The organism is Pseudomonas spirodelae (assembly GCF_034653255.1).
Lineage (GTDB): Bacteria > Pseudomonadota > Gammaproteobacteria > Pseudomonadales > Pseudomonadaceae > Aquipseudomonas > Aquipseudomonas spirodelae.
Window position 1 is genome coordinate 1 of the sequence record NZ_JAYEET010000008.1, and the last position, 57,671, is coordinate 57,671.

General features: G+C 61.1%; 46 protein-coding genes and 2 pseudogenes (1 of these 48 running past the window's edge). 25 read left to right on the forward strand and 23 right to left on the reverse strand.

What is annotated here, in order from left to right; all coding sequences use genetic code 11:
- The coding region (locus tag SOP97_RS02805; protein WP_322948163.1) for an IS5 family transposase at positions 1 to 799 on the reverse strand (799 nt) is incomplete at its 3' end.
- A 31-nt stretch (positions 800 to 830) separates the two neighbouring features.
- Here SOP97_RS02805 and SOP97_RS02810 point away from each other — a divergent pair.
- On the forward strand, positions 831 to 1,142 hold the full coding sequence (locus tag SOP97_RS02810; protein ID WP_322948164.1) for a YegP family protein: 312 nt from the start codon (positions 831 to 833) through the stop codon (positions 1,140 to 1,142).
- A gap of 217 nt (positions 1,143 to 1,359) precedes the next feature.
- Positions 1,360 to 1,608 carry a TIGR03643 family protein gene (locus tag SOP97_RS02815; RefSeq protein ID WP_322948165.1) on the forward strand — a complete coding sequence of 83 codons (249 nt, stop codon included), beginning with the start codon at positions 1,360 to 1,362 and terminating at the stop codon, positions 1,606 to 1,608.
- Between the two features lie 112 nt (positions 1,609 to 1,720).
- On the opposite strand, the gene SOP97_RS02820 is transcribed toward SOP97_RS02815, so the two are convergent.
- The 8 genes from SOP97_RS02820 to SOP97_RS02855 form a co-directional block, all read right to left on the reverse strand.
- Positions 1,721 to 2,614, reverse strand: coding sequence for an ABC transporter permease subunit (locus SOP97_RS02820; RefSeq protein WP_274087325.1), 894 nt, complete (start codon positions 2,612 to 2,614; stop codon positions 1,721 to 1,723).
- Positions 2,611 to 3,492, reverse strand: coding sequence for an ABC transporter permease subunit (locus SOP97_RS02825; RefSeq protein WP_274087437.1), 882 nt, complete (start codon positions 3,490 to 3,492; stop codon positions 2,611 to 2,613). Before SOP97_RS02825 ends, SOP97_RS02820 begins: the two co-directional genes overlap by 4 nt.
- A gap of 26 nt (positions 3,493 to 3,518) precedes the next feature.
- Positions 3,519 to 4,661, reverse strand: coding sequence for a polyamine ABC transporter ATP-binding protein (gene potA, locus SOP97_RS02830; protein WP_274087326.1), 1,143 nt, complete (start codon positions 4,659 to 4,661; stop codon positions 3,519 to 3,521).
- Between the two features lie 53 nt (positions 4,662 to 4,714).
- A complete protein-coding gene (locus tag SOP97_RS02835; RefSeq protein WP_322948166.1) occupies positions 4,715 to 5,806 on the reverse strand; it encodes a polyamine ABC transporter substrate-binding protein in 1,092 nt (363 codons plus the stop codon).
- A 68-nt stretch (positions 5,807 to 5,874) separates the two neighbouring features.
- Complete coding sequence (locus tag SOP97_RS02840; protein ID WP_274087328.1) at positions 5,875 to 6,972, reverse strand: extracellular solute-binding protein; 1,098 nt, start codon at positions 6,970 to 6,972, stop codon at positions 5,875 to 5,877.
- Between the two features lie 158 nt (positions 6,973 to 7,130).
- Positions 7,131 to 8,504: an aspartate aminotransferase family protein gene (locus tag SOP97_RS02845; RefSeq protein WP_274087329.1), complete on the reverse strand. Its 1,374-nt coding sequence runs from the start codon at positions 8,502 to 8,504 to the stop codon at positions 7,131 to 7,133.
- A gap of 94 nt (positions 8,505 to 8,598) precedes the next feature.
- Positions 8,599 to 9,957 carry a glutamine synthetase family protein gene (locus SOP97_RS02850; RefSeq protein ID WP_274087330.1) on the reverse strand — a complete coding sequence of 453 codons (1,359 nt, stop codon included), beginning with the start codon at positions 9,955 to 9,957 and terminating at the stop codon, positions 8,599 to 8,601.
- A 43-nt stretch (positions 9,958 to 10,000) separates the two neighbouring features.
- A complete protein-coding gene (locus tag SOP97_RS02855) occupies positions 10,001 to 10,753 on the reverse strand; it encodes a gamma-glutamyl-gamma-aminobutyrate hydrolase family protein (RefSeq protein ID WP_274087331.1) in 753 nt (250 codons plus the stop codon).
- A 276-nt stretch (positions 10,754 to 11,029) separates the two neighbouring features.
- Between SOP97_RS02855 and SOP97_RS02860 the strand changes: the two genes are divergently transcribed.
- Together SOP97_RS02860 and SOP97_RS02865 are read left to right on the forward strand one after the other, a co-directional pair.
- Complete coding sequence (locus tag SOP97_RS02860) at positions 11,030 to 12,406, forward strand: glutamine synthetase family protein (protein WP_274087332.1); 1,377 nt, start codon at positions 11,030 to 11,032, stop codon at positions 12,404 to 12,406.
- 147 nt (positions 12,407 to 12,553) lie between these two features.
- Entirely contained in the window at positions 12,554 to 13,612 is a 1,059-nt protein-coding gene (locus tag SOP97_RS02865; RefSeq protein ID WP_322948167.1) for a polyamine ABC transporter substrate-binding protein, read from the forward strand.
- 132 nt (positions 13,613 to 13,744) lie between these two features.
- Here the strand turns inward: SOP97_RS02865 and SOP97_RS02870 are convergent, their stop codons facing one another.
- Positions 13,745 to 15,109: a CYTH domain-containing protein gene (locus SOP97_RS02870; RefSeq protein WP_274087334.1), complete on the reverse strand. Its 1,365-nt coding sequence runs from the start codon at positions 15,107 to 15,109 to the stop codon at positions 13,745 to 13,747.
- Between the two features lie 112 nt (positions 15,110 to 15,221).
- Here SOP97_RS02870 and SOP97_RS02875 point away from each other — a divergent pair, with 112 nt between their 5' ends.
- The 4 genes from SOP97_RS02875 (at position 15,222) to argA (ending at position 19,849) form a co-directional block, all read left to right on the forward strand.
- Positions 15,222 to 15,899, forward strand: coding sequence for a TIGR00153 family protein (locus tag SOP97_RS02875; RefSeq protein WP_274087335.1), 678 nt, complete (start codon positions 15,222 to 15,224; stop codon positions 15,897 to 15,899).
- 39 nt (positions 15,900 to 15,938) lie between these two features.
- Positions 15,939 to 17,204, forward strand: coding sequence for an inorganic phosphate transporter (locus tag SOP97_RS02880; RefSeq protein ID WP_274087336.1), 1,266 nt, complete (start codon positions 15,939 to 15,941; stop codon positions 17,202 to 17,204).
- Between the two features lie 65 nt (positions 17,205 to 17,269).
- Positions 17,270 to 18,451 carry an acetylornithine deacetylase gene (argE, locus tag SOP97_RS02885; protein ID WP_322948168.1) on the forward strand — a complete coding sequence of 394 codons (1,182 nt, stop codon included), beginning with the start codon at positions 17,270 to 17,272 and terminating at the stop codon, positions 18,449 to 18,451.
- Positions 18,452 to 18,550: 99 nt separating this feature from the next.
- Positions 18,551 to 19,849, forward strand: coding sequence for an amino-acid N-acetyltransferase (gene argA / locus SOP97_RS02890; RefSeq protein WP_274087338.1), 1,299 nt, complete (start codon positions 18,551 to 18,553; stop codon positions 19,847 to 19,849).
- A gap of 194 nt (positions 19,850 to 20,043) precedes the next feature.
- On the opposite strand, the gene SOP97_RS02895 is transcribed toward argA, so the two are convergent.
- The 3 genes from SOP97_RS02895 to trpB all read right to left on the reverse strand — a co-directional run bounded on the left by SOP97_RS02895 (position 20,044) and on the right by trpB (position 22,963).
- Positions 20,044 to 20,688, reverse strand: a complete 645-nt coding sequence (locus SOP97_RS02895) for a TetR/AcrR family transcriptional regulator (protein ID WP_322948169.1) — start codon at positions 20,686 to 20,688, stop codon at positions 20,044 to 20,046.
- 257 nt (positions 20,689 to 20,945) lie between these two features.
- A complete protein-coding gene (trpA, locus tag SOP97_RS02900; RefSeq protein ID WP_322948170.1) occupies positions 20,946 to 21,755 on the reverse strand; it encodes a tryptophan synthase subunit alpha in 810 nt (269 codons plus the stop codon).
- Positions 21,752 to 22,963 (reverse strand): tryptophan synthase subunit beta, encoded by a 1,212-nt coding sequence (gene trpB, locus SOP97_RS02905; RefSeq protein WP_322948171.1) that lies wholly within the window; start codon positions 22,961 to 22,963, stop codon positions 21,752 to 21,754. The genes trpA and trpB overlap by 4 nt, the downstream gene beginning before the upstream one ends.
- A gap of 135 nt (positions 22,964 to 23,098) precedes the next feature.
- Between trpB and SOP97_RS02910 the strand changes: the two genes are divergently transcribed.
- The 4 genes from SOP97_RS02910 to SOP97_RS02925 all read left to right on the forward strand — a co-directional run bounded on the left by SOP97_RS02910 (position 23,099) and on the right by SOP97_RS02925 (position 25,959).
- Complete coding sequence (locus tag SOP97_RS02910; RefSeq protein ID WP_322948172.1) at positions 23,099 to 23,986, forward strand: LysR family transcriptional regulator; 888 nt, start codon at positions 23,099 to 23,101, stop codon at positions 23,984 to 23,986.
- 71 nt (positions 23,987 to 24,057) lie between these two features.
- Complete coding sequence (locus SOP97_RS02915) at positions 24,058 to 24,273, forward strand: dodecin (RefSeq protein ID WP_274087343.1); 216 nt, start codon at positions 24,058 to 24,060, stop codon at positions 24,271 to 24,273.
- Positions 24,274 to 24,449: 176 nt separating this feature from the next.
- Positions 24,450 to 25,445 carry an LLM class flavin-dependent oxidoreductase gene (locus tag SOP97_RS02920; protein ID WP_322948173.1) on the forward strand — a complete coding sequence of 332 codons (996 nt, stop codon included), beginning with the start codon at positions 24,450 to 24,452 and terminating at the stop codon, positions 25,443 to 25,445.
- A gap of 82 nt (positions 25,446 to 25,527) precedes the next feature.
- Positions 25,528 to 25,959 carry an OsmC family protein gene (locus tag SOP97_RS02925; RefSeq protein ID WP_322948174.1) on the forward strand — a complete coding sequence of 144 codons (432 nt, stop codon included), beginning with the start codon at positions 25,528 to 25,530 and terminating at the stop codon, positions 25,957 to 25,959.
- 187 nt (positions 25,960 to 26,146) lie between these two features.
- Here the strand turns inward: SOP97_RS02925 and SOP97_RS02930 are convergent, their stop codons facing one another.
- On the reverse strand, positions 26,147 to 26,566 hold the full coding sequence (locus tag SOP97_RS02930; protein ID WP_322948175.1) for a PA0061/PA0062 family lipoprotein: 420 nt from the start codon (positions 26,564 to 26,566) through the stop codon (positions 26,147 to 26,149).
- An 88-nt stretch (positions 26,567 to 26,654) separates the two neighbouring features.
- Here SOP97_RS02930 and SOP97_RS02935 point away from each other — a divergent pair, with 88 nt between their 5' ends.
- Together SOP97_RS02935 and SOP97_RS02940 are read left to right on the forward strand one after the other, a co-directional pair.
- Positions 26,655 to 27,725, forward strand: coding sequence for an aminopeptidase (locus SOP97_RS02935; RefSeq protein WP_322948176.1), 1,071 nt, complete (start codon positions 26,655 to 26,657; stop codon positions 27,723 to 27,725).
- 46 nt (positions 27,726 to 27,771) lie between these two features.
- Positions 27,772 to 28,002 carry a DUF1161 domain-containing protein gene (locus tag SOP97_RS02940; protein ID WP_322948177.1) on the forward strand — a complete coding sequence of 77 codons (231 nt, stop codon included), beginning with the start codon at positions 27,772 to 27,774 and terminating at the stop codon, positions 28,000 to 28,002.
- A 119-nt stretch (positions 28,003 to 28,121) separates the two neighbouring features.
- Here SOP97_RS02940 and SOP97_RS02945 read toward each other — a convergent pair whose 3' ends face one another.
- Together SOP97_RS02945 and SOP97_RS02950 are read right to left on the reverse strand one after the other, a co-directional pair.
- The gene (locus tag SOP97_RS02945) at positions 28,122 to 28,769 is read right to left on the reverse strand and encodes an HAD family hydrolase (RefSeq protein WP_322948178.1); all 648 of its coding nucleotides are present in this window, start codon (positions 28,767 to 28,769) and stop codon (positions 28,122 to 28,124) included.
- A 2-nt stretch (positions 28,770 to 28,771) separates the two neighbouring features.
- Positions 28,772 to 29,314, reverse strand: a complete 543-nt coding sequence (locus SOP97_RS02950; protein ID WP_274087349.1) for a gamma carbonic anhydrase family protein — start codon at positions 29,312 to 29,314, stop codon at positions 28,772 to 28,774.
- Between the two features lie 172 nt (positions 29,315 to 29,486).
- On the opposite strand from SOP97_RS02950, the gene prlC reads away from it, so the two are divergent.
- Positions 29,487 to 31,535 carry an oligopeptidase A gene (prlC, locus tag SOP97_RS02955; RefSeq protein ID WP_322948179.1) on the forward strand — a complete coding sequence of 683 codons (2,049 nt, stop codon included), beginning with the start codon at positions 29,487 to 29,489 and terminating at the stop codon, positions 31,533 to 31,535.
- Positions 31,532 to 31,810, forward strand: coding sequence for a YheV family putative zinc ribbon protein (locus SOP97_RS02960; RefSeq protein ID WP_274087351.1), 279 nt, complete (start codon positions 31,532 to 31,534; stop codon positions 31,808 to 31,810). The genes prlC and SOP97_RS02960 overlap by 4 nt, the downstream gene beginning before the upstream one ends.
- A gap of 78 nt (positions 31,811 to 31,888) precedes the next feature.
- Here the strand turns inward: SOP97_RS02960 and SOP97_RS02965 are convergent, their stop codons facing one another.
- From SOP97_RS02965 to recC, 4 genes are all read right to left on the reverse strand, one after another.
- Positions 31,889 to 32,701 (reverse strand): substrate-binding periplasmic protein, encoded by an 813-nt coding sequence (locus SOP97_RS02965; RefSeq protein WP_274087352.1) that lies wholly within the window; start codon positions 32,699 to 32,701, stop codon positions 31,889 to 31,891.
- 79 nt (positions 32,702 to 32,780) lie between these two features.
- Positions 32,781 to 34,610, reverse strand: a complete 1,830-nt coding sequence (gene recD / locus SOP97_RS02970; protein ID WP_322948180.1) for an exodeoxyribonuclease V subunit alpha — start codon at positions 34,608 to 34,610, stop codon at positions 32,781 to 32,783.
- A gap of 120 nt (positions 34,611 to 34,730) precedes the next feature.
- The gene (recB, locus tag SOP97_RS02975) at positions 34,731 to 38,276 is read right to left on the reverse strand and encodes an exodeoxyribonuclease V subunit beta (protein WP_274087354.1); all 3,546 of its coding nucleotides are present in this window, start codon (positions 38,274 to 38,276) and stop codon (positions 34,731 to 34,733) included.
- A complete protein-coding gene (recC, locus tag SOP97_RS02980) occupies positions 38,273 to 41,563 on the reverse strand; it encodes an exodeoxyribonuclease V subunit gamma (protein ID WP_322948181.1) in 3,291 nt (1,096 codons plus the stop codon). The genes recB and recC overlap by 4 nt, the downstream gene beginning before the upstream one ends.
- A gap of 134 nt (positions 41,564 to 41,697) precedes the next feature.
- On the opposite strand from recC, the gene SOP97_RS02985 reads away from it, so the two are divergent.
- From SOP97_RS02985 to SOP97_RS03010, 7 genes and pseudogenes are all read left to right on the forward strand, one after another.
- On the forward strand, positions 41,698 to 42,009 hold the full coding sequence (locus SOP97_RS02985; RefSeq protein ID WP_322948182.1) for a hypothetical protein: 312 nt from the start codon (positions 41,698 to 41,700) through the stop codon (positions 42,007 to 42,009).
- Positions 42,010 to 42,169: 160 nt separating this feature from the next.
- Complete coding sequence (locus SOP97_RS02990) at positions 42,170 to 44,419, forward strand: EAL domain-containing protein (RefSeq protein WP_322948183.1); 2,250 nt, start codon at positions 42,170 to 42,172, stop codon at positions 44,417 to 44,419.
- Positions 44,416 to 45,114: pseudogene (locus SOP97_RS20265) on the forward strand (PAS domain-containing protein); the annotation flags it as partial. The gene SOP97_RS02990 and the pseudogene SOP97_RS20265, both read left to right, overlap by 4 nt.
- 285 nt (positions 45,115 to 45,399) lie before the next feature.
- Positions 45,400 to 46,005 (forward strand): annotated as a pseudogene (locus tag SOP97_RS20270) (methyl-accepting chemotaxis protein); the annotation flags it as partial.
- 333 nt (positions 46,006 to 46,338) lie between these two features.
- Positions 46,339 to 47,469, forward strand: a complete 1,131-nt coding sequence (locus tag SOP97_RS03000; RefSeq protein ID WP_274087359.1) for a PilT/PilU family type 4a pilus ATPase — start codon at positions 46,339 to 46,341, stop codon at positions 47,467 to 47,469.
- Between the two features lie 95 nt (positions 47,470 to 47,564).
- Complete coding sequence (locus SOP97_RS03005) at positions 47,565 to 49,199, forward strand: Na/Pi cotransporter family protein (RefSeq protein ID WP_274087360.1); 1,635 nt, start codon at positions 47,565 to 47,567, stop codon at positions 49,197 to 49,199.
- A 114-nt stretch (positions 49,200 to 49,313) separates the two neighbouring features.
- Positions 49,314 to 51,170, forward strand: a complete 1,857-nt coding sequence (locus SOP97_RS03010) for a sensor domain-containing diguanylate cyclase (protein ID WP_274087361.1) — start codon at positions 49,314 to 49,316, stop codon at positions 51,168 to 51,170.
- A 60-nt stretch (positions 51,171 to 51,230) separates the two neighbouring features.
- Here the strand turns inward: SOP97_RS03010 and SOP97_RS03015 are convergent, their stop codons facing one another.
- Positions 51,231 to 53,786, reverse strand: a complete 2,556-nt coding sequence (locus SOP97_RS03015; protein WP_322948185.1) for a TRAP transporter permease — start codon at positions 53,784 to 53,786, stop codon at positions 51,231 to 51,233.
- A gap of 188 nt (positions 53,787 to 53,974) precedes the next feature.
- Positions 53,975 to 54,946, reverse strand: coding sequence for a TAXI family TRAP transporter solute-binding subunit (locus tag SOP97_RS03020; RefSeq protein WP_274087363.1), 972 nt, complete (start codon positions 54,944 to 54,946; stop codon positions 53,975 to 53,977).
- A gap of 194 nt (positions 54,947 to 55,140) precedes the next feature.
- Here SOP97_RS03020 and SOP97_RS03025 point away from each other — a divergent pair, with 194 nt between their 5' ends.
- Entirely contained in the window at positions 55,141 to 56,166 is a 1,026-nt protein-coding gene (locus SOP97_RS03025) for an AraC family transcriptional regulator (protein ID WP_274087364.1), read from the forward strand.
- 4 nt (positions 56,167 to 56,170) lie between these two features.
- Here the strand turns inward: SOP97_RS03025 and SOP97_RS03030 are convergent, their stop codons facing one another.
- Positions 56,171 to 57,121: an SDR family oxidoreductase gene (locus SOP97_RS03030; protein ID WP_322948186.1), complete on the reverse strand. Its 951-nt coding sequence runs from the start codon at positions 57,119 to 57,121 to the stop codon at positions 56,171 to 56,173.
- A gap of 207 nt (positions 57,122 to 57,328) precedes the next feature.
- On the opposite strand from SOP97_RS03030, the gene SOP97_RS03035 reads away from it, so the two are divergent.
- On the forward strand, positions 57,329 to 57,671 hold the 5' portion of the coding sequence (locus tag SOP97_RS03035) for a VOC family protein (RefSeq protein ID WP_322948187.1). It continues 5 nt past the right edge of the window; 343 of the gene's 348 nt are visible here — the first part of the coding sequence; it begins with the start codon at positions 57,329 to 57,331; its stop codon lies beyond the right edge, outside the window.

Genomic DNA, 57,671 nt, shown 5'->3' on the forward strand with positions numbered 1-57,671 from the left:
CCTTGGCCTTCTCGATTTTGCGCTTGGCTTTGTATAGAGCGCTGCGCTTGCCCAGTTTCTTGTAGGTGCTGCGGCGTGCCGCCACCTGCCAAATAACCTTCCGGCCATCATGCTCCGGACGCTTTTCGACACCGGTATAGCCCGCATCGGCTCCCACCATGTTTTCCTCACCGTGCAACAGCTTGTCGACTTGGGTGATATCCGCCACGTTGGCCGCCGTGCCCACCACGCTGTGCACCAGGCCGGACTCGACGTCCACGCCGATATGGGCCTTCATACCGAAGTAGTACTGCTGGCCTTTTTTGGTCTGATGCATCTCCGGGTCGCGCTTACCGTCCTTGTTCTTGGTCGAACTCGGCGCATTGATCAGCGTGGCATCGACAATCGTGCCTTGGCGCAGCGACAACCCTCGGTCGCCCAGGTAGCCATTAATCACGGCCAGGATGCCCGCGGCCAGCTCGTGTTTCTCCAGCAAGCGACGGAAGTTGAGGATAGTGGTTTCATCAGGGATGCGCTCCAGGCTCAGCCCAGCAAACTGGCGCAGGATGGTGGTTTCGTACAGCGCCTCTTCCATCGCCGGATCGCTGTAACCGAACCAGTTCTGCATCAGATGCACTCGCAGCATCGCCATCAGCGGATAGGCCGGACGACCACCATCACCCTTGGGGTAATGGGGTTCGATCAAGGCAATCAACCCCTTCCACGGAACCACCCGATCCATTTCGATCAGGAATAATTCTTTGCGGGTCTGCTTGCGCTTGCTGGCGTACTCGGCGTCGGCGAAGGTCATCTGCTTCATCGGAAAACTCAGCGGGTGGAATCCGGGTATTTTGCCAAAATCAGGAAGTCTTCTTCAGAATTTCCTTAAAGCGGGCAATGCGGAAACCATTCTCACAAGTGAGTTATATAAAACCAGAGCAAGCGCTGAGAACGGCATTGCCTCGGTGCAAAATAACTGCCAAACAGATGAGCGCTACGACAGGAAAGAGTCGGCGAACAATAAGTTTTACTTTAATTTAAAGGCGGCTAATCATCAGATTATTGGCTCCAGCCAAATGTATGCGACGGCGGCGGCGCGTGATAAGGGCATTGAGTCCGTAAAAAATAACGGGACGTCTGAGACAGTCAAAGACCTGACGTAAACCATCAGCGCTTATGCGCTGAACGCTGTCGCTCTACCGGGCACTGCGCCGCACGCTCTGCAGTGTCCGGCTTTACCGCCGCCCGCCTAACCGCCGTAACCCAATTGCGCCACGCACCGTTTACCTCGGCTACAAAACCTTTCACAGCCTGTACCAGCCTCTTATGATGGGCGCCGTATCAGCGCCAGATTAATCAGCATGCGATGAGGTCAGGGTGGTGTTTTCAGAGAGTGAGTTATCACGGGTTATCGAGATGGCCTGGGAAGATCGAACGCCGTTCGAAGCCATTCAATCGCAGTTCGGCTTGGATGAGGCTGGGGTGATTGCGCTGATGCGACGCAGCCTTAAGCCGGGCAGCTTCAAGCTATGGCGCGAGCGGGTCAGTGGTCGGCAGACCAAGCATCTGCAGTTGCGCGACCCGCAGGTGGTCCGAGGGTATTGCCCGACGCAGTACAAACACCGTTAGCGCGGTCGGTGCGCCAGGGTATCTGCCAGCACTTGCGAGCCCCTTTATGGGGTGAGCACCACAGCAAAAAGGGCCACATATGTGGCCCTTTTTGTTTTAACCCGCCGTGCGATCAAGCATGCACTTGCGAGGGGTCGCGGCGGTTATCGGGGCCGTCTTGCAGGTGGGCACCGGTGGATTCATCCATCGCTTGCTGCAGGGCTTTCTTGCGCTTTTCTTCGGCACGGTGGGCGAAGAACCACACCAGGAAGGTGGCGAAGGACACCGACAACAGGATCAGGCTGGCCACCGCGTTGATTTCCGGCTTCACGCCCAGACGTACCGCGGAGAAGACTTCCATCGGCAAGGTGGTCGAGCCCGGCCCGGAGACGAAGCTGGCGAGTACCAGATCGTCCAGCGACAGGGCAAAGGACATCATTGCGCCGGCCGCCAGCGAAGGCGCGATCATCGGGATGGTGATCAGGAAGAACACCTTCCACGGTTTGGCACCGAGGTCCATGGCCGCTTCTTCGATGGACAGGTCCAACTCACGCAGGCGCGACGACACCACCACGGCCACATAGGCCGAACAGAAGGTGGTGTGGGCGATCCAGATGGTCAAGATGCCGCGCTCAGCCGGCCAGCCGATCAGCTGGGCCATCGCCACAAACAGCAACAGCAGCGACAGACCGGTAATCACCTCGGGCATCACCAGCGGTGCGGTGACCAGGCCACCGAACAGCGTGCGGCCCTTGAAGCGGGTGACGCGGGTCAGCACGAAGGCGGCCATGGTGCCCAGCGCAACGGCGGCAATCGCGGTGTAGCAGGCGATTTCCAGCGAGCGCATCACCGAGTTCATCAGCTGGGTGTTGTCGAGCAAGCCGACGTACCACTTCACCGACCAGCCGCCCCACACCGTGACCAGGCGCGACTCGTTGAACGAGTAGATCACCAGGATCAGCATCGGCAGGTAGATAAAGGCAAAACCGGCCCACAACATAAAGTTGGAGAAACTAAAACGCTTCATGGCCGGCCCTCCATTTCTTTCGCTTGGTGACGGTTAAACAGAATGATCGGGATGATCAGGATCGCCAGCATGACCACCGCCAGGGCGGAGGCTACCGGCCAGTCGCGGTTGTTGAAGAACTCTTGCCAGAGCACCTTGCCGATCATCAGGGTTTCCGGACCACCGAGCAGTTCAGGAATCACGAACTCACCCACCACCGGGATAAACACCAGCATGCAGCCGGTGATGATGCCGCCTTTGGCCAGCGGTACGGTGATTTTCCAGAAGCTGTTGAAGGTGCTCGACCCCAGGTCGGCGGCGGCTTCCAGCAGGCTCTGGTCGTGTTTTACCAGGTTGGCGAACAGCGGCAGGATCATAAACGGCAGGTACGAATAGACGATACCGATGTACACCGCCAGGTTGGTGTTGAGGATCTGCAGCGGTTCGTTGATCACCCCCAGCCACAGCAGGAAGCTGTTGAGCAGGCCGTTGTTGCTGAGGATGCCCATCCAGGCATACACGCGGATCAGAATCGCCGTCCAGGTCGGCATCATGATCAGCAGCAAAAAGACCATTTGCTTGGCTTTGTCGGCCCGCGCGATGGCGTAAGCCATTGGAAAGCCAATCACCAGGCAAAGCAGCGTGCTGATGGCGGCTATTTTCAATGAGCCCAAGTAAGCCGCCAGGTACAGCGCATCTTCACTGAGGAAGATGTAGTTACTCAGGTTAACGATCAGGGTGAAGGTGTTGTCCACCCAGCTGAACACCTCGGTGTAGGGCGGGATGGCAACATCGGCTTCGGCAAAGCTGATTTTCATCACAATGATGAAAGGCAGCAGGAAGAATAGGAACAGCCAGAGGAAGGGCACCCCAATTACCAGGTGCCGGCCCTTGGGCATACGGCGGCTGATGCTTCGGCTGATATTCATGAGCGTAATGTCACCCCGCTGTCGTCCTCCCACCAGACGTAGACTTCATCGTCCCAGGTAGGCCGTGCGCCGCGCCGTTCAGCGTTGGCGACAAATGACTGGACGATCTTGCCGCTTGGCAGCTGCACGTAAAACACCGAGTGGCCACCCAGGTAGGCAATGTCGTGCACGGTGCCGCGTGACCAGTTGTACTCAAAGCCTGGCTGCTCGGTGCTGAAGAGCATTTTTTCCGGGCGAATGGCGTAGGTGATGCTCTTGTCCTGCACCGAGGTATTAACCCCGTGGCCGACATAGATGTTGCGCTCAAGATCGGGGCTGTCGATCAGCGCGTGGTCTTCCATGTCCTCGACTACGGTGCCTTCGAACAGGTTGACGCTGCCGATGAACTCGCAGACCAGGCGGCTGGTCGGGGTTTCGTAAATGTCGACCGGGCTGCCGATCTGGGCGATCCAGCCGAGGTGCATGATGGCGATGCGCTGGGCCATGGTCATGGCCTCTTCCTGGTCGTGGGTCACCATGACGCAGGTTACGCCGACGCGCTCGATGATCTCGACCAGCTCAAGCTGCATCTGCGAACGCAGCTTCTTGTCCAGAGCGCCCATGGGCTCGTCGAGCAGCAGCAGCTTAGGCCGCTTGGCCAGCGAACGCGCCAACGCCACACGCTGACGCTGACCACCGGAGAGCTGATGCGGCTTGCGCTTGGCGTACTGGCTCATGTGCACCAGCTTGAGCATTTCTTCAACGCGGGCGGCGATTTCCGCCTTGGGCATTTTGTCTTGCTTGAGGCCGAAGGCGATGTTCTCGGCCACGCTCATGTGCGGGAACAGGGCGTAGGACTGGAACATCATGTTGATCGGCCGCTCGTAGGGCGGCAGATCGGTGATGTCTTCACCGTCGAGGAAGATTCGCCCCTCGGTAGGCCGTTCGAAGCCAGCGAGCATGCGCAGCAGGGTTGATTTACCCGAACCCGAACCACCGAGCAGAGCGAAGATTTCACCCTTGTTGATGGTCAGCGAAACATCATCTACGGCGATGGTTTCATCAAATTTCTTGGTGACGCGCTCAATTTTGACCAACACCTCTTTCGGTTGCTGATCGCCTTCAAGCACTTTCTTATAGGCACTGGAAGCAACTGCCATTCCCAACACTCCCGCAAAAGTAGCGCCCGGCCAATTGGCCGGGCGTTTTAAAGTTATTGGCCGGACTTAATCTTGGTCCAGCTGCGCGTCATCAAGCGTTGTACTTTCACCGGCAATTCCGCCGAGATGTACAGCTTGTCGAGGACGTCCTGCGGCGGATAAACCGACTCGTCGTTACGCACCTCTGGGTCCATGAACTCGCCTGCCTTGGTATTAGGGTTGGCATAACCGACGTAATCGCTGACCTGGGCAATGGCCGCTGGGTCGAGCAAAAAGTTGATAAAGGCGTGGGCTTCTTTCGGGTTACCGGCATCAACCGGAATGGCCATCATGTCAAACCACAGGTTGGCGCCTTCTTTCGGGATGCTGTAAGCGATCTCGATGCCCTTGCCGGCTTCTTCAGCACGGTCGGCGGCTTGCAGAATGTCACCGGAGAAGCCCACCGCTACGCAGATATTGCCGTTGGCCAGGTCACCGATGTATTTCGAGCTGTGGAAGTAACGCACGTAAGGACGCACGGCCAGCAGCTTGGCTTCAGCCTTGGCGTAGTCGGCGGCGTCACGGGTGTTAGGGTCGAGGCCCATGTAGTTGAGCACGCCGGGAATCATTTCGTCGGCCGAGTCGAGGAAGCTAACGCCGCAAGCCGCGAGCTTCTTCATGTTTTCAGGCTCGTAAACCATGGCCCAGGAGTCGATCTTGTCGACGCCCAGCACTTCTTTGATTTTGGCGACGTTGTAGCCAATACCGTTGGTGCCCCACAGGTAAGGCACTGAATACTGGTTACCGGGATCGTTAACGTCCAACTGCTTGAGCAGCGCTGGATCGAGATTTTCCCAGTTCGGCAGCTGACTGCGGTCGAGCTTCTGAAACGCGCCCGCCTTGATCTGCTTGCCGAGGAAATGGTTGGACGGCACCACGATGTCGTAGCCAGAGCGGCCCGCCAGCAGCTTGCCTTCCAGGGTTTCGTTGCTGTCAAAGACGTCGTACAAGGCTTTGATGCCCGTGGCCTTCTGGAAGTCGGCCAGGGTGGTTTCGCCGATGTAGTCGGACCAGTTGTAGACCTTGACCACAGGCTCGGCGGCTTGCACGGCGGAGACGCTGACGGCGGCGGCCAGCAGACCGGCCAGAAGTGGAGTACGACGCATAGTGATTTCCTTATTGTTGTGGGTGAATGCGGTGGAGGAAGCCACCGCACACCTTTAGGGCTATGGCATTACTGACCAGATTTGATCTTGGTCCAGCTGCGCGTCATGGTGCGCTGCACCTTGGCGGGCAGATCCGGGAAGGTGTAGATCTTGGCCATGGTTTCGGCGTCCGGGTAGATGCCCGGGTCGTTACGCAGCACGTCATCCACCAGCGGCGTGGCGGCGGCGTTGCCATTAGGGAATTGCACGACGTTGGTGATGTTGGCCATGACGTCTGGCTTCATCAGGTAGTTGAGGAACACGTGAGCGGCTTCAACGTTTTTCGCATCGGCTGGGATGGCCAACATGTCGAAGAAGCTGCCAGCACCTTCTTTCGGGATGCTGTACGAGATGTTCACGCCATTCTTGGCGTCTTCAGCACGGGACTTGGACTGATACAGGTCACCCGAGTAGCCAATCGCCACGCAGATGTTGCCGTTGGCCAGGTCGCCGATGTACTTGGAGCTATGGAAGTAGGAGGTCGAAGGACGAACCGAGAGGAACAGTTCTTCGGCTTTCTTCAGCTCACCGGCATTGGTGCTGTCCGGCTTGAAGCCCAGGTAGTTGAGTGCAGCCGGGAGAATTTCAGTCGGCGAATCGAGGAACGACACGCCGCACTCTTTCAGCTTGGCCATGTTTTCTGGCTTGAATACCAGGTCCCAGGAATTGACCGGTGCGTCTGCGCCGAGCGCAGCCTTGACCTTGTCGACGTTGTAACCAATGCCGATGGTGCCCCACATGTAGGGGATCGAGTACAGGTTACCCGGGTCGCTCGGATCGAGGGCTTTGAGCAGGTTCTTGTCGAGGTTTTCCCAGTTGGGCAGCTTGGACTTGTCCAGCTTCTGGTAAACGCCGGCCTTGATCTGCTTGGCCAGGAATGGGTTAGACGGCACCACGATGTCGTAACCGGAGCTACCGGCCAGCAGTTTGGCTTCCAGGGTTTCGTTGCTGTCAAAGACGTCGTAGACGACCTTGATGCCGGTTTCCTTCTGGAAGTTATCGATGGTGTCTTCTGCGATGTAGTCGGACCAGTTGTAGACGTGAAGGACTTTGTCATCCGCGTGTGCGGCACTCACCACAGCCCCAGCAAGGGACAACGCGAGAAGGGTTTTGCCGAAAGTTTTCATGCGTACAGCTCCTGTTGTTGTAGTCATATCCGAAAGATGCGCAGCCATCTGCAGCACCTTCCGGTGAGCCTGACACACGCATTGGCGCAGTCTGGCAAGGTCACACCCCTGTTTCAACATTCAGACATAAGTGCCTGAAAAACAAAGAATATTAAACCTTAAACCAGCACCTCTGCGGCAGTCAGGTCGAGGCATTTACGGGCCTTTTCCAGCAGTTCGTCGATTTCCGCATGGCTGATCACCAGCGGCGGCGAAATAATCATGGTGTCGCCTACGGCGCGCATGATCAGACCATTATTAAAGCAGTGTCCGCGGCAGATCATGCCCACACCCACATCGCCGGAGAAACGCTTACGGCTGGCCTTGTCCTGCACCAATTCAATGGCGCCCAACATGCCGACGCCGCGCACTTCACCCACCAGCGGGTGATCGGCCAGCTCACGTAAACGTTTCTGCAAATACGGTGCCGTTTCTGCCTTGACCCGCTCAACAATCTTTTCTTCACGCAGAATACGCAGGTTTTCCAGGGCCACCGCAGCAGCCACCGGGTGCCCGGAATAGGTGAAGCCGTGGTTGAAATCGCCGCCCTGGTTAAGCACCTCGACGATGTCATCGCGCACGATCAGCCCGCCCATGGGGATGTAGCCGCTGGTCAGGCCTTTAGCGATGGTCATCATGTGCGGCGTGTTGCCGAAATAGTCGCTGCCGAACCACTCACCGGTGCGGCCGAACCCGCAGATCACTTCATCGGCGACAAATAGAATGTCGTACTTGGCGAGAATCTCGCGGATGCGCGGCCAGTAGCTGTCCGGCGGAATAATCACCCCACCGGCGCCTTGGATCGGCTCGGCAATAAAGGCGGCAACATTCTCTTCGCCGACTTCGAGGATTTTCTGCTCCAGCTGATCGGCCGCCCAGATGCCGAACTCGTCAGGGCTCATGTCGCCGCCCTCAGCAAACCAGTACGGCTGCGGGATGTGCACGATGCCCGGGATCGGCAAATCGCCCTGTTCGTGCATGTACTTCATGCCGCCCAGGCTGGCGCCGGCTACGGTGGAGCCGTGGTAGCCGTTAACCCGACTGATGATGACCTTCTTGTTGGGCTGCCCCTTGATTGCCCAGTAATGGCGCACCATCCGCAGCATGGTGTCGTTACCTTCCGAACCCGAGCCGGTGAAGAACACGTGGTTCATGCCTTGCGGGGCCAGATCAGAAATCGCCTTAGCCAGCTCCAGCGCCGGCGGCGTGGCGGTCTGGAAGAACATGTTGTAGTAGGGCAGCTCTTGCATCTGCTTAGCAGCGGCGTCTGCCAGCTCTTTGCGACCATAGCCAATCGCCACACACCAGAGCCCGGCCATGGCATCGAGGATCTTGTGACCCTCGCTGTCCCACAGGTACACGCCATCGGCCTTGGTGATAATGCGCGGCCCGTTTTCCGCCAACTGTTTGAAGTCGCTAAACGGCGCGAGGTGGTGTTCGCGGCTCATGGCCTGCCACTCGCGGGTTTTCGGGTTGGTCACTTGACTGTTCATAACAACACCTTGATTACACAGGCTGCGCATTGCAGCCCAGGAAAATACTTGGCAGTGGCTGGCGCCGGGGTCACCCGCGCCAGCCACCTGACGGTTACACCGACAGCAGCAGGAACTCGCGTTCCCAGGAGCTGATTACGCGTTTGTAGTTCTCGTGCTCGGCACGCTTAACGGCTACGTAGCCGCGCATGAACTTCTCGCCCAGGTACTTCTCGGCGGCCTTGCAAGCCTCCATCCGCTCCAGCGCATGCTCGATGGTGATCGGCAGACGCAGGTTGCGGCGCTCGTAAGCACGCCCTTTGACTGGCGCACTTGGCTTAATGTCTTCAACCATGCCCATGTAGCCGCACAGCAGCGAAGCCGCGAGGACCAGATAGGGGTTGGCGTCAGCACCGGCCAGGCGGTTTTCGACACGGCGGTTCTGCGGCGTGGCTTCCGGTACGCGCAGGCCAACCGTGCGGTTCTCTTCGCCCCATTCGACGTTCACCGGCGCCGAGGTGTCCGGCAGGAAGCGGCGGAACGAATTGACGTTTGGCGCGAACAGCGGCAGCAGCTCAGGGATGTACTTCTGCAGGCCGCCGATGTGGTTCATAAACAGCTGGCTCATGCTGCCGTCGGCATTGGAGAACAGGTTCTTGCCGGTCTTGATGTCCACCACGCTCTGGTGAATGTGCATCGCGCTGCCTGGCTGATCGGTGATCGGCTTGGCCATAAAGGTCGCGGCCACATCGTGCTTGAGCGAGGCTTCACGCATGGTGCGCTTGAATACGGTGATCTGATCCGCCAGATGCAGCGCCTCGCCGTGACGGAAGTTGATCTCCATCTGTGCCGGGCCGTCTTCGTGGATCAGCGTGTCGAGGTCCAGGCCCTGGATTTCGCACCAGTCGTAGACGTCTTCAAACAGCGGATCAAATTCGTTGGCGGCATCGATAGAGAACGACTGGCGGCCCACCTCAGGACGCCCGGAGCGGCCCATCGGCGCTTCCAGCGGGAAATCCGGGTCGCTGCAACGCTTGGTCAGGTAGAACTCCATTTCCGGCGCGACGATCGGCTTCCAGCCCTTATCGGCATACAACTTGAGAATATTCTTGAGGATGTTGCGCGGCGACAGCTCGATCGGATTGCCCTGCTTGTCGAAGGTGTCGTGGATCACCATCGCCGTCGGCTCCAGCGCCCATGGCACCAGGAACGCGGCGTTCTCATCCGGGCGGCAGAACATATCAATGTCCGCCTCGTCGAGCAGGTCGTAATAGATGTCATCCTCGACGTAGTCGCCGGTCACTGTCTGTAGCAGCACACTCTCGGGGAGGCGCATGCCCTTTTCGTCGAGGAACTTATTGGTCGGCGAAATCTTACCGCGGGCAATGCCGGTAAGATCGCTGATCAAGCATTCAACTTCGGTGATTTTGCGTTCTTTCAGCCAGCTCGAAAGCTGGTCTAATTTGGTGCTCATAGAGACCTCAGGGTTGGTGAGAACCGACTTATATAGAGTCGGTTCAGCGTTGCCCCGCCGTCTTCCTGCAAGCCTCACCAAAGGCCTGGAAGATGGCGAGATAATTCGGGTTAGATCGTACCTGCCATTCAGGGTGCCATTGCACCCCCAAGGCAAAGCTTTTGGCACCTTCGACGGAGAAGGCTTCGATCAACCCGTCAGGCGCCAGTGCTTCTACGCGAAGGCCCGGCGCCAGACGCTGAACGCCCTGGCCATGAATGGAATTAACTTGAATCTCGTCCGGCAAGCCGATGCCGGCGAGCAGCCCGCCCGGCTGCACATGCAGCGCGTGACGCAGGCCATATTGTTGTTCTACGGGAAGATCAGCGGGTTCACGGTGGTCCATTAACCCGGCAACCTCATGCACACGCTGATGCAGTGCACCACCAAAGGCTACGTTCATCTCCTGAAAACCACGGCAAATGCCCAACACCGGGATACCGGCAGCAATTGCTGCTTTAATCAAAGGAAGTGTCGTATTGTCACGCGCCGGATCATGCGCAGTGCCGGGTTCACTGGCGTCGCCAGCATAGTGATGGGGTTCAACGTTGGAAGGCGAGCCGGTAAACACCAGGCCGTCGAGTTGCTGCAGCAGGTAAGCCTGATCAAGCTGCTCACCCAGTGCAGGGATGATGACTGGCATACCACCTGCCACCTGAACAATTGCTTGCAGGTATTTATCACCGGCAGTGTGGTAGATGTTGTGCCCGATCTGCTTGGTGCAGGCACTAACGCCGATTATCGGCTGGCGCGACATGAGACACCCGTTTTATTGCTGTTATGGGTTTTGGCCGAGCTTAGCCTTGTTCATTTTTTTTCACAATAGCCATGTAAAAAATTGAACACACCCGACTGAGCACCGCGAAAGACAAGGGCTTCAGCTAGGCTGCACTGCCCTGTAATGCCCTGAAATTGGCCACCAAGCACCAATTAGGGGCAAAACGCGCCTCTCTTGACAGCATCAGGTGTTTAAGATTGACTCACACCCGTGCAATTGCATGATTGATATTTTTAACATAAAAGGTGTTGCATCATGTCGGTACCCCCGCGTGCCGTTCAGCTTAACGAAGCGAACGCGTTCCTTAAGAAACATCCTGAGGTCCTGTTCGTCGACCTTCTGATCGCAGATATGAATGGTGTGGTGCGCGGTAAGCGTATCGAGCGTGCGAGCCTGCATAAGGTTTACGAGCGCGGCATCAATCTCCCGGCGTCTCTATTCGCTCTGGATATCAATGGTTCAACGGTGGAAAGCACCGGTCTGGGTCTGGATATCGGCGATGCCGATCGTATCTGTTATCCCATCCCCAACACCCTGTGCTACGAGCCTTGGCAGAAGCGCCCTACCGCGCAACTGTTAATGACCATGCATGAACTGGAAGGCCAGCCGTTCTTTGCCGATCCACGGGAAGTGTTGCGTCAGGTGGTCGAGAAGTTCGACGAACTGGGCCTTACCATTTGTGCAGCCTTCGAGCTGGAGTTCTACCTGATTGACCAGGCCAACGTGAATGGCCGTCCGCAGCCACCGCTGTCGCCCCTGTCAGGCAAACGTCCACACTCGACTCAGGTGTACCTGATCGACGACCTCGATGAATACGCCGAGTGCCTGCAGGACATCCTCGAAGGTGCTAAAGAGCAGGGCATCCCTGCCGACGCCATCGTCAAGGAAAGTGCGCCGGCGCAATTCGAGGTGAACCTGCACCACGTCGCCGATCCGATCAAGGCCTGCGACTACGCGCTGCTGCTTAAGCGCCTGGTTAAGAACATCGCGTATGACCATGAAATGGACACCACCTTCATGGCCAAGCCGTACCCCAACCAAGCGGGTAACGGGCTGCATGTGCACATCTCGATTCTCGACAAAGACGGCAATAATATTTTTGCCTGCGAAGATCCTGAGCAGAACGATGCACTGCGCCACGCCATTGGCGGCGTGCTGGAAACCATGCCTGCTTCGATGGCCTTCCTCTGCCCCAACGTCAACTCTTACCGTCGCTTCGGTGCGCAGTACTACGTACCGAACTCACCAAGCTGGGGTATCGACAACCGCACCGTAGCCCTGCGCGTACCGAATGACACGGCCGATGCCGTGCGCATCGAGCACCGCGTCGCCGGCGCAGACGCCAACCCGTACTTGCTGCTGTCGGCGGTATTGGCTGGTGTGCACCACGGCCTGACCAACAAAATCGAGCCGGGGCCGCCTGTAGAAGGCAACTCCTACGAGCAAAACGAGCAAAGCCTGCCGAACAACCTGCGCGATGCCCTGCGCGAGTTGGACGACAGTGAAATCCTGGCACGCTATATCGACCCGAAATACATCGATATCTTCGTCGCCTGTAAGGAAAGCGAGTTGGCCGAGTTCGAGAACTCCATCTCCGACCTCGAGTACAACTGGTACTTGCACACCGTTTGATGCAACACCCAACGCCGGCCTTCGAGCCGGCGTTTTTTATTCTGCGCGCTGCGCCACGCCTGCCCTTTATTCACGTCTCGGCGCGATGACGGGCAAGCTGCGCCGCACATTCCTGCTGACGCGACACGACCTCTTCGGGAGATCACCATGCCTCGCCTGTTTGCCTTACTGCTGCTTGCCCTGACGCCGCTGCTGGCCAGCGCCGAAGAGGTGATACGCGTCTACAACTGGAATGACTACATTGCCCCGCAGGTGCTCAAGGACTTCGAGGCCGAAACCGGTATTCGCGTGGAATACCACACCTTCAGCACCGCCTCCGAGTTGGACACCATACTGGCCAGCGGTGAAGCGATTGATATTGCCGTGCCTTCGCACGATGCGCTGCCAGCGATGATCAAGAACGGCGCCCTGCAGCCGCTGGATTTCAAGCGACTGCCCAACCGCAAACACCTCGACAAGCAACTGCTCAGCACCCTGGTCGCCCTCGACCCCGCCAACCGGCATGCCGTGCCCTACCTATGGGGCGCCGTGGGCCTGGCAATCAATACACCGCTCGCGGAAGCAGCCTTTGGTGGCCCGCTACCGGACAGCTGGAGCCTGCTGTTCGACGCGGAACAGAGCGCGCGGCTAGCCCCTTGTGGCATCAGCCTGCTGGATGCACCCGACGAGACCCTGACCGTACTACTCAGTTATCAAGGCCGCAGCCTGGCACGCAGCTCGCCGAGCCGGATCAAGCGCAGCAGCCAAGTGCTCGACGGCCTGCGCCCCAACCTGCGCTATATCGACAGCGAGCGTTATATCGACGACCTCAACCAGGGCAAACTGTGCGTCGCCATGGCCTGGGTTGGCGATGCGCTAGCCGCTGCCGACGCCGGCCAACCCGTGCGTTTTCTGGTGCCGGATGAAGGCTCGGTGCTGTTTATCGACAGCCTGGTCATCCCCAGCAGCGCCAAACGTCCAGACCTGGCTCATCGCTTTATCGACTACCTGATGCAGCCCAAGGTCGCCGCACTGATTACCGCCGAAACCCTGTACCCCAGCGGTAATGCCGACTCACAGGCGTTTCTCGACGAAGCCCTGCGCAACCAGCCGGGCTTGTACCCGGATCGCGAAACCAAACGCCGCCTGCACGCATTGGAAACCCTGCCGGAAAAGCACAGCGCGACCCTGGAAGCCGTGTGGACACGCTTTCGTGATGGCAGTTGAGTGATAGAACAGGGAGAAGCTGTTGGCTCTGGCATTCTGCGTCGCACTACGTCCTGCATCCCTGCAGTGGTAGCCGCACCAAGAGCCGCCAACAAGACTGATGCCCCGCAAGGGGCATCAGTCGGCAGCCGCTTACTTGACCAGCTGACGCCAGGCCTTTAGCGAACCGATGGTCAATAGCTGCGCCTTGCGCGCCGCCAGTACATCCGGGTCAATGGTCTGATTGGCCAGCTCGACCAGTTTGTTCAGTTCACCATAGAGCCGGTCGACTTCTGGCACCTCCAACACCTCACGCGCCAAATGCAGCCACACCTGCAGGCGCTCGATACGCGGCAGCTGTTCGGCCAGATCTTCCGGCTGCTGCTGATAACGACGCAGCTGCAGGGCAGCGCCCTCTTCCGCAATCAAGGTCGGCAACCAGTTACCCAGTGGCGCAGCACCTTGGCGGTTGCCACGGTTATTGCGCTCCTGGGTCCAGCTGCGCGCCAGCAACCAGCGCGAGGTGGTCAGGGAGAACAGGCCCCAGCGGGTGTTTTCAAGCTCGGCCGCGAACTGCGCCGGAGCATTTTTGCGCACCTGCTCATCCAACTGACCGGCCAGCAGCAGTGGCCGCCATTCCAACAGCAACGCATCAAGCAATTCACGCAAGGCATGACTGCTCGCACGCGGCGCGGCCTGGCCGAGGCTACCGAGCAGCGCTCGCAAACCGATCAACTGCTCCAGCCACTCGACCAGCAAGCGCCAGTGGCCATTGAAGCGGTATTGTTCCGCCAGGCGCTGGCTGCTGCCCAGCAGGTACCAGCCCAGCGCGACGACGCTGTCGTCGAGGCTGGTTTCCGCGCTCACGGCAGGCGCCGGCAGATTCAGGCTGTAGCTGCTGGCATCGAACAGCCGATAACCGCGTTCGGCCTTGCTGATATCGCAGGGCATCAGCGCCAGATCAGCCGCCAGCTCGGCAGCCAGCTCCAGCAACGCATCGGGTTCACCCTGGCGCAGCTCCAGTTCCAGCTCGCAGATTTCTTCCTCGCCTTCGCCGGCAATCACCTTGCCCAGGTCCAGCGCGGCCTCGATCACCACCTTGGCCTTGCCGCGACCCCAGGCGATTTCCGCCTTCTCACGGATAAAATCAGTGGTGAAGATCGGTACCAACTGCTTCTTGTCCAACTCGGCCAAGGCCGCTGGCCAGCAGCTGTCATCGAGTTTTTTCAGGTCCAGCTTGGCTTTAGCCAGGTTCCAGTCCCACTCATTGCGCTCCGACAGGCCGGCCACGCTTTGCCCACGGGTTTTCAGGGTCTGAATAAACTGCTCACCGTCGCGGCGCACGCGCAGAGCCACCTTGGCGGCTGCCAGATCGCGCTCGGGGGTATCGAAGTACTGATTGAACAGTTCGCGCGGCTCCCAACCACTCTTGTTGCGCTTCTTCAGCAACGGGTGATCACGCAGGGCGGCCAAGGTTGCACGGCTAACCCGCAGTTTGATTTCGGTTTCTTTGTTCATGATGATGGGAGTCAACGCCTACTATGAAATTGTGACAGTCCGATTACCTGCGCTAGCGGGCCTGCGGACTGATCCGTATACTTGCCGCCTTCTTAACGCCGGGGTTCACCCTATGCCAGTCAATCCATTTGCCAGCCTGTTTGGCCGCTCACCGATTGGGCCAATGCAAAAGCACTTTGCCAAGGCTCACGAGTGCGCAGCGAATCTGGTGCCGTTCTTCGAAGCCGTAATGGTCGAGGATTGGGCCAAGGTAGAACAGGTACAGCAGGAAATGGCCAGCCTCGAAGGTGAGGCCGACAAGCTCAAGAAAAACGTGCGCTTGCACCTGCCCAAGAGTCTGTTCCTGCCCGTACCGCGCTCGGATCTGCTTGAGCTGCTGAGTGTACAGGACAAAGTTGCCAACCGCGCCAAGGACATCGCCGGCCTGATGCTCGGCCGCGAAATGACCATTCCGCAGCCGCTGCAACAGCTGATGCGCGCGTTTGTACAACGCACCGTGGATGCCAGCGCCCAGGCGCTGAAGGCCATGAACGAACTCGACGAGCTACTGGAAACCGGCTTTGGTGGCCGCGAAGCAGTGCTGGTCGAATCCATGGTCATGGAACTGGAACAAATCGAACGCGACACCGACAAGATGCAAATCGAAGTGCGGCGTACGCTGTTCAAACTGGAAAAGGATCTTCCTGCGGTCGATGTGATGTTCCTCTACAAGATCATCGAGTGGATCGGCGACGTAGCCGACCGTGCCGAACGTGTCGGCAACCGACTGGAACAACTGCTGGCGCGCTAAGCGCCAGTGTCCTTTCTGGAATCTACGGATTAATTATTTATGTCTCTGATTGCGGACTACGGCCTCGTATTGCTGCTGCTTGCCTGTCTCTTCGGCTTTTTCATGGCCTGGGGCGTGGGTGCTAATGATGTGGCCAATGCCATGGGCACCTCGGTGGGCTCGCGCGCACTGACCATCAAACAGGCGATCCTGATCGCCATGGTCTTTGAGTTTGCCGGCGCCTACCTGGCCGGTGGCGAGGTGACCGATACCATCAAAAACGGCATTGTTGATGCCACCATGATCACCCCGGACCTCATGGTCTTGGGCATGATGTCCGCCCTCTTGGCAGCCGGCACTTGGCTGCTAGTGGCGTCGACACGCGGCTGGCCGGTCTCTACGACACACTCCATCGTCGGCGCGGTGATCGGCTTTGCGGCTGTTGGCGTGTCCATGGATGCCGTGCACTGGAGCGGTGTGGGTCCGATCGTGGCCAGCTGGGTGGTGTCGCCGCTGCTCTCGGGCTTTGTCGCTTTCTGGCTGTTTACCAGCGTGCAAAAGCTGATCATCGACACCGACAACCCCTTCCTTAATGCCAAGCGTTTCGTGCCGCTGTACATGTTCATCACCGGCTTCATGGTCAGCATCATGACCCTGACCAAAGGCCTCAAGCACATCGGCTTGCACCTCTCCAACACGGAAGGGCTGATGCTCTCACTGGCTATCGGCGCGGTCGTCATGCTGCTGGGTATCGCCCTGCTCAGCCGGATCAAGGTCGACGTAGAAGCCGACAAAGACTTCCACTACGCCAGCGTGGAGAAGGTCTTTGCCGTCCTGATGATCTTCACTGCCTGCGCCATGGCCTTCGCCCATGGTTCCAACGATGTGGCCAACGCCGTCGGCCCTCTGGCAGCGATTGTCGGGGTGATTCAGTCCGGCGGTGAAGCCGTGATTGGCGCCAAATCCGCCGTACCAGGCTGGGTGTTGCTGCTCGGCGCGGTGGGCATCGTTATCGGTCTGGCCACCTATGGTTACAAGGTGATCGCCACCATCGGTAAAGAAATCACCGAACTGACCCCAAGCCGTGGCTTTGCGGCCGAACTGGCGACCGCCACCACCGTGGTCGGCGCCTCGGCCATGGGCCTGCCGGTCTCCACCACCCACACCCTGGTGGGTGCGGTACTGGGTGTGGGCCTGGCGCGCGGTATTGGCGCGCTGAACCTGGGCGTGATCGGTAAAATCTTTATCTCCTGGCTGATCACCCTGCCAGTGGGCGCTGCGCTGTCGATTTTCTTCTTCTTTATCCTGCGCGGCATCTTCCTCTAAGCACCTCACGGTTTTATCTCCGCAAGCGTTAGCCCTATGATGGGACTCGCTTGCGGAGATAGCCGATGCCCCTGCCTTCCCTCAAAGACCAATTCGCCGCCCTGATCGCCGCCCCATCGGTCAGCTGTACGCAGGCGCATTGGGATCAGTCCAACCGTCCCGTCATTGACCTGCTATCTGGTTGGCTTAGCGACCTCGGCTTTGCCTGCGACGTGCAGCACGTGGCACCCGGCAAGTTCAACCTGCTCGCCAGCTATGGCAGCGGCCCTGGCGGCTTAGTACTGGCCGGGCACAGCGACACCGTGCCGTTCGATGCGCAGCTGTGGCAAACCGACCCACTCAAGCTCACCGAAGTCGATGGTCGCTGGATTGGCCTGGGCAGTTGCGACATGAAGGGATTCTTTGCCCTGATCATCGAGGCCGTGCAACCGCTCCTCGGCCAACCGTTCAAACAACCGCTACTGATTCTCGCCACCTGCGATGAAGAAAGTTCGATGTCTGGCGCGCGCGCCCTGGCCGCCGCCGGCCAGCCGCTGGGCCGTGCGGCGGTGATTGGTGAGCCGACCGGGTTACGGCCGATTCGCCTGCACAAAGGCATCATGATGGAGCGCATCGATATTCTCGGACAAAGCGGCCACTCCTCGGACCCAAGCCTCGGCCACAGCGCGCTGGAGGCCATGCAGGACGTGATGTTCGCGCTACGCGACCTGCGTGCGCAGTGGCAGCGCGAGTTCAACAACCCGCAATTCAGCATGCCGCAGCCAACCCTGAATTTCGGCTGCATCCATGGCGGCGATAACCCCAACCGTATCTGCGGCCAATGCGCACTGGAGTTCGACCTGCGCCCCTTGCCCGGCATGCAGCCGGAGGCGCTGCGCGCGGCGATCCGCCAGAAGCTGCAACCGCTAGCCGAGCAACACCAGGTAAAAATCGACTACGCGCCCCTCTTCCCCAGCGTGCCGCCGTTTGAGCAAAACGCCGACGCCGAACTGGTGCGCATCGCCGAACGCCTGACCGGGCACAGCGCCACGTCGGTGGCATTTGCCACCGAAGCGCCTTATCTTCAGCAGCTTGGCTGCGAAACCCTGGTACTCGGCCCCGGCGATATCGACTGCGCCCACCAGCCGAATGAATACCTGGACATGTCACGTTTGCAGCCGACCGTGCGTCTGTTGCAACAACTGATCGAACATTACTGTCTGAACCCCAGCCAACCGGCTGTGCCATCTGGAGGAGAGAACGCGTGAAGCTGTCCCAACTGCGACGATAAAAGCGCTCCCGGCTGCCTCGTCTGGCGCACGCGCGCCACCCCATGCGTTCCATACTCGACACAGGTTCTTCAGGTAATGCACGACCACGTTAATTGGCTCCGCCACGCTTCGCCCTATATCAATGCCCACCGCGACTGCACCTTTGTCGTCATGCTGCCGGGCGAGGGCGTTGCCCACGCCAACTTCGGCAATATCGTTCATGACTTGGTGCTCCTGCACAGCCTGGGCGTGCGTTTGGTGCTGGTGCACGGCTCGCGCCCGCAAATTGAAACGCGCCTGGCAAGCAACGGTTTAACCCCACGCTATCACCGCGACCTGCGCATCACCGACAGCCCAACCCTGGACTGCGTGATTGATGCCGTCGGCCAGCTGCGTATCGCCATTGAAGCGCGCCTGTCGATGGACATGGCGCGCTCGCCCATGCAGGGCTCACGCATGCGCGTGACCAGCGGCAACTTCGTCACCGCACGGCCGATTGGCGTGGTCGATGGCGTTGACTATCACCACACCGGCGAAGTGCGGCGCATCGACCGCAAGGGCATCAACCGTCAGCTGGATGAGCGCAGCATCGTTCTGCTGTCGCCTCTGGGCTATTCGCCCACTGGCGAGATCTTCAACCTGGCCTGCGAAGACGTCGCCACCCGCGCTGCCATTGACCTTGATGCCGACAAGCTGCTGCTGTTCGGCGCCGAGTGCGGCCTGCTCGACGCCGCCGGTAAGCTGGTGCGCGAACTGCGCCCACAACAAGTACCCGCGCACCTGCAACGCCTGGGCAACAGCTACCAGGCCGAGTTGCTCGACGCCGCGGCAGAAGCCTGCAAGGGCGGCGTGCGGCGCAGCCATATCGTCAGCTACGCCGAAGACGGTGCGCTGCTCAGCGAGCTGTTCACCCGCACCGGCAACGGCACCCTGGTGGCACAAGAACAGTTCGAGTCGCTGCGCGAGGCAACCATCGAAGATGTCGGCGGCTTGATGGAGTTGATCACCCCATTGGAAGACCAGGGCATTCTGGTGCGCCGCTCACGCGAGGTGCTGGAGCGCGAAATCGAGCAGTTCAGCATTGTTGAGCGCGAAGGGCTGATCATCGCCTGCGCGGCGCTGTACCAGATTGCCGACTCGGATTTTGGCGAGCTGGCGTGCCTGGCAGTCAACCCGGCCTACCGCCACGGCGGACGCGGCGATGAATTGCTTGAACGCATCGAGGACAGGGCACGGGCGCAAGGCCTGAAAACCCTGTTCGTGCTCACCACCCGCACCGCCCACTGGTTCCGCGAGCGTGGCTTCGAACTCAGCAGCGTCGACCGCCTGCCCGCCGCACGCGCCTCGCTGTACAACTACCAGCGCAACTCACAGGTGTTTGAAAAAGCACTGTAGCAAGCACAACCTTCTCAGCCTGTAGGGTGGGTTAGCGACACCTACCGCATGACTCAAGGAAGGCTGCGGTAAAAGAGTGTCGCGTAACCCACCAAGCGGTATCAGCCCATTTGGTGGGTTACAGCGCACCGATTACGCTTGAGTGGTTAGCGATGCAATAAGCGCCTAACCCACCCTACGAAGCTTGTCTGTCGCTAATCCGCCTGGGCGTGATTGCGTTTCGGCAGATGGGTTGGCAGGTACAAACCGATATAGGCATCGAACACCCGCATGCCTTCCTCGGCCATACGTGGGGTGATTTCGCCGTGCAGCTGCACCGAGCGCGCATACACGCGGTCGCCCAGTTCCATGGCCAGGGCGAACACGTCTACGTCGTCCGGCAGCTGCGGCAAGGGGAAATGGCGGTCGAACAACACCTGCATCGCCTGGCCCAGCTCGATGTCGTGCTGGCGATCGGCCTGGGTCACTTCAGCCAGGCCGTGCTGCGCCAAAATCAGCTGACGCGCAGCGGCATCGGCCGCGTAGATCGCCAACATACGCTGCTCGACCAACCGCGACAGATCACGCCAGTCGCGCAGGCTGGCATGCTCCACCGGTTCCTGCAGGCAGGCGCGAAACGCCGCGTGAATATCTGCCGTCAGCGCTTCAAGCAATGCCGGCACGCTGGCGAAAAAGTGATACACCGACGAGGGCGGAATCTGCGCGCGCTCGGCCACGCTGTAGATCGACAGGCTGGCCACGCCCTGTTCGGCCAGTAACTCACGGGCAGCCGCTAGTATGCCGGCGATGCGGTTCTGGCTACTGGCGCGGGGTTTGCGGGCAACAGGCGGACGTGACATGGCGAGACTCGGAGCAAGGGGAGTGCTATTGGACGCCAGGCAGCGGCCAGCTCGCAAGTTTCTCAGAACCGGTTTCGGATCTCGCGAGCTAGAGCGAGACAAGGCAAAAATGGCCGAGGAAGCGGAGTTTACGAGTTGTAAATGAGCACTACTCGCTTCACTCGCCCTCCGGGCCGCGCTAAAGCGCGTTAGCCGCAAGCGGCTTGCCGAGGCCATTTTTAACGCAGTATCGCCGACGCGCAGCAGATCCGAGGGTGTCAGACGCGTGCGCCGCGTACACCTTCAGCCAACGCCGCACACAGGCTCAGCACGCCCTCTACGGCCTGCTCGTTGCTGCTGGCATTGGCGATCTGGTCGATCAGTGCCGAGCCCACCACCACACCTTCGGCCAAGCGCGCGATAGTCGCGGCATGCTCAGGGGTACGGATGCCGAAGCCGATGCACAACGGCAGGTCGGTATGCCGACGCAGGCGGGTAACGGCCTGCTCGACGTGCTCCAACGTGGCAGAACCGGCACCGGTCACGCCGGCCACCGAGACGTAATAGACGAAGCCAGAGCTGCCGTTGAGCACGGTCGGCAAACGCTTGTCATCGGTGGTCGGGGTGGTCAGGCGGATAAAATCGATACCGGCTGCCTGCGCGGGGTCGCACAGGTCAACGTTATGTTCTGGCGGCAGGTCGACCACGATCAGGCCGTCGACACCAGCCTCTTTGGCTTCAGCGATAAAGCGCTCGACGCCATATTTGTGAATCGGGTTGAAGTAGCCCATCAGCACCAGCGGCGTGGCCTGCTCGCCTTCACGGAATTCGCGAACCATCTGCAGGGTTTTCGCCAGGTCCTGCTTGCCTTCGAGGGCACGAATGTTGGCCAGCTGGATCGCTGGACCATCGGCCATCGGATCGGTGAACGGCATACCCAGCTCGATCACATCGGCACCGGCTGCAGGCAAGCCCTTGAGGATGGCCAGGGAGGCATCATAGTTCGGGTCGCCGGCGGTGACGAAGGTCACCAAGGCGGCGCGATTTTGCTGTTTCAGTTCGGCAAAGCGGCTCTGCAGGCGGCTCATGCGTGCGTCTCCTGTTGTTCCATGTGGTGCACGATGGTTTGCATATCTTTGTCGCCACGGCCAGACAGGTTGACCACCATCAGGTGATCCTTGGGCAGATTCGGCGCACGCTTGAACACTTCAGCCAACGCGTGAGCGGTTTCCAGTGCCGGGATAATGCCTTCCTGGCGGCAGCAAATATGGAAGGCTTCCAGGGCTTCGGTGTCAGTCACCGAGGTGTACTCGACGCGACCAATCTCATGCAACCAGGCGTGCTCTGGGCCGATGCCCGGGTAATCGAGACCGGCAGAAATCGAGTGGGCGTCGATGATCTGGCCGTCGTCGTTCTGCAGCAGGAAGGTGCGGTTACCGTGCAGTACGCCCGGTACGCCACCGTTCAAGCTGGCCGCGTGTTTGCCGGTTTCGATGCCATGACCGGCCGCTTCAACGCCGATGATTTTCACGTCTTTGTCGTCAAGGAACGGGTGGTACAGGCCGATGGCATTCGAGCCACCGCCGATGCAGGCGATCAGGCTGTCGGGCAGGCGACCTTCCTGGGCAAGCATCTGCTCACGGGTTTCCTTGCCGATCACCGCTTGGAAGTCGCGGACCATTGCCGGGTAAGGGTGCGGGCCGGCCACGGTGCCGATCATGTAGAAGGTGCTGTCGACGTTGGTCACCCAGTCGCGCAGGGCTTCGTTCATTGCATCTTTCAGGGTGCCGGTACCGGCGACCACGGGAACCACGGTTGCGCCCATCAGCTTCATGCGCAGTACGTTAGCGTTTTGGCGATGGATGTCAGTGCTGCCCATGAAGATCACGCATTCCATGCCAAAGCGCGCCGCCACGGTGGCGGTGGCCACGCCGTGCATGCCCGCGCCAGTTTCGGCGATGATGCGTTTTTTGCCCATGCGCTTGGCCAGCAACACCTGGCCGATGCAGTTGTTGATCTTGTGCGCGCCGGTGTGGTTGAGCTCTTCGCGCTTGAAGTAGATCTTCGCGCCGCCGCACATGTCGGTCAGACGCTCGGCGAAGTACAGCGGGCTCGGGCGGCCGACAAAATCACGCTGAAAGTAGGCCAGTTCCTTCTGGAACTCAGGATCAAGCTTGGCCTTCTCGTATTCGTCGGCCAGGTCATGGATCAGCGGCATCAGGGTTTCGGCGACATATTGGCCACCGAACGAGCCGAAAAGGCCGTTGGCGTCAGGGCCAGCGCGGAAAGAAGTCATGGCGTTCTCCTTGGGAAAGTAGCGCTGTAGTTCGCGGGCCCAACCCGCTTCTCTACGGCAATGGACACAGGATAAAGCTGCAGCCCGCGCGACAAAAGCGATAAGATCGCCGCAACCTGTTAGGAAAACTCACACATGAGCCAGGACCTTCCGCCGCTGAATGCCTTGCGCGCCTTCGAAGCCGCTGCGCGCCTGAACAGCATCAGCCAAGCAGCAGATGAGCTGCATGTCACGCATGGCGCCGTCAGCCGACAGGTGCGCCTCCTCGAAGAGCACTTGGGTGTGGCCTTGTTCAGCAAGGAAGGGCGCGGCCTTAAACTCACAGATTCTGGGGTTCGTTTACGCGATGTCAGCGCGGAGTTGTTCGGCCGCCTGCGCAGCACCTGCGCCGAACTGCAGCAGGGCCAGGCCGATGCGCCGTTTGTCTTGGCCTGCCCGGGCAGCCTGCTGGCGCGCTGGTTTATTCCGCGCCTGGACCGGCTCAACCGCGAGTTACCGGAACTGCGCTTGCAGCTGTCCGCCAGCGAAGGCGAACTGGACCCGCGCCGCAGCGGTGTGGACGCCACCCTGTGGTTCGCCGAGCCGCCGTGGCCGGCGGATATGCAGGTGTTCGAGCTGGCGGCCGAACGCATCGGCCCGGTGCTCAGCCCACGCTATGCGCACTTCGCCGCACTGCATCAGGCGCCCGCAGCAGCCCTGCTGAATGAGCCGCTGCTGCACACCAGCTCACGCCCGCAAGCCTGGCCCAGCTGGGCAGGCAGCAATGCACTGGACGCCTCAACACTGAAACTCGGCCAGGGCTTCGAGCATCTCTATTACCTGCTGGAAGCTGCCGCCGCAGGCTTGGGTGTGGCAATTGCCCCGCAGCAACTGGTCGCCGATGACCTTGCCGGCGGTCGCCTGGTTGCGCCCTGGGGCTTTGTCGAAACCTCGGCACGCTTGGCCTTGTGGGTGCCGGCGCGCCGCCTGGATAAACGCGCGCAGCGCCTGGCCGAGTGGTTACGCAGCGAGCTGGCGCGCTGAAACGCTCCTACAGATCGGGCAAACCGCTGGGGTTCAACTAGCGTTGAACTATCAGCCAAAGGAGAACGCTCATGTCCGATCATCACACCTACAAGAAAATCGAAATCGTCGGTTCCTCGAAAACCAGCATCGAAGATGCCATCGAGAATGCCCTCGCTGAGTGCGCCAAATCAGTCCGCAATATGGACTGGTTCGAAGTGGTGGAAACCCGCGGGCATATCGTCGACGGCAAAGTCGGTCACTATCAAGTCAGCCTGAAAGTCGGCTTCCGTATGAGCAACAGCTAGCCGCACCCAACGACCTGGCCAGCACATGCTCGCTGGCCAGGTTCAGCGCGCTGATCAACACCGTCCGCCCGAGAAACACACCCAACCCTTGGAATCTGCAGAACAAACCCCACTATCTAACTCAGGTATTGGCGCACTGCTGCGCCGTGCAAACGGATAATCCATAGGCAGACCCGATGAGCGCACTCGCACAGAGCAAATTCTCCACCCTTGATCTCGCCCCGATTCGTGACGACGGCAACGCCGCCCAGGCCCTGCACAACTCCCTGGCGCTGGCGCAGCATGTCGAGCGCCTGGGCTTCGAGCGCTTCTGGGTGGCCGAACACCACAATATGGATGGCATCGCCAGCTCGGCCACCTCTGTACTGCTGGGCTATCTGGCCGCCGGCACCTCAACCATTCGCCTGGGCTCTGGCGGCGTGATGCTGCCCAACCATGCCCCGCTGGTGATTGCTGAACAGTTCGGCACCCTGGCGACTCTCTATCCGGGGCGAATCGAGTTGGGCCTGGGGCGTGCACCGGGCGCCGATCACTTCACTGCGCAAGCCCTGCGCCGCGACCGCATTGGCAGCGCCGATGACTTCCCCGCCGACGTTGAGGAGTTGCAACGCTACCTGGGCCCGCGCACGCCCGATCAACGGGTGATCGCCATGCCGGGGGCGGACACCAACGTGCCGATCTGGCTGCTTGGTTCCAGCCTGTTCAGCGCCCAGCTGGCGGGCGAAAAAGGCCTGCCCTATGCCTTCGCCTCACACTTCGCGCCGCGCTATATGCATGAGGCGATTCGCGTCTACCGCAACCACTTCAAGCCCTCGGCGGTACTCGACAAACCTTACGTGATGCTCGGTGTACCGCTGATTGCCGCCGACACGGATGAACAGGCCGAATACCTGGCCACCTCGGCCTACCAGCGCATTCTGGCGCTGATTCGCGGCCAGAGCCTGGTACAGAAGCCACCGGTAAACAGCATGCAAGGCCTGTGGCTGCCGCATGAAAAAGAAGCCGTGAACAACTTCCTCGGCCTGGCGGTAATCGGCGGCCCGGAAAGAGTTCAGGCACGCCTGGAGATGCTGCTGGAGCAGACTGGCGCCGATGAGCTGATCTTCACCTGTGACCTGTATGACTTCGCCGATCGCCTGCATGCCTTTGAACTGCTGGCACAGCTGCGCTGATTTACCAACGGCAGGACAATTGACGAACTTGTGCGGCCAATAGCACTCCCAACCCTGTAACCCCACGCACAGGAGACGCACGATGAAGAAGACCGCATCAGCCCACTGGCAAGGTGGCATCAAGGATGGCAAAGGCACGATTTCGACCCAGAGCGGCGCGCTGAACAAAGTGCCTTATGGCTTTAATACGCGCTTCGAAGACCAACCCGGCAGCAACCCCGAGAAGCTGCTCGGTGCGGCCCACGCGGGCTGCTTTTCCATGGCGCTGTCCAAGGAACTGGGCGACGCCGGAATGACCGCCGAAAGCATCGAAACCCGCGCGGAGGTGACGCTCGACAAACAGGATGGCGGCTTTGCCATCACCGCCGTGCACCTGTCCTTGCACGCGAAAATCCCCGGAGCCGACCGCGCCGCCTTCGAGAAAGCCGTGGAAACCGCGAAGAACGGCTGCCCCGTCTCAAAAGTGCTAAACGCCGAGATTACTCTGGAAGCGGTGCTCGATAGCAGCCTCTAATTCAGAACCTGCTCACGATCTAGCGAGCTAGAGCACTGCAAGGCGCTACGTTAGTAACAGCCTCCGGCTGGTCAAAGCAGGCGAGGAAGCGGAGTGTACTGTTGTACATGAGCATTCCGACTGGGCTCGCATCCGAGCCTGTTTTTAACGCCGCAGGGCCGACGCGCAGCAGATCGTGGACAGGTTCTCAGAACGTACCGCAGCGCAAAACCTTGCCGCGCGCCAGCACATTGCGCTGCGCATCATAGAGCCAGGCCTGGGCTTTCATCTGCATGGGCCTGGCCTCTAGTCGGTAGCGCTGTCCGGCGACAAAGTTGTCATGTCGTATACGAATTTCGCAGGTCACCTGCCGCGGTTCGGAGAGGCCATCCTGGCCACCGCCGCTGTTTACCTCAAACTGAAAACGCGCCTGTAATTCATGGGCACCGGCGGGCACCTGAAAGTAGCGACCATCGTTGAGCCGCTGGCCATCGAGGCGATCAGCCATAAGCAGGGTGCCGGCATTGCTGCGCAGTTCAACCCAGGCTTGGCTCGGGTCAGGCGACGGTAGGGGCGAGGCGCAGGCGCTGAGCACCAGCATACTGCTCAATAAACCTAGGTAATGCATGGCATACCTCCCTCATTTAACTGCCCACTAGCCTACGCCGATCCTGCGCTGGTAGCGTGGCAGCCTGTCTATTCATCGGTAACTGGTCATGTTCGACACGCTGTCCTGGCGCTGGGTTGCACTGGTAACCACGCTGCTGCTGAGCGGTTGCAGCAGCCTGGATTACTACAGCCACCTGGCCAGTGGACAACTGCAGCTGCTCAAGGCCCGCGAACCGATTGCCGAGCTGCTGGCCAGGCCGACTGTCGAGCCCAGCCTCAAGCAGCGCCTGGCCCTGGCGCAACGCGCCCGCGACTTTGCCAGCGCAAACCTGGGCTTGCCAGACAACCAAAGCTATCGCCTGTATGCCGATATCCAGCGGCCCTACGTGGTGTGGAATGTGTTTGCCACCGAGGAGTTTTCCCTCGCGCCTAAGCTGCACTGTTTCCCCATCGCCGGTTGCGTGGCCTATCGTGGCTACTACAGTCAGAGCCGCGCGCGCGGGGCGGCGGCGCTGTTGAAGCAACAAGGGCTGGACACCTACCTGGCCGGCATCGAGGCCTATTCCACCCTCGGCTGGTTTGATGACCCAATCCTCAACAGCATGTTGCGCTGGAATGATGAGCGCCTGGTGGCGGTGATCTTCCACGAGCTGGCGCACCAAAAGCTGTATGTGATGGACGACACCGCGTTCAATGAATCCTTCGCCAGCTTTGTCGAGCGCGAAGGCCTGCGCCAATGGCGCGCCAAGCAGGGCCTGCCGCCTAACGATGCGCTGGGCGATGCACAACGCGAACAATTCGTCGCCCTGGTATTGGCCAGCCGCGCGCGCTTGCAGCAGCTCTACGACAGTGACTTAACGCCAGCGCAGATGCGCAGCGGCAAACAGGCCGAGTTCGCCCGCCTGCGCGCCGAATACCGCACGCTGCAGGCGCGGGAGTGGAACGGTGCAGGCTTGTACGACAACTGGATCAATGCGCCGCTGAACAACGCCAAGCTGTTGCCTTTCGGCCTTTATGATCGATGGGTACCGGCCTTCGCGGCAGTCTTTGCACAAGTCGGCCACGACTGGCCACGCTTCTATCAGCGCGTCGCGGTGCTGGGCCAGCTACCGTCAGCCCAGCGGCATAAGGCCCTGGCCAAACTATCTGCAGATACGCAGAACTTGCCTCGACAATAGCCAGTCCAACAGCTGTAAACCGTGTTCGCGCAAAAGGAGCCATGCTATGAACAACGTCACCCTGGCCATACTGCTTGGCCTGCTCAGCAGTAGCCTATTGGCTGCCCCTAAAGACTGCGAAGAGTTACGCGCGGAAATTGAAGTGAAGATTCAGGCCGCCGGTGTGGCCAGCTACACCCTGGAAATCGTGCCCAACGAAGACGCCCAAGACCCCAGCATGGTGGTCGGCAGCTGCGACGGCGGCACCCAGAAAATCATCTATCAGAAAAATGGCTAAATCTCGGCCGTAGGATGGGTTAGTCGCGCAGCGACGTAATCCATCAAATGGGCCGCAGTCGCCTGGTACAGCATGGGTATCGCTGCGCTCAACCTGCGCGGCCCGACCCATCCTTCGAGTTAGCCGATAAACGCTTGGTGCAACTCGGCCAGGCTGTTGAAGTGATAGGTCGGTGCTTCGGCCTGCAACTCTGCCGCACTGCCAAAACCATAGCCCACCGCCGCCGCATGCAGGCCATTACGCTGTGCGCCGATCAGGTCGTGCTTGCGATCACCGATCATCAGCGTGGCGGCGCGCGATAACTGCTCCTGCTCCAGCAGATGGGCGATCAGCTCGACCTTGTCGGTGCGCGTGCCGTCCAGCTCGCTGCCATAGATCACCTTGAAGTGCTTCGCGAAACCAAAGTGCCTAGCAATTTGCTCGGCGAATACCGTCGGCTTGCTAGTGGCAATAAACAACGTGCGCTGCTGGTTCTGCAGCAGCTGCAACAGCTCGCCCACACCGTCGAACAGCTGATTCTCATACAGGCCCACTTCACGAAAACGCTCGCGATAGTGGTTCACCGCCTGCCAAGCCGTGGCCTCGTCGAAGTTGTAACTGTGCATAAAACACTGCAACAACGGCGGGCCGATAAAGTGCTCCAGCGCTTGCAGATCAGGCTCATCGATACCCAACTTGGCCAGCGCATGCTGCACCGAACGGGTAATGCCCTCACGCGGATCGGTGAGGGTGCCGTCGAGGTCGAACAGGATATTGGTGTAATGCATCATCAGCTGCCGTAGCCTTCCATCAGGTGCTGGTCCTTCAACCGCACGTAGTTATCGGCGCTGTAGCGGAAGTAGCTGCGCTCTTTCTCACTCAGCTCGCGGGCTTTTTTCGCCGGGCTGCCGAGGTACAGAAAACCACTTTCCAAGTGGCTGCCGGGCGGCACCAGGCTGCCGGCGCCGAGCATGACCTCCTCATCAATCACCGCGCCGTCCATAACGATGCTGCCCATGCCGATCAGCACCCGGTTGCCGATATTGCAGCCGTGTAGGGTGACGTTATGGGCGATGGTGACATCGTCGCCGATCGTCAGCGGGTAACCGCGCGGGTTGAAGGGACCGGCATGGGTAATGTGCAGCACGCTGCCGTCCTGGATGCTGGTGCGCTCACCGATGCGGATGCTGTGCATGTCGCCACGGATCACCACCAGCGGCCAGATCGAGCTGTCCGCGCCAATTTCCACATCGCCCAAAACCACGGCCGAGGCATCAACAAAGGCCCGTGAGCCGAGCAGTGGAGTGAATTGCTGGTAAGTACGAATCGCCACGATAGAAACCTCTTAAGCTGCGTCTGACCTTGATTGTAATTAAGATGGCACCCATGTTCAGGGTATGCGCGCTGTTTTACCAACCGCCACTGCCCATTCAAGCCTACCCTGGGAGCCTTTTGTGCCCGCCGGGGTCACAGCTGCAAACCCATTCTGTTACAGGTGACCTGTCGTGACTGCCAACAACCCCCTGCTGCAAGCCTTCGATCTGCCGCCCTATTCCGCCATCCGCCCGGAGCATGTCGAGCCGGCAGTGGACAGCATTCTTGCCGACAGCCGTGCGGCCATGGCGCGCCTACTTGAACAACAAGCCGGCACACCCACCTGGGATGGACTGGTGTTAGCGCTGGACGAACTGGGCGCACGCCTGAGCCAGGCCTGGAGCCCAGTCAGCCACCTCAATGCAGTGTGCAACAGCCCCGAGCTGCGTGCCGCCTACGAGGCGTGCCTGCCCAAGCTGTCCGAGTACTGGACCGAAATCGGCCAGAACCAGCCGCTGTTCCAGGCCTATCAGGCACTGGCGAGCAGCCCGGCTGCTGCGGGTTTTGATGTGGCACAGAAGACCATTCTCGAACACGCCCTGCGCGACTTCCGCCTGAGCGGTATCGACCTGCCGGCCGAACAGCAGAAGCGTTACGGCGAAATCCAGATGAAGCTCTCCGAGCTGGGCAGCACGTTCTCCAACCAATTGCTGGATGCCACCCAGGCCTGGACCAAGCACGTCACCGACGAGGCCGCCCTGGATGGCCTGACCGATTCGGCCAAGGCGCAAATGAAGCAGGCTGCCGAGGCTAAGGAGCTGGACGGCTGGCTGATCAGCCTGGAATTCCCCAGCTACTTCGCGGTGATGACCTACGCCAACGACCGCGCCCTGCGCGAAGAGCTGTACGCCGCCTACTGCACCCGCGCCTCCGATCAAGGTCCGAATGCCGGCCAGCACGACAACGGCCCGGTGATGCTGGAAATCCTCGCCCTGCGTCAAGAACTGGCCAAGCTGCTGGGTTTTGCCAACTACGCCGAGCTGAGCCTGGCCAGCAAAATGGCTGAAAGCACCGATCAGGTGCTGCACTTCCTGCGCGACCTTGGCACCCGAGGTAAACCATTCGCCGAGCAAGACCTGCGCGAGCTGCAAGCCTTCGCCGCCGAACAGGGCTGCTTGGAGCTGCAAAGCTGGGACGTCGGCTACTACAGCGAGAAGTTGCGCGAGCAGCGCTACAGCATTTCCCAGGAAATCCTCCGTGCCTACTTCCCCATCGACAAAGTACTCAGCGGCCTGTTCGCCATTGTCGAAAAGCTCTACGGCATCCAGATCAAAGAACTCTCCGGCTTCGACGCCTGGCACCCGGATGTGCGCCTGTTTGAAATCACCGAGAACGGCGCGCACGTCGGCCGGTTCTTCTTCGACCTTTACGCCCGCGCCAACAAGCGCGGCGGCGCGTGGATGGACGGCGCCCGCGACAAGCGCCGTACGGCCGATGGCACGCTGATCAGCCCGGTGGCCAACCTGGTGTGCAACTTCACCCCGGCGGTCGGCGGCAAGCCGGCGCTGTTGACCCACGATGAAGTCACCACCCTGTTCCACGAATTCGGCCACGGCCTGCACCACCTACTGACCCGCGTTGAGCATGCCGGCGCCTCGGGCATCAACGGCGTGGCCTGGGATGCGGTCGAACTGCCAAGCCAGTTTATGGAGAACTGGTGCTGGGAGCCGGACGGCCTGGCACTGATTTCCGGCCACTACGAGAGCGGTGAGCCGCTGCCACAGGACCTGCTGGACAAGATGCTGGCGGCAAAGAACTTCCAGTCCGGCTTGATGATGGTGCGGCAGATCGAATTCAGCCTGTTCGACTTCGAACTGCACGCCACCCACGGCGACGGCCGCAGCGTGCTGGACGTACTCGAAGGCATTCGCAGCGAGGTCTCGGTGCTGCGTCCGCCGGCCTACAACCGCTTCCCCAACAGCTTCGCGCACATCTTCGCTGGCGGTTACGCGGCCGGTTACTACAGCTACAAATGGGCCGAAGTGCTGAGTGCCGATGCCTTCTCCAAGTTCGAAGAAGAAGGGGTATTTAACAGCGAAACCGGCCGCGCCTTCCGCGAAGCGATTTTGGCGCGCGGCGGTTCGCAGGCACCGATGGTGCTGTTTGTTGATTTCCGTGGCCGCGAGCCGTCAATCGACGCCCTGCTGCGCCACCTCGGTTTGAGTCAGGAGGCCGCATGAGCGACGCACCGATGAATGTCACCGCCAAACGCTTTATCGCCGGCGCGGTCTGCCCGGCGTGCAGCGAAATGGACAAGATCCAGATGTGGAATGTCGACGGCGTGCCGAACCGCGAATGCGTGGCCTGCGGCTACGCCGACACCCTCGATGAGCGCGGCAACTCGGTGCCCAAAGAGCTGCCCACGCGGGTCAATATCAGCACACTAAAACCCAAGGTGGCGAACCCCAAGGTACAGACGGTGCAGTTCTTCCCTAATCCGAAGCTGAAGAAATAAGCGGACGCTCTTTGTAAGCGCGCAACCGCTCCAGAGTGGCGGCCAGGGATGGCAGGCCATAAAGAACGCTGCACAGGCTTACTGCAACGGTGGCCTGCTGACCTGCTGCGGCAGAATGACTGGCTCGTTAGCCGTCACCCGAGGGCGAGCCTGCATATAACCCTCAAGTAGCCGTTGATAGCCGCCACTGGCTATAAGGCTCGCCAGCCCCGCGTTGAATCTTTCGATAATCTCCAGCCCACGTGGATGCGTGCGCGGCACGATCAAATACAAAGCGCTGGAACTGATCATGCGCGGGGAACGGCGAATCTGAGTGGGCGTAGCCCCCGTCAGCTGCAATGCAACGTCACCCAAACGTCGATCTGCAACAAAGAAGTCGTCACGGCCAATCAATACCAGCCGCACGCATTCCTTGAGGCCAATCGGTGAATGACGGCTCAGTGCGCCTTGATCAACCAAGGCCTGAATCATCGATGGCAGCTGCCAGCCCAGCGGGCTGCATACTCGACGCCCCTGCATGGTCTGCGCATCCGCCTGCGCTATGGGGTCATCAGCGCGGCTAAACAGATACGGTTCAACGACCAGCAGCGGCGCAGAGTAGAGGTACTCGAGCGCTCGTTCGGGCGTCTTTACGTAGGGAAACGTCGCGTCGTACTCGCCACGCAAAGTCTTCAGGTAACCACGATTCCACGGCCGCCATTCCAGCGTGCTATCAACACCACCCTGCTCCAGCGCGGCGTGCACAACCTGAGTGAGCAAGCCACCAGCCGGTAACGCTCTACCGGTAAAAGGGGCGTAATCATCTCCGGTGACTAAACGCAGCTCCTCGCTCATCACGGGATGGCAATACATCAGGCCCAATAGCAGGTAGGCAAGTCGCCGAGCACGCATCTGTTTTACGCCCCTAGCGCCCACTACTGCGACGCACGTTAAAGAGCCCGTGTAGGTATTTCACGGGTCCTGATCCTGGCTAATCAAATAATCCCAGTTGCCCATTGGTCGCAATGGGCGTATCCGAGCCCACAGCCGCAGGTGCATGGGCTAACCGCTCGGCCAACCCCGCCGCCCGCTCGGCGCGGGTCGCCACCGCCTCAGCCAAGCGCGGCGGCAGACCCCATATTTCCACCTTGCTCTTAGCGCGAGTGATGCCGGTGTAGAACAGGCTGCGACTAAGCAGCGGGCTCGGTTGCTCGGGCAGCACCAGCAGCACTTCGGCAAATTCCGAACCCTGACTTTTATGCACGGTCATGGCGAAGGCGCTGTCGTGGCTGGGCAGGCGTGCCGGAGCAAAGGGCCGGTAGCCGTCCTCACCCTCGAAGAACACGCGCAAACCGTATTCGGTGTGCAGGCAGATGCCAATATCGCCGTTGAACAGCCCGAGGGCGTAGTCGTTCTGCCGCACCATCACCGGCCGGCCGACGTACCAGCGCTCGCGGCTGGCCACCTGACTGCGGCGTTTGATCCGTGCTTCCAGTGCTTCGTTGATACCCGCCACGCCCCATGCGCCCTCGCGCTGGGCCGTCAGGGTGCGAAAGCTGTTGAAGGCGGCGAACGCAGCGGCGGCATCCGCACTTTTCGCCGCTGCCATATAAGGGGCGTAACCCTGGTCGAGACGATCGAGCAAATCCGCCGGTGTTGGTTCGGCGTTCCAGGCCAGATCGCTGCGACCCTCCTTGAGCAAATTGAGGGTGCCACTGACATCGCCGCCGTTAATGCGCCGCGCCAGCTCACCGATGCCGCTGTCACCGGCAAAGCGGTGGCTATGGGTTAGCAGCACAACGGCGTCGCCAAGCTTTGAGGCAGGCTCAGACACCGGCACGGGCTGGCCGGTGATGCGTTGCAAGTCGGCGGCAGCCTGGGCATCGAAGCCGCGCCCCTCGCATAACTCAGCAAACACCGCGCCGGCTTCCACCGCACACAGCTGGTCTTTGTCACCCAACAGAATCAACCGCGCCGTTGGCGGCAACGCGTCGAGCAGTTTGGCCATCAGCGCCAGGTCGACCATCGAGGCTTCGTCCACCACCAGCACATCCAGCGCCAGCGGGTTGGCCGCGTGATGCCGCACCTGCGGGCTGTCACCACGGCTGCCGAGCAAACGGTGCAGTGTGCGCGCTTCATCCGGCAGCGCAGCCTTGACCGCTTCGCTGACCGGCAACTCGGCCTTGGCATTACGAATCGCTTCGGCCATGCGCGCGGCGGCCTTGCCGGTGGGCGCGGCCAAACCGATAGCCAAATGCTCACAACCAGGCTGTTCCAGCAGTGCAGCAAGCAGGCGCACCACGGTGGTGGTTTTGCCAGTGCCGGGGCCGCCGGAGATCACCGCTAGCTTGCGCCGCACCGCTTGCGCAGCAGCCAAACGCTGCCAGTCGGGTTGTTGCGTATTAAAGGCAAACAGTCGCGTCAGGCTTTCACTCAACTGAGCATCGTCGATCTCAGGTAGATCGGCAGCGCGTTGCAGCAGTTGCGTGGCCAGATGCCGCTCATAGGCCTGATAGCGCGCCAGATACAGCCGACCGTGCTCAAGAATCAGCGGGATGAAATCGCCATCCGCGCCGACCAGCGGCGACGCGAGCAACTGCGTCTGCCAGTCCGCCAGTTTCGGTAGATTGAAGGCATGCTCAGGCCAAGGTCGCTGCCCTGCCAGTCGCGCCAGGGGCAGGCACACATCGCCCTTGTCCAACGCCATGCAAAGCAGTGCCGCCGAGGCCAACACCACCGGCGACGCCTGCGTATCGAGACGCTGCAGGCTATCGACCAGCGCGCACTCCAGTGGGCCAAGGGGAAAATCATCAAGCTGCATCACACGCTCCCGTAGGCTGGGTTGAGCAAAGCGATACCCAACATATTTGCGACAGGCCGGAGGATGGGTATCGCAGGCGATACCAGCGCAGCGTGGCCCGCCCCATCCTACAAACAGCCATCATTTACCCTCCGCGAACAACGTATCCAACGCATCCAACAGCCCATCGCTGGGCCGCGAGAAGTACACCCCGGCGCTCGGCATGCCGCGCAGAAACAGGTAGTAGGCACCGCCCAGTTGCTCGTTGTGGAAGTCGTCTAGGCGCTGACGCAGGAAGCGCCGCAGCGCCACCAGGTAGATCAGGTATTGCAGGTAGTAATGTTCGGCGGCCAGGGCTTGCAGCAGGCGGTCGCCACCGTAGTAGCTGGCATCCGGGCCGAGCCAGTTAGACTTGTAGTCGGCGATATACCAGCGGCCGTCGTGCTCGAAGGTCAGGTCGATAAAGCCTTTGAGAAAACCCTTGAGGCTGTCGAATTCCAAACGCGCCGCCGCGTCGCGCATCGGCGTCGGGAGGCCGTGGGCCGGATCACTGAGGATCGCCCGCAGGCGCTGCATATCCAGGCCGGCAACCGGGAAGGTAAAGCCCAGTTCGGGCAGGCGGCGCACAGGGTTTAGCCCGCTCAAGGTCAGGCCTTGGCCATCGAGATCGCAGTCGACCACCTGTTGCAGTTGTTCCAGCGCCACTGCGCTCCAGTCAGTGCTGATGCCATGACCGCTCAGGCCTGGCTCAATCAAGTCCGCCAATGAGGCCTTGCCGCGCGCCCAGTCTTCCAGAATGGCGTGCAGGCAGGTGCCGGCCCGCGCGCCACGGGGGAAGGCGAAAAATCCGCTGCCCGGCTCGCTGGCATCGGGCATCACCAAGCCATCGCGGTCCGGTGCTTCCATGTGCATGCCGGCAGCCAGGCCGGAGAAGCTGCCGACGCGCCAGGCGCTGTGCAGGCTGCGTTGCAAGGTGGAGAGCTGCTGCGGAGCCGGCGCGCGCTGTTCACCGGCGGCACTGGCTTCGGCGTGACGCAGCGGCTGCAGGCTCATATGGCCATGACTGCTGCCAACCAACTGTTCAATTTCCGCACGCAGCCCTTGCGAGCTGAGCGTTTGCAAATGCCCGGCTAGCTCGGCCAGGGCATCGTCACCCGGCAATTGCCGACCGTGCAGCAACCAGGCCAGGGCGCTGCTGTGCAGGCCGCTGTCGCCGAGGGTGCCGTCCTTTCTAGGTTTGCAGTCCACCGGCCCCCAGTGCAACCACAGGCGATCACGGGCACGGGTGAGGGCCACGTAGGTCAGACGTAACTTCTCGGCGAAGCGTTCATGGCGGGCCCGCTCGCGGTGCGTGTCGAGCTGTTCGCTGCCGAGGTCGAGCAACGGCGTGCCGTCGTCGGCGTGGCAGCTGATGTCTTCATGCTGACGCAGCAACGCGCCGTCCCACAGGTAAGGGCAGAACACCAACGGGTATTCCAGCCCCTTGGAGGTGTGGATGGTGACGATCTGCACCCGCTCGGCATCGCTTTCCAGACGCAGCAGGGCGTCCTCGCCATGGGCTTCGGCACTGCGCTGGGCGCTGAACCACGTAAGCAATTGCTCCAGACCGGGGCGTTGCAGGCTCTCGGTTTGCAGCAACTCGGCCAGATGCAGCAGGTTGGTCAAGCGCCGCTCACCGTCGACCAGCGCCAGCAGCCGCTGGGCGACTTTCTGCTCATCCAGCCAGGCACGGAAAGCGCGCATAAAGCCTTGTTGCTGCCACAGCTGGAGATAGCGCTCGGCCGCTTCGCGCTCGGCGTCCCAGACTTGCGCATCCTCGGTGCAGGCGGCCAGGTCGGCGGCGCTGCGACCGAGCAAACGGCTGGCCAGGGCATAGCGCAATGCGCCTTCACGGCCCGGCTCGGCGTAAGCGGCCAGTACGGCGCCGAGCTCAGCCGCCTCCTCGCTGTGCCAGACGTTTTCTTTACCGCGACGCACGCTGGGCACGCCACGGGCAGCCAGCTCTGCGGCAACTTCGCCGGCCTGACGGTGACTGGCGACCAGCACGGCAATATCGCCGCCTTTGATCGGCGTGCGCGTGTCGCCTTGAGCAAAGTACGCCTCGCCCTGACTGCTGGCGGCCAACACGGCAGCGATGCGCCGCGCCGTATCGGTGGCGACCAGCGCGCCCGCCTGGCCCTTGCCCAAGTGTTCGTCATCCAGCCAGACCAGCGCCAGCGGTGCGTCCTGCTCGCCCTCAACCGGCGGCAACACCAACTGCGCACGCGCCTTGTCGCTGGCCCCGACCTGCTGATAATCCAGGCCGGGCTCGGCGAACGGCATGGGCCGGTCGAACAGTTGATTGAGTGAAGCAATCAGCTGCGGCGTCGAGCGGTGGTTGGTGGTCAGGCTGTATTGCCGCGCCGCCTCGCTGCGCGCTTGCAGATAGGTCGCCAGATCAGCGCCGCGAAACGCGTAAATCGCTTGTTTAGGGTCACCGACAAAACACAGGTCGCCGGCGTCTTGATAGATGCGATGGAACACCCGGTACTGCACCGGATCGGTGTCCTGAAACTCGTCGATCAGTGCCACTGGGTATTGCGTGCGCAGGGTGCTCGCCAAGTGCTCACCGCCCTCGCCCTGTAACGCCTGCTGCAATTTGTTGAGCAGGTCATCGAAGGCCAACAGACGCTGCGCCGCCTTGCGCGCGGGCAGTTGTTCGTTGAGCTGGCCGATCAGGTGGACTTGCAGGTCGATCAGGCGTTGTTCTGCTTCTGGCTGCGCAGCATCCAGGGCATCACACAGCTCTTGCAACGCAGCAGCCAGCGGATTGGTCGGCGCTTCGCAGCCCTTCTTGCTAGCCTTGTTCAGCCCCTCGCGGGCCAGGCGGCGGTGTGCTTCGGTTTTGCTGAACAGCGCGGCGGCATCGCTGAAATAACCGTCCAGCTCGGTCTGCCAAACACCCAGCTTGGCCGGGTTGCACATATTGCTCTTGAAGCCGTCGAAGGCTTTTAGCTGCTCCAGCCAAGCCGCACTTTCGCCCTGCCAGAGACGCTGCGCCTGTTGCCAGGCGGCGCGCAGGGCAGCCATGTCGCTGTGCGTGCCCGGCTGCGGCTCGATGCGCAGGTAGGGTTTACCGAGGTGATTGCGCAAGCGCTGACGCAGGCTTTGCGGGGTGATTTTCTGCTGCACCAGAAACGCCGCCCACTCTGGCTCGGCCACCGCCAGCTCATGCCGCCAGAGGTCGGCGAGCAGCGCGTCGATAATCTCGCGGTCGTCGTGGGTCAGCTCGTTATCGAAGTCGCCACCGGCCTCGAACGCGGCATCCTGCAAGGCGCGCTGACAAAAGCCGTGGATGGTGAAAATCGCCGCCTCATCAAAACCGTGCACCGCCAACAGCAGCCGCCGATGGCTGGCGGCGTCCGGGTACTGCGCATGCAGCGCGTTAAGCAGCGCGTCATCGACAGGGCCGTTGTCATACACCGCCAGCAGTTCGGCCAAGCGTTTGCGGATGCGCTCGCGCAGTTCAGCGGTGGCGGCGGTGGTAAAGGTCACCACCAGAATCTGGCTGACGCTGAGCTGCTTTTCCAGCAGCAGACGGGCGTACAGCGCGGTCAGAGTCCAGGTCTTGCCGGTGCCGGCGCTGGCCTCGATCAGCGAGCGGCCGCTGAAGCTGTCGTGCAATAGGTCTAACGCTGCGCCACTCATGCCTCGTCCTCGTCACTGCCTTGCAGGGCGTCCAGCGCCGGGCCGTAGAGCTGTTCGGCGAGCGCTTCAAAGCGTTCATCCAGCGGCTCGCGGTCGCGGAAGGCCAGGGCATTCCAGGGGTCTTGGCCTTCGCCGGTCATGTAGTCGTTGCCTTGCCACATCACCCGCGCCTCGCTGCGGGCGGCGTCAATCGGCTCTTTGCGCCCGGGTTTGCGCCATTTGGTGGCAAAGCCATAGCTGCATTTGGCTAACAGCGGCAGCGGTTCGCACAGCGCACTTTTGTAGGCTTCGAGCCAGGGCTCCAGCAGTTGCAGAGGAGCCGCCAGCGGCCCCAGCCGCCATTCGCGTTTTGGCGACAGCAAGCGGCTCTCGCGGCTGATGCCCGGCGTCGCGGCGCAGTTGAGCAGCAGGTGACGCAGCCAGAACGGGGCCAGCTCCCACGCGCCGAGGTCGCGCAGGCGGTAATCGAATAAGCCCTCACTGGTCACCCCATCCAGCCAGCCGTGAATGCGCACGCCGGCCAGTTCGAGATCCACCAGCAACGGCTGTGCGGCATCGTCCGGGCGCTCGTCGAACAGGGTTGGCGCAAAGGCGCGGATCGGCCCGCGAATCTGCCCCCAGTGCGCCTGGCCAAGCTCACCCACCGGCAGCCAACCGGATGCCGCAGCCACCGCGCGCTCCTGGCGCTCGCTCCAGCCACGCTCGACGGCCTGCAACGCCAACTGGCGCAAGCCATGCTGACTGGTCCACTCGACGCTGAACGGCTCATCACCGGCCAGGGCTTCTTCGGTTTGCGCCAGGCGCAGGCCGAGACGCTGTTCCAACAGGTAGCGCGCCGGGTGTTTGAAGCAATGGATCAGTTGGCTCGGCTCGATGCTCAGCGCCGCACCGCACCGCCCGTCTTGATCGGGGGGCGCCAATACACTGGCAAACGGCGCGGCACTTTCCACCGCCTGACTCAGGCGCTGCGCCGCATGAAACCAGGGCGCGGCAAAACCGGCATGGCGGTCGCCGGCGAAGTTACCGGGGGCGAAGGGCTGCAGCGGGTGCTGATGGGTGATGCGGGCGCTGGCCGGGCCGCTGGCAGCGACGGCAGTGAGGTCGACCACATCGAGCAACTCGCTGACCAGCACCGAGGGCGGCAGCTCGGCATTGCTGCGCGGGTCGCGGCCGACATAGCTGAGGTACAGGCCGCCACGGGCCGAGAGCAGGGTTTCCAGCAGCAGGTAGCGGTCATCCAAGCGGCGGGCGCGGTCGCCACGCCGCGGTTTCTGCCCGATCAGGTCGAAGCCGGCAGCGGGGGTACGCCGCGGCAGCGCGCCGTCATCCAGGCCGAGCAGGCAGACCAAGCGGAACGGCAGGCTGCGCATCGGCACCATGGTGCAGAAGGTCACCGCGCCGGTAAGAAAGCCCGACGCCGCGCTGCCCTGCTCCAACGCCGCCGTCAGTTGCTGACGAATCAGCGCCAGCTCAATCGGCCGCTCGACGCCGGAGGCCGTGGCCTGCTCCTGCAAGGCGGCGCAGGCCTTGGACAACAGCAATAAGGTGTCGCCGGCTTCCCGCTCATCAAACAGCTGGTCGATCAAAACTTGCAGCGACTCGGCCCACTCGCCCAAGGCACGTGGCCGTTGCAGGCTCTGCGCCAACGCGGCCAAGCGCTCGACAAACCCAGCCAAGCGCCCGAGCAATTGCGCGCGAGCACCTTCCAGCGCATCCAGCGGCCAGCTGGTGCCGAGCAAGGGCGCAGCCAATCCGGCCAACTGTGGCGGCGCGGCAAAGCCCAGCAGCAACCGATCCAGCCCTTGTCGCCAGGTAAACGCGGCATCGGCCGGCAAGCCCAGTTGTTCGCGGTGCGCGTCATCGCGGCCCCAACGCACACCCGCCTCACGCAACCAGTCGCGCAGCAGACTGAGGTCTTCGGCTTCGATCCCGGCACGGCGGGCGACGGCGGGCTGCTCCAGCAGGGTCAGTACGTCTTCGGCGGTAAAGCGGCTGTCCGGCAGCGCCAGCAGGCTGAGGAAGGCCTCGATCAGCGGGATTTCCGCGCGCAGGCTACGGTCGGCCAGGCTGAACGGCACGCGCGGCACGCCTTCACGCGGGGCGAACACCGCTTCGATATAGGGCGCATAACGCTCGATATCCGGGGTCAGCACCACCACTTGATCGGGGGTCAGCTCAGGTTCGGCAGCAAAGCGGGCGAGCAGTTGGTCATGCAGAATTTCCACTTCGCGCAGCGGCGAGTGAGCGATGTGCAGCTCCAGCGAACGGTCGTCGTCGCGCAGTTGCAGGCGCTCATCCGGCTGCCGGGTATGCAGGCGCAGGATGTCGTTCTGCAGCGCTTGCAGCAGGCTGCCATCAATCAGGTCAGCGTCCTCGGAGTACAGGCCGACTTCCTGACTGCCTTCGCTGGAGGCCAGGCTAAACAGACTGTCGAAGAAGTCGCGGCCCTGCTTGCCCAGACTCGCCAATAGCGGATGGCCGACATCCAAATACCAGTCATCCGGACTCAGCTCCTGGTTAGCCGCTGCGCTTTGCGGCTGCCGTGCCAACTCGCGGATATCGCGTATCTCGCCCCAGGCCTCGCGGCAGGGATTGAGGGCGAAGATCACCACTTCGGTGTGCCGCGCCAAACCTTCCAGCACGCGCATATGGTGCGGCGGCAAGCTGCTGATGCCAAACACCAGCACGCGCTCGGGCAGGTCGTTGATCGGAGTGGCGTCGTACAAGCGGGCGAGCAAGTCTTCGAGCAGGCGCGCACGGTGCGGGTGGCCATCTTTGGTCAGCTCACGCCAGAGCAGCGCCTGCCAGGCTTCATCCGCGCCGAGGTCAAGCAGTTCATTGCGCTCCCAGGCGGCCAGCCAATCGTCGCGATACAGCAGGTATTGGTCCAATACGTCGGCTATCTTGACGGCAAGCGACAGCCGCCGGCGTTCATCGCCTCCCTCCAGGTAGTGCGCCAAACGCGGTGCTTGCGCCAGCTGCTCGGGCTCGCACAGCCAGTCATACAGGCGCCAACTCAAACTGCTGGGGCTGAAGGCCGATTGCTCCGGCAGCTGGCCCAGACACAGACGCGACATATCCCAGACAAACTTGGCCGGCAGTTGTACTTCCAACTGCATGGCGATGCCTTGCTTGCGCGCCAGCTCCAGGGTCAGCCAGCGGCCCATGCCCTGGCTCGGTACCACGACCAAGGCCGGGGCAAACGGATCGTGCATTGGCGTGGCCAACAACGTCGTGGCCAGGGCGCCAAGGGTTTCAAGGTCGGGGGCGTGGTAGAGGCTGAGCATCGGGTAACCGGCAGGCTGTCGAGGGCGCTAGGTTAGCAGCTCATCCACCGCCTCGGCAGGTATCCGCATGGCACGGCCGTACTTGATCCAGATCAATGGTTTTACCCATGCCTGAGACTAAAGTGCCATCACTTATGAATATCTCAGCCCCCATGCACCGGATCATCTGCACAGACGCTTCGCTGAGTGGGCCACTGCGTGAGTGGCTGGATAATCAGGCGGTTGCTGGAGAGGTCATCTGCAGCCCTGATGACTGCAGCAAAGCGCCCTTGTGCCGCTGGCTCGACCACGCACCGCTAGGCCCAGAAGGCCGCGCGCACGGTGCCTTGCTCGATGCGGTGGAGACGCTGATACGCACCCGTCATGCGTTTAAATCCCGCGAGCTGGCTGAATTACGCAGGCGCCTGGAACGACTGCTCGATGAATTGTCAGACGATGGGGAATAAGGTAGAACTGTTGACCCAGTAGGTTCCGCCACGGCGGAGACCGGCTTTGCCGGGCAGGACACAGGGCCTGCAAGACGAAGCGCCGAAGCGCCATGTTCATCACGAATATGGTGCTCGGCGCTTTTTTTATGCCTGAAGAAAACAACAACAGGGAAGGAACATGGGCTCAGCTACCGCACTCAACGAGCTGATAAGGCGTATCGGACTCAACCGTCAGGAGATTCAGCAACGCTGCAACCTGCTGAACTGGCAGAGCAGTGACGCCGCTTGCCTGAATGCCGCTGCCGATAACATGAACACCGCCCAACAGACGTTTACCGATCGGCTTTATCAACATCTGGAGGGTTTTCCTGGGGCGGCCGGGGTAATCAGCGACCCGGTCACCCAGCAGCGCCTCAAACACAGCCAGCAGGCCTATTACCAACGGCTGTGGCGCGGCCCATACAACGCCGATTACGTAGACAGCCGTCTGCGTATTGGCCTGATCCATCAGATGGCCGGGATCGAACTCAAATGGTACTTGGCCGGTTACCGGCTGTACCTCGATGAAATACTTGCCCAACTGTTTGATGCGCACCCCAATCAAGCGCTATTCGCCAGCCTGCTCAAGGCCGTGTTCTTCGACATGACCCTGGCCATCGACACTTACAGCGCCGCGCAGCGCAAGGCCCTGGAAGACAGCGAAGCGCGCTTTGCCCGGGCCTTACGCGGGGCCAACGACGGCATCTGGGACTGGCACCTGGGGCACGACCGCCTGTATGTCTCAACCCGCTGGGCGGCCATGCTCGGCCTGGATCACGACAGCCTGGGCGAAAGCAGCGCCAGCTGGTTTAACCGCGTTCATCCGGAAGACTTGCCCGGTCTACGCCAAGCCATCGAAGCCCATTGCAATGGCAGAAACGCGCAACTGAATCACGAGTACCGTATGCGCAGTAGCACGGGCGACTACCTCTGGGTACAGGCCCGTGGTGTGGTCGAGACAGACGCCAGCGGCCAGCAACGCATGGCCGGCTCACAAAGCGATATCAGCGCACGCAAGGCCATCGAAGAACAGCTACAACATGCCGCCCGCCATGACCCATTAACTGGATTAGGCAATCGCCTACGCCTCGATGAACTGCTGCCGCAAGCCTTGCAGCAGCTGAGCCACAGCGGCGCTCGGGAAGCCGCCCTGCTGTTTATTGACCTGGATCGCTTCAAGCTGATCAACGACAGCCTTGGCCATCACTGTGGTGATCAGGTGCTGATCGAGATCAGCCGCCGTCTCGCCCATTGCCTGCGCCCTGGCGATCACCTGTGCCGGTTTGGCGGTGACGAGTTTGTCGTTCTGCTCACCGATTTAGCCTGTGCCGAGGATGCCGAGCAGGTCGCTCAACGTATGCTCGACAGCCTAAGCCTGCCGTTGCACCTGGCCGGGCAAACCCTGGTGGTCAGCGCCAGTATCGGCATCACCGCCTTGCAGCCCAGTGACGCCTCGCAGGATGCCTTGCAGGCCGCCGACCTCGCTTTATATCAGGCCAAGCAGGCCGGCAAGGCGCAATTCGCCCGCTTCAGTGAGGCGCTACAGGTCAGTGCGCACTATCAGTTGGAGCTGGAAAGTGCACTGGGCCAGGCGCTGGAGCGCGACGAGTTTGTGCTGCACTACCAACCCATCCTGCGCATCGAAGCACAGGGCACGCGCTTCGTCGGCGTCGAGGCCTTGCTGCGTTGGCAGCGCGGCAGCACCCTGGTCCCACCGCTGGAGTTCATTACCTCACTGGAAGACTCCGGGCAGATTATCCGCGTCGGTGACTGGGTGCTCAGCCAGGCCTGCCGTCAGGTGCGCGCCTGGCAACTGGCCGGGCAGCCGCATCTGCATTGCGCGGTGAACCTCTCCAGCCGCCAGCTGCTGCAGGAAAACTTTGTCGAGCGGCTCAGTGAAATCCTCCGCGACAGCGGCTTGGCCGCCAGCGACCTGATCCTGGAAATCACCGAAAGCCAGTTGCTGGAAGACAGCACTGCCACCCTGATTACCCTGCGCGCCCTCGCCACTCTCGGTGTACGGCTGGCGCTGGATGACTTCGGCACCGGTTATTCCTCCCTCGGTTACCTCAAGCGCTTTCCGCTGCACATTCTTAAAGTCGATAGAAGCTTTATCAGCGGTGCCTCACAGAATGCCGAATTAACGGCGATCAGCCCGGCGATTATCGGCCTTGGCCAGAGCCTGGGTTTAGAGGTGGTGGCCGAAGGAGTTGAACGCGCGGAACACCTGGATTTTCTGCGCGCCCAAGGCTGCCACATGGCCCAGGGCTACTGGTTCAGCCGCCCCTTATCAGCTGCAGAGCTACACCAGCAGTTCATCACCCCCCCTGATGAACCGCGCCCCACATGCACCTCCCGCGCATCACTTGAAGAGCCGACAGAACAATGAAAATAAATCTGCCCGTCAGCCAGCGTGAAATCGATGTCCCCGCCAACGCCAACATCCTCTCCACCACCGACCTGAAAGGTGCGGTCAGCTACATCAACCCGGACTTCATCGCCATCAGCGGCTTTAACGAAGAAGACCTATACGGCCATAACCACAATATGGTGCGCCACCCTGATATGCCGCCCGCGGCGTTCGGACACCTCTGGCAAACCCTGAAAGCGGGGAAAGCCTGGATGGGCCTGGTGAAAAACCGCTGTAAGAATGGCGACCATTACTGGGTCAGCGCCTATGCCACGCCCGTGTTGCGTAACGGCCAGACGGTGGAATACCAGTCAGTGCGCACCCGCACGACACCGGAGCGCATTGCCCGTGCCGAGGCGCTGTACGCCCAGCTCAATGCCGGCGAAAAGCCTGCACAACTGCGCGCGCCACGCATGGCCCTGGACAACCGCCTGAGCCTGCTAACGGCCCTGCCGGTGCTGGGCAGTGCGGCCCTGCTGGGTATCAGCGATAGCCTGCCGTGGCTGGCCGCCATCAGCGCCGGCGTTGGCCTGGCGGGTGTGCTGGCGCTGGGCGTGAAACTGACCCTGCGGCCATTACGGCAGCTGCATCAGGAGGCGCAGGCTGTGGCTGATACCCCCCTGAGCCGGTGGGTGTATAGCGGCCGGCGCGACGAATTCGGGCAGATCGCGTTTGCCTTGCACAGCCTCAAAGCCGAGGCCGGCGCGGTGGTCGGGCGTATTGCCGACTCGGCGCGCCAGCTCAGCCAGGAAGCCGGCGAAATGGCCATCGCCGTGGATTGCAGCAACCAGGCCAGCTTGCAGCAGCAATCAGAAACCGAGCAGGTGGCCAGCGCCATTGGCCAGATGGCCACCAGCGTGCAAGAAGTGGCGCGCCATGCACAACTCAGCGCCAGTGCGGCCAGCGCAGCTGATCTGGAAACCAGCAGTGGCTTGCAGTTGGTTGAGCAAACGCGCCAGCAAATCAGTTCATTGGCCGCAGAAGTCTTGCAAGGCCATACGGTGATCCAGCAGTTGGAGCTGCACAGCCAGGACATCAATCAGGTGCTCGACGTGATTCAGGGCATCGCCGAGCAAACCAATTTGCTCGCACTCAACGCTGCCATCGAGGCCGCGCGCGCCGGTGAGGCAGGGCGCGGTTTTGCGGTGGTCGCCGACGAAGTCCGCGGGCTGGCGCAGCGCACCCAACAATCCACGGCCAAAATTCACGGCATCATCCAGGCCCTGCAACAGGGCACACGTGATGCTGTGGTGATGATGGAGCGCAGCCAGGCGCAGGCGCACAGCAGTGTCGAACAGGCCATGCAAGCGAGTCAGGCGCTGGACGGGATCAACCAGCGAGTGGCACAAATCAGTGACATGAGCATCCAGATTGCCGCGGCCGTCGAGGAACAAAGTGCCGTGGGCGACGACATTCAGCGCAACCTCTGCACCATTCGCGAGGCCAACGAAGTCAGCGTTACGGCCAGCCAGCAGAGCCGTAACAGCGCCCAACAATTCGCTGAACTGGCCGAACGCCTGCAATTTCTGGCCGACCAGTTCTGGGGCACTCAACGCGCCGGCTAAACGCCGGGCGCGGCGCTGCCATCTTAGGTAACGCCAAGGCCGCCATTCGCCTCGCTGCAACAGCGCCGGCAGTGGCGGTGCAGCTGGCGTTGCCTACTCGGCCTCAAGCGAGCGCCTTATCCCGCGCCAGCACCATCACGCCTAAATAAACGCCGCGCTTGCCGGCGTGACGAACACGCGGACGGTCAGTTCTCAGAAGATTTGCAGAGCATCAACCGGGACAGATTAGGCATACCCATCAGCCTCTCGGCATGAGCAAAGTGCTAGGGTACAGGGACAGCCGTAGTCATACCGTGACTGCTCAGGCATCAGTGCAAACGACGAGACGTAGTGATGAGCCATACCTTAGAAACCGCCGAACTGGATGTATTCCTTTACTTGCAAGCGCTGCATGAGCGCGGCGGTTCAGATATGTTTTTTAGTGTCGGCGCGCCGGCCCACCTGAAACTCGAAGGCACCAGCCAGGCATTCGATCAGCGCGTGCTCAAACAGGGCGAAGTGCAGCAGCTGGCCTATCAGCTGATGAACCAAAAACAGATCATGGAGTTTGAACGTGACCTGGAGATGAACCTAGCGGTCGGCGTGCAGAATGCAGGGCGCTTTCGGGTCAACGTTTATTATCAGCGCGGCCAGGTCGCCATGGTTGTACGCTCAATTAAGAGCAACATCCCCAATTTTGAAGCGCTCGGCCTACCGCGCCTGCTGGAAAAACTCAGCATGCAGGACCGCGGTTTGATTCTCGTGGTGGGCGCGGCCGGTTCGGGTAAATCGACCACCCTGGCGGCCATGCTGGATTTTCGTAACCGCCATAAGGGTGGGCATATCGTCTGCATTGAAGACCCCATCGAGTTTCTTCACGCGCACCAGCTGTCGATCATCGATCAGCGCGAAATCGGCCTGGATACTCACAGCTTTGCGGATGCGCTGCGCAACGTCCTGCGCGAAGCACCTGACGTAATCATGCTCGGTGAAATTCGCGACGCCGCGACCATGCAGCATGCGCTGCATTACGCCGAAACCGGCCACCTGTGCATTGCCACCTTGCACGCCACCAGCAGCAGCCATGCAATCGAACGCATTGTGCGGTTTTTCCCCGATGATGCCCGCAAACAGGTGCTGGCCGACCTGGCGCAGAACCTCTTAGCGATAGTGGGTCAGCGCTTGGTGCCGGGCTTGCAGCAAAAGCGCGTAGCGGCAATCGAAATGCTGCTGGGCACCCCCTATATCCGCGACCTGATCCAACGCGACCAGCTCAGTGACCTGCGCGAAGCCACCGCCCGCGGGCAAGAACAGGGCCTGCAGACCTTCGATCAACACCTCTACCTACTGCTCGAAGCGGGCCGCATCACCCTGGCCGAAGCGCTCAAGTTTGCTGACTCACGCACCGACCTGGGCCTCAAGGTAAAACTGCAGCGCGGCTTCTCTGCCGAAGACAACGAACTCAAGGTGATGCGCGACGCCTGACGCGGCTCAATAAAACGACTCATAGCCCGTACAACGCCGCCATCACGTACTGAGCACATAACAAGCGCCAACAAGGCGCGTAAGAGACGGCCACCATGCTGACGCTGCTCAACCTGCTTTCCGCCATCGCCCTGCTGATCTGGGGCACCCATATCGTCCGCACCGGCATCCTGCGCGTGTATGGCTCGCACCTGCGCAAAGTGCTCAGCCATAACGTCAGCAAACGGCCCATGGCCTTTGCCGCGGGCATTGGCGTGACCGCGCTGGTGCAGAGCAGCAACGCCACCGCGCTGCTGGTCACCTCCTTCGTATCCCAGGGGTTGATGGCGCTGACCCCGGCGCTGGCGATCATGCTCGGCGCGGATGTCGGCACCGCGTTAATGGCGCGGGTGCTGACCTTCGACCTGAGCTGGCTGAGCCCGCTGCTGATCTTCCTCGGAGTGATCTTCTTTCTCTCGCGCAAGCAGACTCGCGCCGGCCAGCTCGGCCGCGTTGGTATTGGCTTGGGCCTGATGCTGCTGGCGCTGGAGCTGATCGTCGCGGCCGCCACACCGATCACTCAGGAACAAGGCATCCGCGTGCTGTTTGCTTCGCTGACCGGCGACCTGCTGCTGGATGCCCTGGTCGGCGCGCTGTTTGCGCTGATCTCCTATTCCAGCCTGGCCGCCGTGCTGCTCACGGCCATGCTCACCGGCGCAGGGCTGATCAGCCTGCCGGTGGCCATCGGCCTGGTAATCGGCGCAAACATCGGCAGCGGCATACTGGCCTTTCTCACCAGCAGCCTGCAGACCCCAGCCGGGCGGCGGGTAGCACTCGGCAGCCTGCTGTACAAGCTGATCGGCCTGCTACTGGTCATGCCCTTCCTCGACCCCTTGGCCAACTGGCTGGACAGCCTGAACTGGCGCCCCGAAGAACTGGTGATCGGCTTTCATGTGCTCTACAACAGCCTGCGCTGCCTGCTGATGCTGCCCAGCGTCGGGCTAATGGCACGCTTCTGCAACTGGCTACTACCGGATCGCCCGGATGAAAGTGGCGTGGCCCGCCCGCGCCACCTCGACCCCACCGCGCTGTCGACACCGAGTCTGGCCCTGGCCAATGCGGTACGCGAAACCCTGCGTATCGGCGACCTGATCGAGACCATGCTCAGCCATCTGCTGGAAGTGCTGCAGGGTAGGCAAACCGCACGGAGCAAGGAGTTGCGTAGCCTCGATGATGACGTCGATGCACTCTACAGCGCGGTCAAACTCTACCTAGCCCAGGTATCGCGTGACGGCTTAAGCGAGCACGACAGTCGACGCTGGGCGGAAATCATCGAACTGGCGGTCAACCTGGAACAGGCCGGCGACATCATCGAGCGCATGCTCGGTAAAGTGCAGGATCAGAAAACCGCCCAGCGCCACGCCTTCTCCGACAGCGGCCTGGAAGAGCTGACCAGCCTGCATCAGCAACTCACGGCCAACCTACGTCTGGGCCTTTCGGTATTTCTTTCCGGCGACAAGGAAAGTGCCCGCCAGCTGCTGCGCGAAAAACGCCGCTTCCGCGCCCAGGAGCGCCGCCTGGCCCACGCACATGTCGGGCGCCTGCACCACCAAGTGGTGCAAAGCATCGAAACCAGCGGCCTGCACATGGAACTGATCGCCGATATGAAACGCCTCAACTCGCTATTCTGCGCCAGCGCTTATGTGGTACTGGAGAGTGGCGAAACGGGGGCGCTGCATGTGGAGGAATAGGCCAGTCCTCGCGGAGTATGGAAGGTGTGCGCAATCGCGCCCCTCTTGTAGACTGCGCTGACGTTGCAGCCTTCGGCACCTCAGTTGCTGATTGAACACTAAAGGATAGTTCGCATGCATAAGCCTCGTTATCGGCCACTTTTAGCTGGCTGGCGTCTACTGCTTATCGCGCTGCTGGCTATCCCGACTGGTGCCCTGGCACAAGTGCTGGATGTAACCCGCATGCCGAACGCAGCGCTGTCGCTGACCACGGCCGTCGAGTTGCTGGAAGACCCGCAGCGCCGCCTAAGCCTGGCGGACGTACAATCGCCGGTGAACGCAGCCCGCTTCATCGGCGAAATGCCGCCCACTGCAGCATTGGCGCTCGGCTTTACCCGCTCGGCTTACTGGTTACGCATAACCTTGGGCAACAGCAGTAATGCGCCACTGGAGCGCATGCTGGTGGTCGACAACCCGCGCATTTCCTACGTCGAGACATACCTGCCTAACGCACATGGCCACTACCGGTCGGTCCGTACCGGCTGTGACACCCCATTTGACACACGGATCTACCCCAATCGTAACTTCGTCTTTCCCTTGAGCCTGCCGGCCCAGAGTAAGCAGGTGATCTACCTACGACTGGAGTCCACTGTTGGCCTGCTGGTGCCCCTACAACTCTGGACGCCTAAAGCCTTTCATGACTACGAGCGTGACGACTACGTGGCACAGGCGTGGTACTTCGGCATGGCCAGCGCCATGATTCTTTTCAACCTGATGCTGTTTATTGCATTACGCGAACGCATCTACCTGTTCTACATCACTTTCGTGACCTGCACGGCATGCACCCTGGCGATCAAGAACGGCATGATCCCGCCATGGTTCGGGAATGGGCTTAACCTTCATTCCAATGTGGCCTACTACTCGGGTGCCTCGCTGACCGTCAGTTCTCTGCTGCTGTTTATGCGGCACATGCTGGAGACGCACCGCCTCATGCCGAGGATGGATCGGCTGCTGCAGGGCCTGGTTGTACTATTCCTGCTATCGCCGCTGGCATTTGCGCTGGCGTTGCCGGCGGTCGCTCGCATGACAATCCTGCTCTACCTGTCCTGCGCAGCGTTGATCTTGGTCGTGGTGCTGATGTGTGCCTACAAGCGCCAGCGCAGTGCCTATTTCTTTCTTGGTGCCTTTGTACTGCTCATCTTCGGCGGCGCCATGACCTTGCTCAGAGCGTTAGGAATAGTGCCAACCAACGCCTTTACCGTGGACGGAGTTCAGCTGGGCTCGACCATGGAGATGCTGTTGCTGGCCTTTGCTCTGGCTGATCGCCTCAACGTGATGCGTAAAGAAAAGGCCAGGGTGCAGGTAGAACTGCTGCACGCCCAGCAACAGCTGGTGGACAGCCTGAAAATCTCCGAGCGCGAATTGGAGCAGAGAGTGGTGCAACGCACCGATGAACTGCAGGTTCTCAATAGCAAGCTTGAGGCATTAAGCCTGACCGACAGCCTGACAGGGATCGCCAACCGTCGGCACTTCGACATGCTCCTGCAGCAGGAATGGCAACGCGCCAAGCGCCTGGGCCAGCCACTGGCTCTGGGCATGCTGGATGTGGACCACTTTAAGGACTACAACGATCACTATGGCCATCTGGCTGGCGATACCTGCCTGCGCGAAGTCGCTCAGGCGCTCGCGGCCAGCCTGAGTCGCAGCAGCGACGTGGTGGCGCGTTTTGGTGGTGAGGAATTCGTCTTTATCAGCCCCATGAGCGACGCCCAGGATGCACTGCATGTGGCGCAGCGAGTCGTGCAGGCGGTGGCCGATCTCGCTCTGCCGCATGCCAGCTCGCCCATTGGTTATGTGACGGTGAGTGTCGGGGTGGTGGCCGTGCGGCCTGGCCCCGCGAGCACCGCCGAAGACATGCTGAGACGTGCCGACGCCGCGCTCTACCAAGCCAAGAACAACGGCCGCAATCGCGCAGAGCTGGCGGCGGAGTAAACCAAAAGCAACAAAGGCAGCCGAAGCTGCCTTTGTTGTTAACCACGACCAAACCGCAGCTTAAGCTTCTAACTTACGACGGCGGCGCTGTAACCAGACCACCAAGGCAAACAACAGGAAGCCGGGGATCCACATCAGCTCTTTGGTCATACGCTGGGTAGGCGCACGGACCTTGAGGATCTGCTGGTCGAACTGCAGGCCGGCTTCGGCGGCGGGGCTGGCGAAGGTCACGCTGTCGACCAGCACCTTGTCGCCGTCCTCGTAAGTCAGTAAGCCTAGCTTCTGCAGACGCTCATCACCGCTGGCACCCTCAGGCACAGGTAGCAATAGGCTGAACTCGCGCGCATCACCTACGGCATCCTCACCCTTGATGCGTAAACGCAGCTGGCTACCTGCTTCAACATCGCCAAGGGCTTGAGCCAGTTGTGCCGGCGGAATGTCGCGATAAGGGTCGTGCACGATGTCCATCCAGAAGCCTGGGCGGAACAGGGTGAAAGCCACCAGCAGCAGCATGACGTTCTCATACCAGCGGCTGCGCACCAGGAAGAAGCCCTGGCTGCCGGCGGCGAAGATCAGCATCGCCACAGTGGCGATGATGAAGATCAGCACGCCGTGCCAAAAGTCCACGTCGATCAGCAACAGGTCGGTGTTGAAGATAAACAGGAACGGCAAGATCGCCGTGCGCAGGCTGTAATAGAACGCCGCAATGCCGGTCTTGATCGGGTCGCCCTTGGACACCGCCGCCGCCGCGAACGAGGCCAAGCCCACCGGCGGCGTGACGTCGGCCATGATGCCGAAGTAGAAGACGAACAGGTGCACGGCAATCAGCGGCACGATCAGGCCATTCTGCTGGCCGAGGGTAACGATCACTGGCACCAGCAGGCTGGACACCACGATGTAGTTGGCGGTGGTCGGCAAGCCCATGCCCAGCACCAGGCTGAAAATGGCGGTGAGCACCAGCATCAGCAGCAGGTTGCCCATCGACAGTAGCTCGACCAGATCGGCCAGGACCAGACCAACCCCGGTTTGCGAGACCGCACCGACGATCATCCCCGCCGCCGCGGTGGCAATACCGATACCGATCATATTGCGCGCACCGGCAATCAGGCCTTCACGCAGGTCGATCACGCCATCCATAAACGAACCGTGAGCATGCGTGCCGTCGGTGCGTAGCCAGGTCAACAGCGGGCGCTGAGTGAGCAGGATGATTACCAGCATTACGCTGCCCCAGAACGCCGACAAGCCTGGGGACAAGCGCTCGATCATCAGGCACCAGACCAACACCACCACCGGCAGCAAAAAGTGCAAACCGGACAGCAGTACGGCGCGCGTTTGCGGCAGTTTGTCGAGCGGCGCGTCGGGGTCTTCGGTAGGCAACACCGGCACGCTGGCGGCGATTTTCAGCAAGCCGAGATAGACCAGCGCCAGCAGCGCGCCGATGCCCGGCAAGGCGAAATCGCCCAATGCCGGCTTGAGCCAGCCGAGGCCGTAGTACACCGCCAACGATAAACCGCTGATCAGAGCAGCGCCGAAGGCAAAGCCGGTTAGACGGCGTAACCACGGCTTGGGCTGATGGCCGCCAATGGGCTGCAGGCCGAGTTTGAGCGACTCCAGGTGGACGATATACAGCAGCGCGATGTAGGAGATCGCCGCCGGCAGGAACGCGTGCTTGATGATCTCGACATAGGGCATGCCGATGTATTCGACCATCAAAAAGGCCGCCGCACCCATCACCGGCGGCATGATCTGGCCGTTGACCGACGAGGCCACTTCCACGGCCCCGGCCTTCTCGGCCGAGAAGCCGGTGCGCTTCATCATCGGGATGGTGAAGGTGCCGGTGGTCACCACGTTGGCAATCGACGAGCCGGAGATCAGCCCAGTCAAACCGGAGGCGACCACGGCTGCTTTGGCCGGGCCACCACGGAAGTGCCCGAGCATGCTGAAGGCCAGCTGAATAAAGTAATGCCCGGCACCGGCGCGATCCAGCAGTGCGCCAAACAGAACAAAGAGGAAGACGAAGCTGGTGGACACCCCAAGGGCAATGCCAAACACCCCTTCGGTGGTGATCCACTGGTGGTTGGCCAACGCATTGAGGCTAACCCCACGGTGCGCCAACAGCCCCGGCATATAGGGCCCGGCCAGGCTGTAGATGAGGAACAGCAAAGCAATGATGGCCAGCGGTGGGCCAAGCACCCGGCGCGTGGCTTCCAGCAGCAGGGGTATGCCAATACAGGCCGTCAGCATGTCCGCCGTGGTCAGGCTGCCGGGGCGCAAGGCCAGCTGCTGGTAGAAAATAAACAGGTAGGCGGCGCTGGCGGCAGCGACCAGGCCCAAGGCGATATCCAACAGCGGAACACGGTCGCGCGGCGACTTCTGGAACGCCGGGTAGGCGAGGAAGGCCAGAAGCAAGGCAAACGCTAGGTGGATAGAGCGGGTTTCGGTGTCGTTGAACACGCCAATGCCGAAGATGAACGGCAGCGGCGAGGCGATCCACAGTTGAAACAGCGACCAGAGCAGGGCCAGGCCAGTGATCACCTGGGCCATGGCCCCCAGAGGGGTGCGCGCACCCACATCCTGGGCAATCAGTTCTTCGGTGGACAGTTGCTTGTCATGCATGGGTCGAACCTGCATTCGAGAGTACGGAAAACGGCAAAACCCGCAGCCTCGCAGCTGCGGGTTTGCTTATGTATAGACGCTAGCCTGTTTCCAGGCCGAAGGCCGTCTTAAACCTGCCTTCGATCCAGCGAGCTAGACACTGTTGTTAATCCAACAGATGTTGCGCTCAGCAGATCGAAGTTCAGATTTTACAGCCAGCCGCGCTCTTTGTAGTAACGCACAGCACCTTCGTGCAGCGGCGCACTGAGGCCGACTTTGATCATGTCTGCTTCTTTCAGGTCGGCAAATGCAGGGTGCAGACGCTTGAAGCGATCAATGTTGTCGAACACCGACTTAACCAGCTGGTAAACCACTTCCGGGCTGGCCTTGGCCGAGGTAGACAGCACAGCCTTGCCGCCGATCGACGGAGTCGGTGCATCGTTGCCCTTGTACACGCCGCCTGGGATCTCAGCCTTGGTGTAGTAGCTCTTCGCCGCCAGCAGTTTGTCGATTTCAGCGCCGGTCACCGGCACCAGGACCGCGTCGGTGGTGGTGGTGGCTTCCTGGATCGCGCCATTCGGATGACCAACGAAGTAGGTCATCGCATCGATGTTGTTGTCGCCCAGCGCCGAGGCTTGCTCAGCTGGCTTCAACTCAGCGGCCAGGGAGAACGCCGAACGGTCCCAACCTTTGACCTGCATGATTTCTTCCAGGGTGTCGCGCTGACCGGAACCTGGGTTACCGATGTTGACACGCTTGCCTTTGAGGTCATCAAAGCTGGCGATATTGGCGTCACGGCGAGCGAGAATGGTGAACACTTCGCTCTGCAGCGAGAACACCGCGCGGATGTCATCCATCGCGCCTTCTTTCTCGAACGGGGTTACGCCTTTCATCGCCTTGAACTGGTGGTCCGACTGCATGATGCCGAAGTTGAATTCGCCGCTGCGGATACCGTTAACGTTGGCCACGCCGCCGCCACTGGCTGGAGCGTTGCACTTGATACCGTGGTCAGCTGCGCCACGGTTGAGGAAACGGCAGATAGATTGACCAGCCACGTAATAAACGCCGGTTTGACCGCCGGTGCCAATGGTCACGAATTGTTCTTCGGCCTGTACGGCGCTGCTCAGGGTAATACCCGCGAGTGCAGCTGACAGGGCCCATGCCAGGGATTTACCTTTCATGGGAGTTCTCCTTTTCTGTTTATTTTGGACCCGCACGCCCCTTTTGAGTGCGCCCGGAAGGACAAGAGTCTAACCGCTCAGGCGCAGGTTGCACGACGTAATAGCGAACAACGCTGGTAACCAGGTATTTATTGCCCCGCTCGCCGAGCGTCATATCGCTACCGCCGAGCCGCGGCTTTGGGCAGAATCAGGCCATGCTCAAACACTCGCTCGACTCACCCCACACCTCGGTTAGCGCCAGCATCACCCTCGCGGTGCTGCATGCCGCCAGCCGCCTGGGCATTGATCGCAGCCAATTGATGAGTGCATGCGCGCTCAGCGACAGCCAGCTCAGTGACCCCGATGCCCGCGTGCCTTTCGCCACCCAGGAACAGCTGTGGCAACACCTCAGCCGCATCGAACAAGCCGAACCCGGCCTGGCCCTGGGTTGCAACCTCGCCCCCGGCCCGTTCAGCGTGCTCGGTTACCTGCTGCAAAGTAGCCCCACATTAGGTGATGCGCTGGACGCCGGGCGGCGCTATCAGCGTCTGGTGGGCGAAGGCGGCGAAGTGCAATTGCACGAACAGGGCGATGAACTGCAACTGCTCTATCGCCCGCTGCACCCCGAGCTACCCGCTACCCGTACCCGCGTCTTGGCACTGATGGCCTGCTGGGTGCAGATGCTGCATCCGTTGCTGGATGACTGGCAGCTGCTGCGCGCGCAATTTGTGCACCCGCAGCCGCCCGTACTGGACAGCTACACCGCGATCTTCGCCTGCCCGTTGCAGTTTTCCGCCAGTGATTACGGCATTGTCCTGCCACGCCGCCTGGCCAGCGCGCCGCTGATCCAGGCCAACCCACCGTTGCAAACGCTGTTGCGCCAGCATGCCGAAGCCCTACTCGCGCGGCTGCCCAGCGCCGGGCTGAGCGCCCGTGTGGTGGCCTTGCTGGGCGAGCAGTTGGCGCGCGGCGAACCGGACCGCAGCGAACTGGCGCGCCACCTACACCTGAGCGAGCGCACCCTGCAGCGGCGCCTGGCCGAAGAAGGCTGCCACTACCAACAACTGCTCAACGACACCCGCCGACAACTGGCCGAACAGCACCTGAGCAGTGGCGACTTACCCGCCGCAGAAATTGCCCTGCTGCTGGGCTATTCGGAACCCAGCGTATTCTTCCGCGCGTTTCGCCAATGGACCGGGCTCACGCCAGGCGAGTATCGCGCTCGGCAGAAAGCGCTCTAGCACCTCAAAGCCCCTGCGCCCGCAAGAACGCTAAAAACGCCTCGCGCGAGCTGTAGCGTGGGCTAAAGCCGAATTCCTGTTTAAGCCGACGATTGCTCAGCACCGGGCGATAACGCAGAAAATCCACCTGCTCCGGGCCGTAGGGGCTGAGGCCGAGGGGTTTCAGCACGCGTAATGCGGCGCGGATCAGCCAGGCTGGCAGGACGCGATACGGTTTACCGAGCAGTTCGGCGATGTCCTTGAGTGACAGCGCGCCGTCGCCGGCCAAGTTGAAGATGCCGGCGCTCTGCTGGCGCAGGCCGCGGCAGATGATGTCCACCACATCCTGATCCCAGATAAATACGAAGCGGCTGTCACTACCACGGATGCCCAGCACAGCGCGTTGCTTAAACAGCTCGGTAATCTGATTGTTTACCCGTTTGCCCAAAATGGTGCCGGGACGCAGCACCAGCTGCTTGAGCTGCGGGTGCTGCACCCGTGCCTCGGCCAGCAGTTGCTCCACTTCGCGCTTGTGCTTGGCATAGGCAAAGTCGGCGTGGCCACGTAGCGGTTGGTCTTCGTCCAGCCACTCGGCGTTTTGCGGGTCATAGCCATAGGCGGCGCCGGAGCTGGTGAAGATCAGCTGTTCAACGCCATGGGCCGCCGCCGCGCGGATCAGCGCCTGGGTGCCGCCAACATCAATGGCATGCAAGTGCGCTTCGCTCATGCCGGGCGGTGGGGTGACCACCGAAGCCAGGTGCACGACAGCCTGGGGTTGCCAGGTCGCTATGCAGTTTTCCACCGCCGCCGACTGGCTGATATCGAGCAGCACCGGCTCGATATTCAGCTTCATTCCCGCGCGGTTCTGCGGGCGAATATCGGCGGCAATCAGTGTCCACTGCGGCTGCTGAATAGCCAGTTGGTTAAGCAGTTGCTGGCCGATATAGCCAGCCGCTCCGGTGATCAAAACGCGCATTAACCTCTCCCTATGCAGCGCGGCCACGTGGCACGCGGGGCTGCGTTTTTGCCGACTGTATTTACCCATTGCAGGCTATCGGCTGCGGTGCGGGGAGGCAGTGGCAAGGCTGGCCAAACACTGTGGCCAAAGGCGACAGATGCTTACGCCCTGGTGTGCTGGGCGCGCTATGCTCTGCGCCCGATCGTTCGCCTAGGGATAGCGACCATGAGCCAAACCGAACAGAACCTGCGTATCGACTACATCGAGTTCGCTGCCGTCGACCTACCGGCGCTCAAGCAGTTCTATGAGCAGGTCTTCGGCTGGCGCTTTACCGACTATGGCCCGCACTACAGCAGCTTTACCGACGGACGCATGACGGGCGGCTTTACCACCGACAGCACTGTGGGGTGCGGGCCGCTGGTGGTGATTTACGCCACCGATCTGCAAGGCGTGTGTGCCCAGGTAGCCTCAGCGGGTGGGCAGATCACTCAGGCAATCTTCAGTTTCCCCGGTGGCCGGCGCTTTGAGTTCAAAGACCCCAGCGGCAACCGTCTGGCCGTCTGGTCGG

Coding starts and splice junctions, on each gene's coding strand:
- SOP97_RS03020 (WP_274087363.1), bottom strand. CDS start 54,946: ATGAAAGGTAAATCCCTGGCATGGGCCCTGTCAGCTGCACTCGCGGGT.
- recC (WP_322948181.1), bottom strand. CDS start 41,563: ATGCTCAGCCTCTACCACGCCCCCGACCTTGAAACCCTTGGCGCCCTG.
- SOP97_RS02925 (WP_322948174.1), top strand. CDS start 25,528: ATGAAGAAGACCGCATCAGCCCACTGGCAAGGTGGCATCAAGGATGGC.
- SOP97_RS02930 (WP_322948175.1), bottom strand. CDS start 26,566: ATGCATTACCTAGGTTTATTGAGCAGTATGCTGGTGCTCAGCGCCTGC.
- SOP97_RS02865 (WP_322948167.1), top strand. CDS start 12,554: ATGCCTCGCCTGTTTGCCTTACTGCTGCTTGCCCTGACGCCGCTGCTG.
- SOP97_RS02965 (WP_274087352.1), bottom strand. CDS start 32,701: ATGCGTGCTCGGCGACTTGCCTACCTGCTATTGGGCCTGATGTATTGC.
- SOP97_RS02825 (WP_274087437.1), bottom strand. CDS start 3,492: ATGCCCAAGGGCCGGCACCTGGTAATTGGGGTGCCCTTCCTCTGGCTG.
- SOP97_RS03005 (WP_274087360.1), top strand. CDS start 47,565: ATGCTGACGCTGCTCAACCTGCTTTCCGCCATCGCCCTGCTGATCTGG.
- SOP97_RS03000 (WP_274087359.1), top strand. CDS start 46,339: ATGAGCCATACCTTAGAAACCGCCGAACTGGATGTATTCCTTTACTTG.
- SOP97_RS03010 (WP_274087361.1), top strand. CDS start 49,314: ATGCATAAGCCTCGTTATCGGCCACTTTTAGCTGGCTGGCGTCTACTG.
- SOP97_RS02850 (WP_274087330.1), bottom strand. CDS start 9,957: ATGAGCACCAAATTAGACCAGCTTTCGAGCTGGCTGAAAGAACGCAAA.
- SOP97_RS02910 (WP_322948172.1), top strand. CDS start 23,099: ATGAGCCAGGACCTTCCGCCGCTGAATGCCTTGCGCGCCTTCGAAGCC.
- SOP97_RS02855 (WP_274087331.1), bottom strand. CDS start 10,753: ATGTCGCGCCAGCCGATAATCGGCGTTAGTGCCTGCACCAAGCAGATC.
- SOP97_RS03015 (WP_322948185.1), bottom strand. CDS start 53,786: ATGCATGACAAGCAACTGTCCACCGAAGAACTGATTGCCCAGGATGTG.
- SOP97_RS02935 (WP_322948176.1), top strand. CDS start 26,655: ATGTTCGACACGCTGTCCTGGCGCTGGGTTGCACTGGTAACCACGCTG.
- SOP97_RS02875 (WP_274087335.1), top strand. CDS start 15,222: ATGCCAGTCAATCCATTTGCCAGCCTGTTTGGCCGCTCACCGATTGGG.
- SOP97_RS02870 (WP_274087334.1), bottom strand. CDS start 15,109: ATGAACAAAGAAACCGAAATCAAACTGCGGGTTAGCCGTGCAACCTTG.
- SOP97_RS02895 (WP_322948169.1), bottom strand. CDS start 20,688: ATGTCACGTCCGCCTGTTGCCCGCAAACCCCGCGCCAGTAGCCAGAAC.
- SOP97_RS02880 (WP_274087336.1), top strand. CDS start 15,939: ATGTCTCTGATTGCGGACTACGGCCTCGTATTGCTGCTGCTTGCCTGT.
- SOP97_RS02845 (WP_274087329.1), bottom strand. CDS start 8,504: ATGAACAGTCAAGTGACCAACCCGAAAACCCGCGAGTGGCAGGCCATG.
- argE (WP_322948168.1), top strand. CDS start 17,270: ATGCCCCTGCCTTCCCTCAAAGACCAATTCGCCGCCCTGATCGCCGCC.
- SOP97_RS02915 (WP_274087343.1), top strand. CDS start 24,058: ATGTCCGATCATCACACCTACAAGAAAATCGAAATCGTCGGTTCCTCG.
- SOP97_RS02960 (WP_274087351.1), top strand. CDS start 31,532: ATGAGCGACGCACCGATGAATGTCACCGCCAAACGCTTTATCGCCGGC.
- SOP97_RS02820 (WP_274087325.1), bottom strand. CDS start 2,614: ATGAAGCGTTTTAGTTTCTCCAACTTTATGTTGTGGGCCGGTTTTGCC.
- trpA (WP_322948170.1), bottom strand. CDS start 21,755: ATGAGCCGCCTGCAGAGCCGCTTTGCCGAACTGAAACAGCAAAATCGC.
- SOP97_RS02990 (WP_322948183.1), top strand. CDS start 42,170: ATGGGCTCAGCTACCGCACTCAACGAGCTGATAAGGCGTATCGGACTC.
- recD (WP_322948180.1), bottom strand. CDS start 34,610: ATGCAGCTTGATGATTTTCCCCTTGGCCCACTGGAGTGCGCGCTGGTC.
- SOP97_RS02835 (WP_322948166.1), bottom strand. CDS start 5,806: ATGCGTCGTACTCCACTTCTGGCCGGTCTGCTGGCCGCCGCCGTCAGC.
- SOP97_RS03025 (WP_274087364.1), top strand. CDS start 55,141: ATGCTCAAACACTCGCTCGACTCACCCCACACCTCGGTTAGCGCCAGC.
- SOP97_RS03030 (WP_322948186.1), bottom strand. CDS start 57,121: ATGCGCGTTTTGATCACCGGAGCGGCTGGCTATATCGGCCAGCAACTG.
- argA (WP_274087338.1), top strand. CDS start 18,551: ATGCACGACCACGTTAATTGGCTCCGCCACGCTTCGCCCTATATCAAT.
- trpB (WP_322948171.1), bottom strand. CDS start 22,963: ATGACTTCTTTCCGCGCTGGCCCTGACGCCAACGGCCTTTTCGGCTCG.
- SOP97_RS02920 (WP_322948173.1), top strand. CDS start 24,450: ATGAGCGCACTCGCACAGAGCAAATTCTCCACCCTTGATCTCGCCCCG.
- SOP97_RS02985 (WP_322948182.1), top strand. CDS start 41,698: ATGAATATCTCAGCCCCCATGCACCGGATCATCTGCACAGACGCTTCG.
- recB (WP_274087354.1), bottom strand. CDS start 38,276: ATGAGTGGCGCAGCGTTAGACCTATTGCACGACAGCTTCAGCGGCCGC.
- SOP97_RS02945 (WP_322948178.1), bottom strand. CDS start 28,769: ATGCATTACACCAATATCCTGTTCGACCTCGACGGCACCCTCACCGAT.
- potA (WP_274087326.1), bottom strand. CDS start 4,661: ATGGCAGTTGCTTCCAGTGCCTATAAGAAAGTGCTTGAAGGCGATCAG.
- SOP97_RS02840 (WP_274087328.1), bottom strand. CDS start 6,972: ATGAAAACTTTCGGCAAAACCCTTCTCGCGTTGTCCCTTGCTGGGGCT.
- SOP97_RS02940 (WP_322948177.1), top strand. CDS start 27,772: ATGAACAACGTCACCCTGGCCATACTGCTTGGCCTGCTCAGCAGTAGC.
- SOP97_RS02860 (WP_274087332.1), top strand. CDS start 11,030: ATGTCGGTACCCCCGCGTGCCGTTCAGCTTAACGAAGCGAACGCGTTC.